Source organism: uncultured Slackia sp. (assembly GCF_934630525.1).
Taxonomy (GTDB): Bacteria; Actinomycetota; Coriobacteriia; order Coriobacteriales; family Eggerthellaceae; genus Slackia.
The window spans coordinates 230,685-288,355 of the sequence record NZ_CAKTVX010000003.1 but is presented as its reverse complement, the minus strand read 5'-3'; the positions used below and the strand labels follow the sequence as shown (position 1 = coordinate 288,355).

The following is a 57,671-nucleotide window of genomic DNA, read 5'->3' as shown; positions in this document are numbered from 1 at the left end:
GGTCATACGTCAGAAACGGCGCTGCGGGAAGCAGCGGAATTTGCACGAACATGAAAAGCGTGGCGATAGCGCACATAAGCGCCATGGTCACGAGTTGCTTCGTGCCCCACTTATTCGTGTTCTTGAATTGGACATGCGTAGACTGCTCAGACATAAGATCACCTGCCTCTTTCATCCGGACTTTAACCGTTGGTCTTGGACTCTCACCAAATCAGCCTTGCCAACGCGCCAACGTTGGAAGGGTCGCGGACTGCCGGTTCGCGAACGGCCTAGATGCCGAACGCCCGCGCGCCCTTTGCACGCAGCCGGTTCACCGCCAGTGGGGAATTTCACCCCGCCCTGAAACAGCGACATGAATGGTAGCACTGCTGCCCTGCCTTGTGAACCACTTTATTCAACGAAAGTAAATGGTAATGAATCACGCAGAATTCCATAGGCTCGCCGTGTTGTTTTGTTGCTCGTGATGCGGAAAGGGAATAGTAAAATAGCAAGATAGCGAACTATCATTCCTTTAGAACTCGAAAATCGTGCATTCGTTATAGCTGATCTCGGGTTTTGCTAAAACGGCCTGCAGAGCCGCACGTGCTGAAAGCGGCGCCGACCATGCTTGGCCGCAGCCTGCGTGCATCGATTGAGGTATGGGCACGAGTCTTCCCGCGACGCCGTTTTGCTCGCAAGCGGCGGCGAATGCCATTGCGCTCGTCGTATTCGGGAACGTGACCACGAAGCGCACATCGCCGAATGGCGAGATGTCGAAATTCTCTTCTGTCATAGGGGCTTCCCTTTCAGCAAGTTGGTTAGAGTGGCTTGAGGCGATTCGCCCAGGGCGAGCATACATATCCATGGCATGGTTTCGCTCTAAGGTCCTCCCCTTTCGCGGCGCGTGCCTGTATTGCCGCGCAGCGCTGCTTTTCGCTTCTCGTCCCAAAAGAAGAACGCCGGCGCACTCTCGCGCCGGCGTTCTAGGCTCGAAACGTCAATTTACTTTGCGCGCTTCGCGTAAATGTACCAGTAGGCCATTCCAACGAGCACGCCGCCGACAATATTGCCGAGCGTGGCGGCGCTCAGGTTGAACAGAATGCCGCCCATCGTGATCGCGCCTTCGGCGCCAATGCCCATGGAGTTGAGCAAAAGGCCGGTGGGCAGGAAGAACATGTTGGCAACGCAGTGCTCGAAGCCGCAGGCGACGAAGGCGGAAATCGGGAGGATGATGCCGATAACCTTGTCAGTCACCGTACGTCCCGCAAAGCCAATCCATACCGCCAGGCACACGAAGATGTTGCACATGATGCCCTTCGCGAACAAGGTGAACCAATCGGGCGAAACCTTGCCTGCCGCAACGCTGACCATCGCCTGGCCAACGGCGCCGCCGTTCATGGCGTAGACCTGGGCGAAGTAAATCAGGGCAACAGCCACGAGCGCGCCAGCGAGGTTGCCGAACCATACGATGACCCAGTTCTTCAACATGCCGGCCCAATCGATTTTGCCTGACGCCTTCGCGCAGCACATAAGCGAGTTGCCCGTGAACAGCTCAGCGCCGCAGCACAGCACGAGCACGAGGCCAAGGCAGAAGCAAATGCCGCCGACCATGCGTTGCGCTGCGAACGGAATTGTGGGATCTCCCAGGAATACGCAGAAATACATGCCGCCGAACGCGATGAACGCGCCCGCGAGCATCGCCGATACGAAGCATTTGCCCGTGGCCATTCCCGCTTTCGTTACGCCGATGCCTTCGGTTTTGGCCTCGGTTTCTGCAGGTGAAAGCGCATCGGGCTTCATCGCTGCGACGCATTTCGCGTCGAGCGTGACGGAGTCTTTCGTTTCCATAACAACCTCCATCCATGTTGGGGCGTATGCCCCACCTTTTACGAAATGCTCGCGGTGAAATCGCTTCCCGCTTTCAGCATTCTGTAAATTTTCTCAACCGCCTCGTGCACCTCGGGCGTAAGCGGGCTCATGAATTCGAGCTGCGCCGGCTGGATGCCGAGGAACACGACACTACCACAACAGCTTTTGAGCTCTTTGAGCAAAAAAGAAATTGGGAGTGAGTGGGTAGTAAAAAGCATGTTTGTGGCGACATCGTCCTCATCGAGCACGGCAATCGTGCCCGGTTCTTCGGACATATCGGCCGCATCGACCAGCAAAAGCACGTCTGGCTGCATGCGGCGCACCACAGCAAGCTGGTCTTCGGGCATTTGCCCTCCGTCGATGTTCGTCCAGCCTTCGATGGGCCCCTTCTCGAGCATCTTCGAAAGCATGGGACCCGCCGCGTCGTCGCCGCGGAGCACGGCCCCTACCGTGAGAACAGCTTTTTTGCTCATGGCCTTCGAATCCTTCCCATGATGTAAGCCGCGCCTTCCCGCGCGAGCGTGTCTACCGTTGCGCTCAGCGATTCGTAGCATGCACGCGCTTCAGGCGAGAGCGTGCATGCGGCCTCTTCGAACGCCTGAAGCCCAGGCACGACCACAGCGAGATTCGTTTTGTCGATCTGAATCTCGCCGTGGCGCATCATGCCCTCGAGCTTATAGCGAAGATCGCTTTCGGGCATGGCCGCAACCATCTCTTCGTAAGACGAGAGCGGCGTGCGGAATTGTTCCTCGAAGCAGTCGATGACGCCCGTGTGGTGCCCCACTGCGAGCGTGTAGTACAGCACGTCTTGCGCGTCGTCGGGAATCGATTTCTCGGTGTCGACGAACTTCTTCGTGAGCTGGTAGAACACGACCTCGGCGACGCCCGCCTCGGCATCTTTGGCCGAGGCGGGCGCGTAGGGCGCGTAATCGTGTGCGTTACCTTCCATTGCCGATCAGCGCCTCGCTTACGATGGCGGCCGCTTTGCCGTCGCCACCTGCAACGACGACCTTCTCGAGCGCTTGCTTGAGCAGTGCCTGGTTGGCGTCGGCGTCGACCGTCATCTTGTTGAGCGTATCGCCCAGATGTTTGTAGACTTCGGCGCGGCGTGGATCGCTTTGGCCCTCGATGAGCGCGCTCACGGCGCCCATCACGTTTTGCGGGTTCTTTTCCAAAGTGGTCAAGAACTCATCTGCAAGCTGCTCGCCCTGCAGGTATCCCGAATACAGGCGCGCTTCTTTTTCGAGCGTGGTGCGCACCTTGTAGGGAATGTCCGCGTAGCGCAGCGTCGCCTGCTCGCCGGGCTTCTCGAAATCGTCTTTGTGCTTGAGCTTTTGGCCCAAAAGGCCAAGGGTCATCGCGAAGCCGTAGATGGTTTGGGCGGGAGTCGGCGGGCACCCGGGGATGTAGACATCAACCGGAATGATCTTGTCGGTTCCGCCCCACGTGCAGTAGTTGTCGTGGAACACGCCGCCCGTGCAGCCGCATGCGCCGTAGCTTACGACGAGCTTCGGGTCGGGCGCGCCGTCGTACGCACGCAGCGCAGGCATGCGCATGGCGCGCGTCATGGCGCCGGTGTACACCAAGATGTCGGCGTGGCGCGGGCTCGGCGTGTTCTTGATGCCGAAGCGCTCGGCGTCGAACACGGGCGTAATGGTCGAGAAAATCTCGATTTCGCAGCCATTGCAGCCGCCGCAGTCGACGCGGTAGATGTAGACGGAGCGCTTGATGTCGTTGAGCAGCGCGAGCTTGGCCTTCTGCACGCTTTCGTCAAGCGTGCGTTTGTCGGGCTGGTACTGGAGCGCCTCGGGGTATTGCCTATCGATTATCATCTTTGGCCTCCATCTTCTTCTTGCGCTTGGCGCCCTGCAGCTCGTCGTTGCGCTTGGCGCGATATGCGTCATCCTTGCGACGGCATGCCGGGCACACATGCGAAAGCTCGAGCGACTTGGCGACTTCGGGGCTGCCGGCGCTTTGCTGCAGAATGGCCGTTGCATAGGCGACCTGCTTGTTGGTCGCGTAGTACTTGCCGCAGCGCTCGCATGCCGCCAGGCTGTAGGTCGCCGTTTCCTCGAGGTCGTTTTTGTCCATGACGGCCAGCTCGAATTCCTTGCTGAGCTTGATGGCCTTCGTGGGGCATACCTCTTCGCAGCGGCCGCAGAAGATGCAGCGCCCGAAGTTGATCGACCAGGTGGTGGTGCCGGTCTCAACGTCGATTTGCATCTGAATGGCGTTAGGCGGGCACACGTTTGCGCAGGCCGCGCAGCCAATGCACTCTACGGCGTCATGCTCGGGCTTGCCGCGGTAGCCGTCGTATTGATGCAGCGGTGCCGCGGGATATTGCACCGTGGCATTGCCGGTGCGCAGGATTTCCTTGATCGTCTTAAGCATTGCGCACCTCCTAATCTTTCAGCGGCGAATGGCGACGGTCGGCGCAGTAGTTCTCGAGCTGGGTCTTGCTCAAGGTTTTCTGCGTGCGTTTGTTCACGTCGACGACGGTCACGCGCTCCGTGCACGAGTAGCACGGGTCGAGGCTGCCCACGATAAGGGCAGCGTCGGAAATGGTGTTGCCGCGGAACATGTAGCGCAGAACCGGCCAGTTGCTGTACGTGGATGCCTTGCAGCGCCAACGGTAGCACTTCTGGTTGTCGCCGACCATCGACCAGTGCACGTCCTCGCCGCGCGGGGCCTCGGTGAAGCCGAGCGCGAACTTGTTCGGGTCGTAAGTCCAGCCTTCGGTGAGCACGGGGCCCTTCGGCAGCTCCATGTCGAGCAGCTCTTCGATGATGTCGATGCTGTCGAACACCTCGCCGATGCGCACGAGCGTGCGGCCAAGCACGTCGCAGGAATCTTCCGTGATGGGCTTGTGCTTGTCGGCGATGAGCTTGTAGCCGTCGAACGGATGCACCCAACGCGTGTCGCGGGCGAAGCCCGATCCGCGCATGAGCGGGCCGACGGGGCTGTAGTCGCGCGCGATCTTCTTGTCGAGCACGCCGACGCCTTGGGTGCGCTTCATGAAGTTCGGGGTCGAGGTCATCTCGTCCACGAGGCGCTTCACGTCGGCGCGTAGCTCGGCCAGAAGGCGGCGGGTTTCGATCGTCTGCTCAGCGAGCATGTCGCGACGCACGCCGCCAATCAGGTTCAAGCCGTAGGTCTTGCGGGCGCCAGTCAAAAGCTCGGCCAAGTCCATCGCCTTCTCGCGTACGCGGAAGAAGTGCTGGAAGCCCGTGTCGAAGCCGGTGTAGTGGCACACGAGGCCCAAATTGAGCAGGTGCGAATGCAGACGCTCGGTCTCAAGCGCGATGGAGCGAATGACCTGGGCGCGCAGCGGCACCTCGATGCCCTGGGCATGCTCGATGGTCTCGGAATAGGCCACCGAGTGCGCGTAGCCGCAAATGCCGCACACGCGCTCGGCCAGGAACGGCACCTGATCGTAGTTCATGCGCGATTCGGCGCATTTCTCCATGCCGCGGTGGATGAAGAACAGGCGGTAGTCGGCATCGATGATGGTTTCGCCATCGACGAACAAGCGGAAGTGGCCAGGCTCGTCAGAGGTGATGTGCAAAGGACCCATCGGGATGATGGTGGTTTCCTTCTCGCCCGTTTCCTTCAAGAACTCGTAGCTCTCGAGGTCGCTTGTGGGAGCGGGACGATAGCGGTAGTCCATCGTGTCCTTGCGCAGCGGGTACATGCCGGCCGGCCAGTCGTCGGGCAGCACGAGGTTGCGGCCGTCGATGATGCCCTCGGCCTTCAGGCCGAACATGTCTTGCACCTCGCGCTCGCTCCATACCGCGGCCGGCACCTTCGCCGACACGGCGCGGAAGGTTTCGGTATCGCGCGGCACTTCGACGCGAACGGTGAGGAAACCGCGGTCCTCGCCTTCCATGGAGAGCACGTAGTACAGCGCGTAGTGGCCGTTGAGCTGGCGCTCGTCGTTGCCGACCATAACGGGCATGAAACCGTCGCGCTGGTAGTACAGATACTCGATGACTTCAGGCGCGGCGTCGGCCTCGACCGTGACGGTCACCTGATCTTCCGCCTGCCACTCGTAATGTTTCACAACTCCGGGGAAGTTATTCTGAACCGCCTCGATATGCGACTCGCACACCCTCGCGCGAGATTTTGCTGTTGCAGCCATAACTCCTCCTTATTCCATCGTTTCCGATGCGCCGAAGAGGCTCGAGAACAGGGGCTCTTCGTGCAGCGCGTTGACGTCGGACTGCAAAACGATGGCGGTCGCGTCCTCGACGCCTGCGATAACCGGCTGGGGCATCGCGACGCCGAACCACAAAATGACGGCGACCATAATGATCTCGGGGGCCAACGCCAGCGCGCCGACGTCGCCCTTCTTCACGGTATCAGGCGCTTCGCCAAACACGGCGCCAGTCACCACGTGCACGCACGCCGCCACGACGATGGTCAGCGCGATGCCGAACAGCACCACGAGCGCGATGTGTCCGCCGAGCACGCCTGCGGCGAATGCCATGATTTCAGACACGAACATGGCGAACGGAGGGAAGCCGGCAAGGGCGAAGAAGCCGATCGCCATGAGCACTGCCGTGGTGGGGGCCACGCGCAGAATGCCGCTGATCTTGTTCAGGTCGCGGGTGCCGTACTTCATGAGCACGTTGCCCGAGATGCAGAACAGCAGCGCCTTGGTGAAGCCGTGCGTCACGCAGTGCAGAAGCGCTGCGGCGATGCCGAGCGGTCCGCCGAAGCCCAAACACAAAGCCACGATGCCGATGTTTTCGCAGGAGTGGTACGCCAGCTTGCGCTTGAGGTCGTCTTGCGAGAACACGGCCAGGGCGGCCATGCCAACCGAGATCGCGCCCAGAATGAGCATGACGGTTTGCGGGAAGGTGGGGCCGACGGCCTGGATGGCCAGGATGTAGAAGCGGATGACGATGAGCATCGCGCACTTCAAAAGCACGCCGGAAAGCAATGCCGAAACGGGGCTCGGGGCCTCGGAGTGGGCATCGGGCAGCCAGGTGTGCATGGGGAACAAACCGGCCTTCGTGCCGAAGCCGATGGCGGCGAACACGAATGCGATTTGGATGAGCTGGGCGTCGAACTGCGTTGCGTAAGGCAGGATCGAGGTCCAGAACACGGCCTGGGTCGGGTCGGCCATGAGCGCGTTCGCGTTGGCGTAAACCAGCACGGTGCCGTACAGGCCGAACGCCACGCCGGCGGTGCACACGATGACGTACTTCCACGCCGCCTCAAGCGAGAGCTTCGTGTTGTAGGAGCCGACGAGGAACACGGTCGCAAGCGTGGTCGCTTCGATGGCGGCCCACATCATGATGATGTTGTTCGAGGTCACAACCAGAAGCATCGAGAACACGAACAGGCTGAAGAATACGTAGTACTGCTTCACCTGGCCAGGGCCCATGTTTCCGATTTCGATGTCGTGGCGCACATAGGCGATGGAGTAGATACCTGTGAGCAGACCGATCACGCCGATAAGGGTGGCGAAGATCGAACCCAGACCGTCGAGGCGGAACCACAGGCCGCATGCCTCGATGGCGGTACCCGACACGAATTCGTTGACGACCAGATAGATTGCCAGCACGCACACGGCGCCGACCGACAAGATATGAATCGATTCATACGCTGCGGCGGGCACGGCTTTGGAAGGCAAAACCGCCATGAGCAGCGCGGCGATCAAGGGGATCGCAAGCAGAACGACGAGCATAGTCGCGAAATCCATGATGACCCCCCTAACCCTTCAATTTCGAAAGCTCATCCGCGTTGAGCGTATGAGTGCAGTTGTAGATGCGCAGCGCCACGATCGCCATGATGATGATGGCGAAAATGGCGTCGGTCGCGATGCCGACCTCGACGAGCTCAGGCGCCTGGGGCGCGAGCAGGGCGAGCGTGACATGCGAGCCGTTTTCCATCAGGCAGTAGCCGAACATCTGCTTCAAGATGTTGCGCTGCGTGATGATGCAGGTCAGGCCGATGAAGAAGTGCGCAAGCGATACGGCGAGCGCGGGCTTGACCTCAGCCGCGGTGGGAAGCTGGATTCCCATAACGGCGATGAAGCACACGAGCAGCTCAATGGCCACGAGCACGATGGAGAGCACCGGCGTGGTGGAAGAGCCTTCCGTATTTTCGGGCGCGCCCATCTTCTTGTACGCGTACAGAACCACGGCGGGCACGAAGATGACCTTCGTGAGCGTTGCGGTGAACGACCACGTGAACAGTTCGGTCGAACCGGTGGTCATGCCGAGCGTAATGAAGATGGCCACGAGCACGCACGACTGCGCGGCGTATTCGAACGCGGAGGTGCGCGGCGAGCGCGTGAGCATGACCGACAGCGAGGTCACGATGAGCAACGCGCCCAGGATATTCACGAGAACATATCCGTTCATTGTTGCCTCCTATCCGAGCCACGCTGCAGCGATGAAGCTGGAGCAAACGGTCATGATGATCAATACGATGAACACGCCGACCATGGGCTTAGGCAAAGCCTGGCTGTTGGCGACGGTTTCGGAAGGCTCGCCCGGAATGACCGAGCCCATCCACTTCAGGAACCATGCGAAGCACGCGACGGTTTCGATAAGGCCAACGACCACGATGGCCGTGAGCAGCCAGTTGCCCTGCGCGGCGGTGAAGGAGCCTGCGAAGATAGCGAACTTGCTGAAGAAGCCGTTGAACGGCGGGCAGCCCGCGATGGCGAGCGCCGCGACGCCGAAGCCGACGGCCAGAAGCGGCTGCTTCTTCAAAACGCCCTTCAGCTTAGGCAGCATACGGGTGCCCATGGTGTAGCTGAATGCGCCGGCAACCAGGAAGAACAGCGTTTTCGCGAAGGCGTGGTTGAACATGTGCATCACGCCGCCGTCGAAGGCGAGCTGGCTGCCGAACACGAAGAAGCCGAAGCCCAGGAAGATGTAGGACAGCTGCGAGATGGTCGAGAAGGCCAAGAGGCGCTTCATGTCTTTCTGGGGCAGGTACATGAAGAAGCTGAAAATCATGGTGACGATGGCGCCGATCACGATGACCCAGCCAACGGCCTCGGGAATCACGCCAGCAGAAGCGAGGGCGCGTGCGAGCACGGCCACGCCGACCTTAACCATGGAGGCGCCGTGCAGGTAGGCCGAAACGGGCGTGGGGGCTTCCATTGCGGAAGGCAGCCACATGTAAAACGGCAGCTGGGCCGATTTGCCCCATGCGGCGATGACGATGCATACCAGAACGGCGATCTTCCACGAATCGGACAGGCCGGCGATTGCGGAAATCTCGAACGTGCCCGCCTGTGAGAACAGAAGGCAGGTCGCGATGTAGAGACCCAGCGCACCGATATGCGTGAGGATGAGCGCCTTCATGGCCGACTTGTTCGCGGTGGGCGTGCCATAGTAGCCGATAAGGGCCCACGAGCATGCGCCCGTGATTTCGAAGAACACGAGCTGGCACACGAGCGTGTCGCTGTACACGAGGCCCGCCATGGCACCGATGAACACGGTGAAGAAGGCATAGAAGCGGCGGCGCGGAGCATCGGGATGCTCACGGTTGCCGGCGTTCATGTAGCCAACCGAGTAAATCGAGATGAGCAGGCCGATTCCAACGAACGCGGTGGCGAGCATGACCGACATCTTGTCGAAGATCAGGCTCAGAATGGTCGCGTTGCCCATGGAAGCCAATGCGACGGTAACGGTCTCTCCTCCGTTTTGCGCGAGCATTGCCCATACGGCGATGGTGAGCGCGGTCGACACGCTTGCGGCGCCGATGCACAGCCATTTCGCGCAAGGTTGCGGCGCGACCACAATGACGAGGGCCGCGACGAACGGGATCACGATGGCGCCAAGGGCGAGAAGGGAAATAGTTCCAATCATGTCAATTACCCCCTTCTACAATCCCAGAACGCAGAACACGAAGCCGAACAGCGCGAGTGCTACAACGGCCCAGGTCTGGCGGCCAACCAACTTGTAGCGCACGCGGGAAACGATGTTCTCGAACACGCCGCAGATGAAGAAGAACACGAGCATCTTCACGAGCCATGCCGCCAAGCCACAGGCGAGCGCGGGAATCGTGAGCTCGGTTGCGGCGCCCCACGGAACGAAGATCGCGATAAACCAGCTGGCCACGATGATCTGCTTCATGGAAAGCGCCATTTTGCCCATCGCGAGCGAAGGGCCGGAGTATTCGGAAAGCGGGCCTTCCTGCAACTCCTGCTCGGCTTCTGCCAGGTCATACGGCAGTTTGCCAAGCTCGATGTAGCACGCCGCGAAAAATGCGAGCGCCGCTACCAAAACGCCCACGGGCGCGCTCACCGAAAGGTCTGCCACGGCGGCGCCCATGCCGCCGATGGCGGTGGTGCCGGTTGCGAGCGCCACGGTGAACAGCGCGAGCATCATGGCCGGCTCGACGAGCACGCCAATGATGAGCTCACGCACGCCGCCGATGCCTGCGTAGGCGTCGGAGGAGTCAATCGCGGAAAGCGAGAAGAAGAAGCGCGGAAGGGCGAGCAGGTAGAGCACCAAAATGATGTCGCCGAGCCAAGCAATGGGGCTTGCCATGGTGATCATGGGAATGCCCATCGCGAGCACGAGCAGCACGCCCATGAACAAAGGCGGCATGAGCTTGTGCACGAAGCTCGAATCTTTCGGGTGCACGTCCTGACGGCGGAACAGCTTCGCGATGTCGTAGTAGTCCTGCAGGATGGATGGTCCCTTGCGGGTGTGCATCTTCGCGCGCAGCCAACGGGCAGAGCCCGAAACGAGCGGCGCGAGCAGCACGAGCAGAAGGGCTTGAACAAGTGCAATGATGATTTCCATTTCGCCCTCCTACTTCATCAATACAGCCAAGGTGAGGAAGAACACGAGCGCAACCACGATGTAGATGATGTACACGCGGAAATTGCCGCCCTCGATCTTCTGAACCTGTTTGCTGATCCAGTTGACGAACGATGCGGTGCCGGCGACGACGTACTTGTCGCCGACGGTTTCGGCTTTCGCCGCGCCAGACACGACGTTTCCAAACATTGCTTGGAACGACCCCGCCGTGGAAACCACGGCTTCGCGTGCGGCGTAAATCGGCTTGAGGAACATCTTCACCTCAGCCGCGAAGGTGGTTGCCACAACCGGCATCTCGGGGTCAAGCGCATAGCCGCATGCCCACGGGTCGCGGTCGCTTGCGACGCCGCCCTTGGAGAACAGGCTGCGAGCAGCCACAGGAACGAGCACGCAAGCGATGAGCAGAATCGCGAGCATCGGGGTGGACACGACCGAGCCGATTGCCGGGTTCGCGATATCGAGGCCGCTTGCGACGGCGATGGTCGCCTGGCCGGTGGTCGCCGCGGCGATGTTCTGCATAACGGGGGCCACCCACGGGGCGCCAATGCCCAGGCATATGCACATAACGGCGAGGATGATCATGCCGATGCGCATGGAGGCGGGCACCTCTTTGGCGTTGGCGGCAGCCTCGGAACGCGGCGCGCCCAGGAAGGTGACGCCGTAGGCCTTCACGAAGCAGGTAACCGCGAGCGCGCCGGTGATGGCCAGCGACACGGCGGCGAATGCCGCGAAGAAGCGAACGATGATATCGCCAGTGATGGCGACCGAGAACATGGACTGGTAGATGAACCACTCAGACACGAAGCCATTCAACGGCGGGATGGCCGAAATGGCGAGCGAGCCGATGAGGAAGCACATGGCCGTGGCGGGCATGACGCGAGCCAGGCCGCCCATGATTTCCATGTTGCGGCTACCGGTGGTGTAGAGCACCGAGCCTGCGCCCAAGAACAGCAGGCCCTTGAACATCGCGTGGTTGAGCACGTGATACAGGCCAGCCATAATGCCGAGCACGGCGATGACCGGCTGATTGAGGGCCATGCCCATGTAACCGATGGCGATGCCCAGCAAAATGATGCCGATGTTCTCGACGGAGTGGTATGCGAGCAGCTTCTTGATGTCATGCTCGCCCAAAGCGTAGGCGACGCCGAGCACGCTCGAGAGCGCGCCGATCACCAGAATGACCAAGCCCCACCACAGCTGAACCTCGCATGAGCCCAAAAGATCGAGGCCGACCTTCACGATACCGAAGATACCGATTTTGATCATGCCGCCCGACATGAGGGCCGAAACGTTCGAGGGCGCTGCGGGGTGCGCCTGCGGCAGCCACGAATGGAACGGGAACATGCCCGCCTTGCAGCCGAAGCCGCAGAACGCCAGGATGAAGCACAGGCTGGCAATTGCGGGGCTGAACTGCGTGGCGCGGAACGTCGCGAATTCGAAGCTTCCCGTGTTGGCCGCCATGATCAGGTAGGAAAGCATGATCATGAAGAAGCCGACGTGGGCCATGATGAAGTAGAGGAAGCCGCCCTTGATGGACTGGGGCTTCTGCTCCACGATGACCAGGAAGTACGAAGTCAGCGACATGAGCTCGAAGAACACGAGGAACCAAAACGCGTTGTCGACGGTGAGCACCATGTTCATCGAGGCCACGAACAGGTTCATGAAGAAGCCGATGGCGCCAAGGCCCATGCCCTTGTATTCGTCGAAATACGCCAGGCCGTAAATCCAAGCGACGAGCGCGAGGATGTTAATGGCCACGAGCAACAGTCCCGACAGGGGGTTGATGAGCAGCGTGAAGTTCGCGAAATTGAACGGCGTTGCGAAGCAGATGAACTGCTCTGCGCCGAAGATTCCCGTTGCGCCCGCGATGATCGAGCAGCACGCAGCCACGATGCCGAAGAGGCATGCGACGACCTTCGCGGTGTTTTCAGCCTTGCTCAGGCACAGCGCGACGATCGCGCCCACGATGGAGACGACGGTGGAAACAAGCAACATATCCATTTCCTATTCCCTCCCCTCGTAGTCTTCAAGCATCACCAAGCCGGCCTCGAGCGCTTCTTTGCGCTTTGCCTCCAGGTCGGCCTCGGTTCCGTCAGTTTCGATGAGCGTGAGCGCCTCGGTGATGCAGGCGTCGACGCAGTGCGGTTTGCAGCCGTCGTATTTGCACAGGTCGCATTTGACGGCGACCGGCGAAACGCCGATTTCCCATTGGAGAATGGGGTCGAGCGAAGCGGCAAACGTGGGAGTGTTGTATTCGATGCCCGCAACACCGGCGCGGCCGGTGCCGGACATATGAATCGCGCCAAACGGGCAGGTCACGGCACAAAGCTTGCAGCCAATGCAATGCGATTCGTCCACGCGTACGCAGCCGTCGTCTTCATGCTTGATGGCATTGACGGGGCAAACCTTCACGCAGGGCGCGCCTTCGCAGTGGTGGCACGTGAGCGATGCGACGACGTCGCGGCTCTCGTACAGGGCAAGCCTCGGCTCTTTCTGCAGACCAGCGCGCTTGTGACCCTCGCTGCAAGCGGCGCGACACGTTCCGCACGCGACGCAGCGGCTGGGATATATGGCGATAAAGCGATTCATTCACTCCTCCTTTCCTTCTGGTTGACGTGCAGGGGTTTGCGCCCCCGCACGTTGAGACGTTCGTTTAGGCGTGGGCGCTTACCTTGCCGGCGTCGCCCTGCTCTTCGTGCAGGTCGTTGTAAGCGACGCCCACCTTGCCCTGCCATTGCTCGTTGGCCTCGGCGGCCAAGCGCGCCTTGAGCTCCATGTAGAGGTTCTCGGCGTGCTGCTCGGCCCAAACCTGGTCGTCAACGCGCTCGACTTCGATGGCGCAGTACTTGCTTTCAGGCGTGCGCGAACGGTCGTCGACGGCGTGGATGGTGAGGTCGTTGCATTTGCCGATCCACCACTGGTACGTCATGTACACGGCGCCCTCGTTCACGCGGTCGTCGACGAAAGCGCGGGTGATGATGCGGCTGCGGCGCGAGCTGACCCATACCATGTCGTCGTTCTTGATGCCGCGGGCTGCGGCGTCGACGGGGTTGATGTGGGCAAAGCCGGGCTCTTCGGCAAGGTTGGACAGCTGCTCGCAATTGCCCGTCATGGAACGGCAGGAGTAGTGGCCGACTTCGCGAACCGTGCACAGCACGAGCGGGTACTGGTCGTCAGGCAGCTCGGTGGGGTCGACGTATTCGTGCGCCACCAGGTGCGCCTTGCCTTCCGGGGTGGTGAACTTGCCGCCCAGGAACAGGTCGGGAGTGCCGGGATGCTCGAGCGTGGGGATGGGCCACTGCGCATGGCCGACGCCCGCCATCTTCTCGTAGGTCGCGCCGTATGCTGCGGGCCACATGTTGCGGCATTCGTGATCCCAAATGTCTTGGGTGTTCTCGTAATGCATGTCGTAGCCCATGCGCTCGGCGATCTCGCTGAAGATCTGCCAGTCATGCTTGCATTCGCCCTTCGGCGGCACAGCAGCGCTGAAGTACTGGAACGTGCGGTCGCAGGCAGAGAAGACGCCCTCGTGCTCGCCCCAGCTCGTTGCCGGCAAAATGACGTCGGCGGCGGCACTGGTCTGCGTCATGAAGATGTCTTGCGAGATGAACAGGTCGAGGCCTTCGAGTTCTTCGGCCAGATGCTGCGTGTCGTGATCGGTTTGCAGCGGGTCTTCGCCGAAGTTATAGAACGCGTGGATCTTGCCTTCCTTCACCAAGTGGCCCAGGTCGGTGACCTTGTAGCCGATATGGTCGGAGAGCTTCTCGACTGGGATGTTCCAGTTGTCAGCGAACTTCTGCTTGATGGCAGGGTCGGTGACGCTTTGGTAGCCCGGGAAGAAGTTCGGCAGAGCGCCCATGTCGCATGCGCCCTGAACGTTGTTCTGGCCACGAACGGGGGCAACGCCGGAATTCGGCTTGCCGATTTGGTGGCTGATGCAGGCAATCGCCGCGGCGGTGTGCACCGCTTCGACGTTTTGCTTCTGCTGGCACACGCCCATGCCCCAGCAAATGATCGAAGAAGGCTTGGCCGTCGCGTACATGCGGGCCGCTTCGCGCATCATGCCCGGGTCGATGCCGGTGATGTGCTGGGTCGATTCGGGGGTGTACTTCTCGATGGTCTTCCACCACTCGTCAAAGCCGAGCGTGTGCTCGCGCACGAATTCCTCGTCCATGAGGCCTTCGTTGACGATCACGTTCGCGAACGAATTGAGGAAAGCGATGTTGCTGCCGTTTTTCAGCGGCATGTAGATGTCGGCGATGCGCGCGGTTTCGATGAAACGCGGGTCGGCGACGATGATTTTCGCGCCCTTTTCCTTGGCCTTCACCATGCGGCGAGCGACCAGGGGGTGCGAGGTGTTCGGGTTGTAGCCGAACAAGAACAAGCAGCCAGCGTCCTCCATGCCGGGAACGCCGCAGCTCATAGAACCAGCTCCAAGTGTGTCAATCAGACCGACGACAGTGGGGCCGTGTCAAACACGAGCGCAGTTATCGATGTTGTTCGTGCCAATGCACGCACGTGCGAATCGCTGCGCCGCCAAGTTGGATTCATTGCCGGTACCGCGCGAGGAACCGGTGACGAAAATTGAATCGGGTCCGTACTTCTCTTTGATTTCCGTGAGCTTGCTCGCCACGAAGTCGAGAGCGGTATCCCACGAAACGCGCTTGAGAGGCGCGCCTTTCTCCTCGCGCATCATGGGATGCAGCACTCGAGGAGTGAGGATTTTCGTGTCGTTGATGAAGTCGTAGCCGAACCAGCCCTTCAAACACAGGAAACCCTCGTTGGTGAGACCGTTGAGAGGTTCAGCGCCTACGACGAGATCGTTCTCGACCAGCAGGTTGAACTTACAGCCGGTGCCGCAGTATGGACACACGACCATGTGTTTCTCCATGAGTCTCCCCCTTTCTTTCCCCTGTCGCCGCCTTATGCGGCGACCCCTTTGTTAAGCCAGCGCCGCAGCTGCCGCTGCGCGTTGGTTGCTCGTATGGGCCTCGATGTCGTCGGAATCGACAATCATGAGTGCCTTCGAGGTGCATGCCTCGACGCATGCAGGACCGCCCGGTCGATCGACGCAGCGGTCGCATTTGATGACGGTCGCGGTTTGCGCCGCCCCTACGCGAATGCCGCCAAGGTCGCCGGAGTCGTAGCGCGAAACCACGTTCACGGCGCCATACGGGCATGCCACTACACAACTTCTGCATCCGATGCAGCGCTCCATGCGAACTACCACGCGGTCGCCCTCGTTGTAGAGAGCCTTGGTGGGACATGCGTTGGCGCATGGCGCGTTTTCGCAGTGATGGCATACGATGGGCGCGGTGCGTTCGCCCGATTGCACGACGTTGAGACGAGCGATGGGCATATCACCCGGCACGAAGTGCTTCACGAGGCATGCTGCCATGCATGCCTTGCAGCCGATGCATTTGCGTGGGTCTGCGATTACGAACTTATTGCCCATAGATGTCTCCCCCTTTCCTTCTTCCCCTTTACTTTCTCGCCGCTTTCTCTGCCGGGCTTCTTGTAAGGCTCCCCAGTCTTTTCATGGGCCTGGCACAGGTTTCGACGTAGTTAACAATAAACCTCCTTCATAATTTCTTCAAGATAAATATCGGGCAAAATTACTCTTGAACGCGGTTAAAAGAGGGCCTAAAAAGGCGGTCATTTTTTGGTATGTGTTGCACTATTGGCCGATTTAAGCCGATATTTACGAATGAAATGGAAAATGCCTTGGACAAGTTTCGATTCCTGTCCAAGGCATTAGTCGAGAAAAATTTTTTTCGTATGAGCGAGAAGTTTCGGTTGAATAAGTATGCGATTACTTCGCAAAAATACGCTGGAACTCGCGCAATGCCTGCATATCTTGCAGGTATGTGTCGGCGTTCACGAGCGCGACCTGCGCTTGTCCGCCTTGGCTGATGAAAATGGGCTCGTCGCTCTCGATTGCCTCTTGGGCAATTTCGGCGAAATTCGTGCCGAGCTCCTCGGCGCTGTAGTGTTTTGCCATGATTGCTCCCCTTTCGATGCCGTCGATCGCCATCCATGGCGTCTTGGTGGTGGATTATAGCTTTAATGGGTGCTCTGTACAGGGGATTTGGTAAAGAAGAAAACGCGTGCCGTTTTGGGGTCGCTTATGCAAGCGACGGCGCAATTCCTTGTGCCCGACAGTGCGCGAAAAAGCCGTGGGCCCTCCCTAAAATGAGCTCTGAAACCCTGGAATCAGCTCATTTTCAATGCGATTTCGACGTAATATAATGTCATTACAAAAGTTGTTCAAACATGAGTAAGGAGGCTGAAATAATGGCAAAAGATGCCCTTCTGCAGGTTCGAATTTCACCTGAATTGAAACAGGAGGCGGAAGATGTGTTCTCAAGCCTTGGCCTTACGACGTCGGAGGCCGTTCGGCTGTTTTTGACCAAGAGCGTTCAGGAGCAGAGGCTGCCTTTCGAGCTGTCTTCGCAGCGTCCTTCGGGCAAGCTCGAAGCGTTTGGCGCGCTGAATATATTCGCAAGCCCCGCCAAGCGCGACCAAGAGCGCGGCGCATGGATTACTTCTTTGAACGAGAAAGGTGGGCAATAGCCATGGCAACGATTCTTGACGAGACGGCGATCCTTCGTTACTTGCTCAAGGATAATGTGCATCAAGCTCAACGTGTTGCTGATGTCATTACAAGTGGTGAAGCGTACGTCTATCCCGAAATCATTACGCGCGTGTGCGTTGTCTTGCGCGATGTGTATCGTGTTCCGCGCTCGGTTATTGCCCGCGTGCTCGATTGGCTTCTCGATGATGTGAATGCGCCCGAAAAGGCTGAGATTCGTTTGGCGGTTCGTTATTTTGGGTCCACGACCATGGACTTCACCGATTGCATGATGCTTGCGCGCAATGTGCGTTCGGGGCATGCGATTTTGAGCTTCGATAAAGGCGTATTGAAAAAAGCGCTCATGTAATCGATTCTGACTGGCGTTAGGTGCTTCTTGACTCTTTATTCGAGATGCACGATTAAAACGCCTCAAATCGCTTCTCGTGAGGTCGATTTTTCCTCATTGGAAACAAGTAAGGCTCGCTGGCGCTTTTGCCCGCGAGCCTTACCTATATATGCTTGAGCTCTATGGGATTTTCCGCGAACACCGTTTCACCACATTTGCCAGAACTGAACATGACCCCTTTGATGTTCATGTCAAACTCCAGCACAATAGGAACCCATAAAGAGAGGTCTCAAGGCGTCGGCCTTGCATCTGGAAGGAAGTTCCTATGCTGAAAGTTTCGAAAACCGCGTTGCTTTTCATTGCTGGCATTGTGTGGCTCGCAGCAGGCGTGAACATCGCTCGACTCGGTATTCTTTCGTTCGGCCAAATGAGCCAGAACATGTGGTGGCTGCTCGTTATTGGGGCGATCGCCGTGTTCACCGTGTTTCATATCAAGGTCTTCTCGAAGATGGTCGGAAAGCATGCGAATCGTATTGCTGGCTACGTTGGGGATAAAATCGCCTTCTGGCGTTTCTTCGATGCTTCTGGCTACATCATGATGGCCATCATGATGACGGGCGGCATTAGCCTTCGTGCCTTCGGCCTGGTACCGAACTGGTTCATCGCCTTCTTCTACACGGGCCTCGGCATTGCCTTGGCGCTTTCGGGCATGAGCTTCCTGGGCCGCTTCGCTCGCCGTGGCAACCTGCCCGTTCCCTGCCCTGCCCTCTTTCGCTTCTTCTCTCGCGAGTAGGCCTTCGATCTGAAACCTGCTAAATGCTCGTAGCGTTTAGCAGGTTTCGATAAGCGAGTTCGGTCTCGAACCCATCATTGGATGCCTCTCCCCTGCTTCTTGAAATCATGATTGGTTTCGGAAGCGGGGGTTTTCTTTTGCCCGAATACCCGCTAAACGCTACGAGCGTTTAGCGGGTTCCAAGCTTTTTCGTCCTAAAAAAGGCCCCGACGTTTGTCGGGGCCTTAGCTGTGGATTCAAAGCCTCTTTACGCTTCGGTAGCTTCCGCATCGTCTCCGTCGTATTCGCGATGGTCTGGAATCAGGAAGATGAAGACCAACGAGCTGATGAGCAGCATAAAGGGGTAGAACAAGCACGGAATAATCTGGAATGCCGTTATTGCATAGCCGGCGCTTGCGGTCGTTGCAATGGCGATGAGCATTTGGGCGCCATAGGGGATGATGCCCTGGAAAACGCACGAGAACGTATCGAGGATAGATGCGGTCTTGCGGCGCGAGATATTGTAGGTTTTCGCCATGTCCGCGGCGATGGGATTGGCCATAACAATCGCCACGGTGTTGTTCGCGGTTGCGATGTCCATGCATCCAACCAAGATACCCATGCCAAGCTGGCCGCCTTTGCGATTCTTGAACGTGTTCTTAATGGCATTGAGCAGCCATATGAAGCCGCCATATTCGCGAATGAGCGCGCAAATGGCAGAGACCAGAATGGCAACCATCGTGGTCTCGAACATGCCCGCTGCACCGGTGCCCATGCTCGTGAGCAAATCGGTTGCGGCGGTGGCTCCCGTGGCAACCATGATAATGGCACCGGAAAGAATGCCCAAAAGCAGAACGATGAACACGTTGATGCCAATAATGCCGCCTGCTAAAACTATCAGGTACGGGATGAGCTCGATAAGTTCGTATTCATGAATCACCGCGCCTGTGATGTTCGCGTTGAACGACAGCACCAAAATAATCGCGAGCGATGCCAACGCGGCGGGCAGTGCGATTTTGAAGTTCTCGCGGAACTTGTCTTTCATGGCGCATCCTTGACCTTGGCACGCCGCGATTGTCGTGTCCGAGATGAATGACAGGTTGTCGCCGAACATCGCGCCACCCATGACTGAGGCCACGCAGAGCGGCAAATCGAAGCCGGAAGCGGCGGACACGGCAACGGAAATGGGCGTGATGAGCGTGATGGTACCCACCGAGGTTCCCATGGCGAGTGAAACGAAACAGCTCACGACAAACAAAACGGCCACCGCAAACTCGGGCGGAATGAATGAGAGCATGAGGTACGCGACGCTTTCGGCGCTGTTGCGGCCTACGGTGCCTACGAATATACCGGCTGCCATGAAGATGAGAATCATAGTGACGATCGTCTTATCGCCAATGCCGCGACCCATGATGGCCAGCTTGTCATCGAAGCTGAGCTTGCGATTCTGGAAGCATGCCACCAGAAGCGCCACCAAGAAGATTACGACGATGGGAATGCTGTAGAAGCCCATCTCAATCTTCAGGACGTACTCAAAGAGAATTCCCAGGCCCAGGTAAAGCACAAGGAATACCCCGATCGGAGCGAGCGCCCGAAGGTTACCTTTTTCCATTTTGATTATTCCTCTCTGTTTGCATAGCCTTTCCATTGTAGCGAGGAATGCGAACGTTCCAGGTGACAACGACGGTTATTGCTCGTCAAATTGGATGTTTGGCTTCGATATCGTGTTGTGCGAGCTTTTATGCCAGGTTTTGAGCGCAGTTGCTCCTCCGCTGGTCAATTGATTGTTACTGAGTTCCTGTTCTGCAAACGCAGCCCGTGCATTGCTCGATGCCAAAAGGATGGTCCTTTCTGGTGGTTGGCTTTGAGCCAGTGCCCTATCATGGGACATACTTTATACATTTACGGTTTCCAGCCACCATTTGCCCTGTCGTTTTTATAAGCGCTATTCGAAGCTTTGGTGGTTGCAACAAAACGTTATCGATTCGACAGGCGGTGTGTTGTGGGTAATTCGGACTCTTCTTTTGCTCCGCTTGATGAAGAGGTTGTTGCGCAATGGCTCGATTCTCTCGATCTTTCATCTTCGACTAAGAACACGTATAAACGTGCATTTAAATCGTTCTGCGCCTTCGTCAGTGACACCTCCCTTGATTTCGATACCCTTATAAAGCGCGACATTGTTTCGTTTCGCGAATATCTTGCTGTTGATAAACGCTTGAAGCCAACAACCGTTTCTAATTACCTTGGTGCCGTGAGATCGTTCTTCTCTTATGCAGAAGAAAATGGAATACCCAATATCGCTCGTGGCGTTCGAGGCGAAAGAGTGTCACGGGATTTCAAGAAAGCCTCCCTCTCCGTCGTTCAAGCTCGAAGATTGCTTTCATCCATCGACCGTGAAACGGAAGCAGGCATGCGAGATTTTGCGCTGCTGAATCTTATGCTTCGTACTGGATTGCGCGATATTGAAGTGGTTCGTGCCGATTGCGGCGATATCCAAACGGTATCGGGCGTTGATGTGCTCTATATTCAAGGTAAGGGCCGACCCGGTAAAGACAATTACGTTGTGCTTACCGAAAGCGCTTTGGCGCCTATTCGCGATTATCTTAAACAGCGCTATGATTCACGTGGCGGCTCTCCCCTCTTTACCTCGGTTGCTCGCCGGAATTCTGGAGAGCGGCTTACAACGCGCTCTGTATCTCGTATTGTTAAAGAAGCAATGCGGAAAATAGGAATCGATGACCCTCGCTATACCGCGCATTCTTTGCGCCACACCGCCATTACGTTTTCTCTGCTTGGCGGCGCGAGCGAGCGTGAGGCCCAACAAATGGCCCGTCATGCCGATATCAGCACAACGATGATTTATGCCCACAACATCGATCGCATCAAGAATGCCGCCGAGAATAATATCTCGCGCCTTTTAGACTAAGCGCTTTGAAGAAAGGGGCACCATTTCATTTCGTCATTCTCGCTACGGTTTCTTAGTACTGATATAAGCGATAGGCATCTAGGCCTGTTAATAAGGCTTTCATTTGATACCAGCCCTATTTTTCCTGCCGCCTCCCATCTCATTTTTCTTCGAGACGGGAGGCGTTTTTTATACACAGGCTTCCAATGGCGTGACCCTGGCCGATCATTTCCTCTCTTTGGGGTTCCGAGCCTGCCGTATTTATTGGTTCCGAGAGTGCTTACTGCCTCTTCTGCTGCTGGTTTCAGTGTTCTTCTACATATTTCCGCTCGCGTTTTTTAGTTCTAGACCGCTACTTTTAAAACAATCGATACGAGCAGGGGATATGAGATAGTTTACTTTGTATAGAGTGCGATATCTTTACTTATTAGATTTTATAACCTAGCAGCAAATTACGACGATATTGTCATGGGACCGGGTCGACCGTCGTCCGATCGACCTCTCTTGGCAGGGTGGGATGCCTTTCGCGCCGTTGAAGATTTCTTCCCTCAGATCCTCGGTCAACTCCAGGAATGCGGTATTGATTGAACCGCCTTTCGACCCCTTGAGGGACGTTCTAGCGGCTTCTAACGTCGGAATTTATGCGGGTAGAGCCCGATACTTGCTTTTGGTACCTAAGACCCTTAAAACGCCTTGAATTCGATGTGGAACTTGCCGTTATTTCGCTTGTTGTCCATATCCAGCCTCGAAGCGTTGGCTTATCTGCAATGGACTTTTAGGCTTTCACGTTATAAAATCTTATCGTTCTTAGTGTCACCCTTATGGGTTTGGAAGATCGATGTTTGGAGTTGCTCGTTTTGGCTCAACCCTCCCCTCTCTCTACGTTTAATCTTGATGAGGCTATTGCCGAAAGTCTTCGTGCTGAAGCGGAGTTTCGTCGTTACAATGCATCTGCTACGGCGCTTACTGACTGCCTTGAATCGAATGGCTTTATCGAACTTTCCGTTGACCTTACGCGCGATGAGCTTCTTCAGGGCTATGAGGCTTTGACTTACGTTGAACCTGCTTTGGCCTCATCGGGTACTGCGCATTTCGATTCCAGCATTGGTTCTTTTTCGATTCGGCCGCTTGCTCCGGTAATGACCGTTCCGCCGACCGCTTTGCAGTTTTACTTCGATTTGTTCGGACTGGGCGACCCTGAGAAACATGCGTATAACGAAGTGCTCGTTAGCTATCTGCATCTTCATGACGATCGTGAGCAGACGTATAAACTTTACGCATGCGACTCCCTTGCTGATATCGAGTTCCTCCTTTCTTCAATTCGTAATGAGCCTGCGCTCATTTTCACCGGGCGTTTTCAGACTCGAAATGGCGCATACCGCATGCCCCTTAATACCCAGCGCGCTCAGCAGCGCACGCTGAATGCGATTTGCGTCGATATTGATCCGTCGCATGATGGCGTCGAGGATGAAGATGGCCCTATGGACCCCGTTGTTTTGGAGAAAATTTTCGAGCGCATTGATGGTAGGCTTTTGCCGTCATACGTCTGCCTTACTGGTCGAGGGATTCATCTCTGGTACATTTTCGATGAGCCCTTGCAAACGTTCCGAATTCATAATCCGCGGCGTACGAAATACAAAGCCTTGGCCGATACTCTCTATGCGTATTACGACCTCATTTGTTTCGACCTTCCTTGCGTGCTCGATACGCATTGCACTTCGCTCAATCACGGTTTCCGCGCTCCGGGATCGCTTACGAAACGCGGTGAAGTTGTTCGCTGCTTTTGCCCCGCTGACCGCGTTTTCAAGCATTCTACGGTGAATCCGCTTTCGCTTTCTCACGTTTTGGCTTCTTTCGATCGTTTGCCATATGCTTCTGAGCTGGTTCTTTGCGAGGATGACGTGCGGTGGAAGTCGTTTGAAGACATTGCTGACGAGATTGAGGCTCGCCAGAAGGCCTTTGAGGAAAAGCCTGCAAGCGAAGATCAGCTCGTGTTTATTCGCGATTTATACGAGAAGGGGAATTTGACTCAGGCTGAGTTCGATACCGCCGCCTCGTTGAATGCTCCTGGGGCGAGCATTCTCATTCAAAAGGGCGTGCGCCGTCGTGGGCAAAAGCAGGAATCTGGGAATAGGCGTCCCGTTCGTTCTCGCTGGAAGACTCGCCCCCACCCCTTGATTGCAGGTGAAACGGGCGGCGTGTATCAAACGATTTACGAGAATCTGCCAAAAGTGCCTCTGGGCAGGCGATATTTGTCGCTTTATATGCTCGCCGGAGTTGCGTATATGATGGTTCAGCCTGTTAAAACGCGTAAAGAATTGCAGCGCGATTATCTGGATTTGCTGAATACTCCATGGGCAAAAATGGGCACTCCCCTCACCCGTCGAGATATCGATAACGCCTTGATGGGCTACAAGAAGGATAACTGGCAGACGAGGAACTCCGAGGTTCGCACTCTCGGCTTCGATCCATTTGGCGAGCCAGAGAAGCGCAATGGTCGTACGCGTGTTGCTCATCTTGAAGAGGTCGCTCGTCCTGCGTATTCCCAAAAATCTCGAGACGAGAAAACGGCGGCAATCGCGAGTGTGCTGGTTGAAAACCCTGGCGCGTCGAAGAATTTCGTTTCCAAGGTTACGGGCATCTCGTACCCTACCGTTTTGAAGTACTGGCTTGCTGCGTGCGATTTGGCAAATGTCGATGATACGCGATCGGGTAATCATTCTATATAGTTTATTACCATGGATGCTTCGCTCTTTATAGACTAGCTCGCTATCGATGTATAAAATTATCCTGCTATCTAGCTAATAAAATAGTTAGATAGCAGGATAGTAATCTATTTAGCTATTATACAGTTATGGAAAAACGGGCAACCATGCCAGGTCCATCATTTGTGACCTGGGGTTTTGCTATCGCAAGCTCGATTAGTGACCCAGAGGGAAAGTTACCGAACGTTACAATTTCCTTTACGCATTCGATGAATTCATAGTCTTGTTGGTAAGCGCTTGTAAGAAAGCGCTCGTCGTCGGTCAACCACGCAAAAATAGGAATAGTCTCGTCATTCGTTATATCAGAAAGTACTCCTTTATTGCTCCCCTCCCCTATTGTGGCCCATAGAAGATAGAGCTGCGTTGCTTCCCCCTTAAGAGCCGGGTTGAGAATCGTTGTTCGCGCGGGAACAAACTGGTACGCGTTTCCATAGAGCGGGACGCGTACCGGAAGGCGGCTAGCCATTCTTACGCAGTTCCTTCTTGACGCTTTCCTGAATCCATTGGCTCACGAGGCTTTTGATGTTCACATCTTCGCCTGAATACTTCTTTTCGAAGACGATCCTATCAATGTCACGCTTAAGACTTACAGGAATACGAATGTTCATTTGGGTGAGCTCTTCTTCAACGGGAGCTACTTCAACCTTCTTTTCCTGCTTGGCTCTTTTTTTGGCAACGGGGACCGATGCCTCTTTGGCCTGCTTTGCCGGGGCCTGGGCGGCTGGCTCTTCTGCCTCTACTGCGCGTCTAGGTTTTGGCGCAAATTTGCTCGAGAGCATGTCGGCCTTTGCAGCAAGTTCAGGTTTCAGGTCTCCCATCAGAATCTTGTTGGGGTCGGTTCCGGTCCTGCTCATTTACTTCTCGCTCTCTTGCTCTTTGGCGCTTTCGTTATGAAGGAATTCAGCGACAAATGCACGATAGTCGGCAATGGCTGCTGATTGTTTCGGTGCGTCAAAGAGGTCAACCGATTCCATCTGGCATTCCATAACGGCTACTGACTGTCGAATGAAGGTGTCATAAACGGGCGCTTCGAAGTATGCGCTGAATTTCTCGGTAACTTCTCGCATAACTTTCATTGCATTGAAGCGAGGGTTGAAACGCGTAAGCAGGATGCCAATTACCTTTGCTTCAGGGTTCAATTTTTTGCTGACCATAGCAAGGGTTTCGGCAAGATCGTTCATACCTTTTGTTGAAAAAGCGCCCGTATCGGTCGTGACGATGATGCCGCCATCGGATGCTACGAATGCATTGATTGACAATGTTGAGAGGTTTGGCGGCGTATCGATAAGGATGAAGTCGTACTCATCTTTAACCGATTTCAAAGCATCGCGCATATGCTCATAACGATCAATTGCGTTAGCGAGCTCAGTTTCTGATGCAAACAAGTCGTTATCTGCAGGCATCAAATCGTAATGCTTCGTCTCGTAAATTGCCTCAGAAGCTTCGCAGCGGTTTGTGATAACTTCGTAAGTAGTGTTTTGACCATCGGTGTTAAAACCAGCCCAATCGGAAATATTTCCTTGGGGGTCCATGTCTACAACAAGAACTTTGCATCCAAGTTCATTCAGGCCAGACGCAAGCGCGCCTACTGTCGTTGTTTTTGAGCAGCCACCTTTTCGGTTTGCTACGGAGTATGTTTTACCCATTCTGTACCTTCTACCTGGAATTACTAAATTCGTATCAATCTATCTGAATATCATTTTAGCACGATATTCAGATACCCTGCTATTTCACTAACAAAATATCTAAGTATCGTAATAGCCTAATAGAGCGCTAGCAAACTATTAGGCTAAACAGCTAAATAAATAACAACATAGGAAAATAATGAGATATCAAAATAACGAAATAACCTTATAGTGAACTAACCATGTAGCGAACTATGCAGATAATTGAATAGTCAAATATCTGAATAACAAAATAGCAAACTAATCAAATAGCAGGATAGTAGGCTATTTAAATAGAAAACTTCTTAAATATCAGGATAGCTATCTAGCAAAATACACAGCTAATGAGATAGCCAGATAGTGAGATAGTTAGGTATAAAGTGATGATGCTAGTCAGATAATCAGCTACTCAAATAGACAGATAACAAGATAGCTACATATCAAGCTTGCTAATTTGTTGGATAGCATGATATTCAGATAATAGGCTAACTAAATATCTATATAGCGGTATAGGAAAGTAGTCTCATAGCAAGATACTTATGTAGGAAGCTATTGTGCGTGTCTAATCGCATTGAAGTTTCAGCCAATTTGATTGGTTGAGGAGTACGAGTCTTTACTCGCGTTGAACAAAGATAGCAAGATAGCGCGCTATTGAAATAGCCTACTAGTACAGTAGCTCAATCTGGGTCGGTGCGATCTTCGATTGACTGAACAATGATTCCGGTTGCCTCTATATGCATTCCCCCATGGCTCGCACTCCCCTACCCTGCGTCCGAAGAGGATGCGCAGGCTTATACGTCCAGGGAGCTTGAGAGCGCTGCATACATCCCCGCTCTTCTCGCATCTTTTTGAAGTGCCACTCGCTCGTACAGCTTTGGATTAGAAGGAACCTCTAGCGTCCTTTCGTATTTAGGGAATCTCGAAGCGAGTTCCCTCCCCTGCCCTCCTGTATTCATTCCTAAGTGGCCCATAACTTCTTTCTTTTGTTGTCAGTGGAGTTACGTTCGTTCATTCGATTGTTTACTGGGCTTGTGCTTCAGTGATCTACGTAGATTGACGAGGCTCGTTATGGGCGGGAGGACTGTCTGACGGAGGGATTTGATCTGCAGCAATGAAACACGAGCTGTTCAGATTCTTGTTATGAACGAATCGCAGCCGAGGCTTTTGCATAGAGAAATAGAAGTATTGGTAGCGGAATATCAAACTAGCTAAGTAGCTACATAGCTACATAGCCAAATAGTCAGTAGACATCATACGTCAACGAGATAATTTATGCTGCGATAATTCATCGATAAGAGTGTGGCTTATTGTTCTGAACAGGCAAAACCTAAGAAGGAGAATTGATAGGTAACTAGATAGATAGACGGCTATCAAAATAGCACACTATTGATAATGATTAACAGCGTGAAGGGTGCTTGGTAAGAAGTAAAGAGACAGCGAGGCAACGAGGACGCAGCGGGGATGACGAAAGCGCAATGAGGACGCGGCGGGTAGGGAAGAGGCGCGGTACGCCGAAATAAAATGGCGCTAAAAGCCGCCTCAGAAAGGAACCGCGCCAACCTCTGAGATGAACTCTGGGCCAAGGACGCATCCTGCTGGCGGTGATAGAGGCGAGGCCGTGGATCGGAATGGTTGTAGGGCATTCTCATGGGAAAGGACTAAGTGCAAGGGGTAGGAGGGTGCATGGCCAAATTTGGCCTTGAGAGCGGAAATAAAGCCCTGTATTGAGAAAAATAGTATAAGTACCCGATTTGGGTTTAAATCATGTCACAGAAGGCCTCTCAGGCGGATAGTTTTTTAGTCACCATTGCTCCTTTTCGCGCGATGGGAAGAATTCGCTCAGCTTTCAAGCCTTGGGCTCGTGTAGAGACTCATTGATCTTGGCATGTTGGCTTTGGGGCGAATCGGAGAATGTTGGCCGCAATTGGATGTGATTAAGGTCGAAGGGTGCGACGTGCCGAAAGCCAGGGTCGGTGTGTTTGTGGCAAGGCCAGTGGGTTTGTCTCTCGTTTCCAAAAAAAATGCTCCGCATTGCAGCGTATCCCCTCCTCGCGACCTTTCGATTTAATCGTCGCCTCACCGGACGTGGCGTTCAGCGGACGAGAACTTTGTATTATGGCGACCTTTCAATTGAAATTTGCCTAGATTGCGACGCGTCATTTGGCTTCGATATTGATATGGGGTCTTGGGGATATTGGAATCTCATTGAAAGCATTGGTTTCGGTATGCGAAGGGGGGGGTGAAGTGAAAGGCGCTGAAGATGGTGAGCTGTTTTAAGGAACGGATGAGCAGTCGGGTGTTGGAATCTCGTTCTTGTTGTACTCCCGGTGTTTCTTCTGCGGCTCGCCGGCGGAACAGCAATGCATGAATTCATGCTCGACTCCTCAAGCAATTGACGCTTATGCAATCGGTCGATCGCTAAGGCGTACAGCTCTGGAGGGGGTCTGGGCAATTTTGATATGGATAATTCTGCTATGTCGCATGTGAAATTTTGAGGGGGCGGTGTAGTAGCGCGCTGGATATGACAGAATATGACAAGTGAAGAAGCCTAGGGAACTGCGTGATTATCGGGTGTGCTGAAAGTAATTCGACCGTTGAAACGAACCTGGCGCATGGCGAAGAGCGCATGCCTCGAGTGCCGATACGAGCTTGGGGCTAAGGTTGAATAGTTGGGCTGGAAAGTGAGCATGGAATTCAATCAATGAATAGCTCAGTATATTTCGAGGTTGCAGTTGAAAATAGGGATAGGGGCAATAAAAAGATGAGTTTGAGATAGGGTTCATTGACTAAGCTGCGCAGAAGAATTCTGGAAAAGCGATAGGTAATTGAGCTGAATGCAACGATGGGGCTCTGTGGTCAACATGCGGTTCATCGTGTCATTTTGGGGCGCTCGTGGGGCGCGACAGAACAATCGAAGCGGAGAATGAGGGGAAGGGGATTAGCTGCGACGCCGCTGACGGATGCGAACAAAGAAGAAAAATGGCCCACGAATCAAGTAATGCTATTGAATTAAAGGGCCCAAATTGACAAATAATCATGTAAATGAACTAACAGGCATAATATTAATGTTTACAACGTAAAGAACTCACGAGAGAAATCATGTGTGATAGGAAATATAGATGCTACGTCGCATGGGAATGAAATCGGATTTCGACATGGCGTTCGCATGATTCGATGCTTGGCGTGAAGGGCTGCGATAAGGCGGCGAGCCAAGGATTGCGTACTCCTCATCTTCATATCGAAAGGGGAGCAGGCGAAATCAAAGGGCGAAGAAAAGCATCGGAAAGATGCAAGAAGAAGAAAGCACACGAGGGATATTTGATCAATCATGGTCTTGGCACGAATGTTTAGAGGGGGTAATAAATCGTACTAATTAAAGAGGATTTAAGTAAACTTTCAAATGAAAAAGCCTCGAGCTGGCCTCACGTAAAGGAATCAAGAGCATCAAGAAGCAAGTTTTCTTGATGCGCAAGATGACCATAGGGAAAAGCATTGGGAAGGAAGGGAAAGGGAGAGGGGAGCGCATCGGGCTTGGGGCAAGGTGCCTTGGCTCTGGTATATGAAAAAGCGAGAAACATATTAGGGGCAAAGATTGCAGGAGGGGTTGCAATTATCATGTAAAACTGTAAAATTCCCCGCAGAGGCAGAAGTGGGGATGGTAGTTCTCATATTCGCTAACCCTGAGAGGGACTTTCCACACTCATTGAGGAAGTGGAATGACGCGCGATTCTATGGCTTCGGGAGTATTCGCGCGAAGGTGATTCGTCCTTATGGGTTCTAAGAAAATGCAATAGATTACGCGGATAGAACACTCGAAAAATATGGAGCAGATGAGGCGCTTTGCATGCCAATTGCCAATAGAAAAAGCCCGCAGAGGGCGTGGATTGGATGGCTCGGAGGGCGCACGAGTTCGTCCTGCAATACGGGATTGTTCCTTGCCCCTGCAAAGAAATTGCAGTGCTTCCTGCAAGGAAAAAAAGCGAAGGTTATTGACCCGCCCTCTATGAGCATATGTTTGCTCGAGTGCGGCGTGAAAGGTGGATTTCTTGGGTGTCGGTGGCCAGGTTTGAGGCTTTCCATGGATGGGCATGATGTCACTATGCGGGAGCTTGTACGCTTCATGAAATGCAACCCTTGAAACGATGAGATGCGCCGTTCGGGATGAGCCTTTGGAGTGAGCCTTTGGAGTGAACCGGAGGAACGTAACCTATGGAATGCAATCAACGGAATGCGGCTTATGGGGCGAAACCAATGAGAAGCAACCAATGGGATACCCCCGCACGTTCTCGCCTTTTGCATACCTTCGTATTCCCTCAAGCTTCTACGCCAACAACGCGCCCGCCAATTCGGCAATAAGCCTGTAATAACTGCAGAGTAGTAAGCTAGCAGAATAGCGAGATAGCAAAGTAGTCGGATAGTATGATAGTAGAATATCTCGCTAATGCATTAGCAAGCAAGAAGACCCTGCGTGTTTGCGCGCGAGAAATTGCATAACCCAAAATCAGACGCGTGTCCGCGAGCGGGCGTCCTCAATTGGCCGTAAGGCGATTCCCGCCCTCATCGCTTCCTCTTACGATGAAGATGGCTGCGTGTGAGGTTTCGTTTAGGGAGGTGCCTGCAATGTATTCTGCAATCCTCAAAGGCAAAGCGGCAGCTTGGTTTCGCTCCGCGCCCAAGCGCTCCTGGTTCGCGGGCGTACTAATCCTGGCGCTCTGCGTGCCGGCGATTTCTGCGTGCAGCGCTGGCGGTAACGGCGAGGGCGAAGCAGGCGGCACCGCAACGGGGAAGGGTTCCTCGGCACCCGTCGAATTCGAATACGGAAATGAGGTCGAGCATTGGAATGTGACCTTGTCCGACCGTTCGCGTGATTCGTTTGACGAGGCGGCATACAACGCGGCACTTCAAGAATTCCGGGCGGCGATAGAGGGCGACGACGCGTTGGCTCTTTTGGGCGCCTACGACGAACTTGAGCGCCTTTTCGCCGACCTGTCGAGCGATCGCGCGCTTGCGAATTTCGACCAAGCGTGCGCCGGCTTTGACGAGACTGCCGCAAGCGCGTATGCGGCAAAGCAGGCGGCGTATGACATCCATTATCAAGAGTGTGCGCATGCATTCATGGATGCGTTGGAATCGAAGCACGGCGAGACTTTCAGGGCTCATATTGGCGAGGGGTTCTCGAGCGTCCTGGGCAATTCGAGCGCGGCGTCTTCAGAAAGCGCTACGTTGCGAGCGAAGCGCGACGATCTGGCGGGTCAATATAGCGCGCTCGTGGCGCAAGATGCGAGCGACGCCGAGCTCAAGCGTCTCTATGTGGAGCTCGTCAATGCAAACAATGCCTGGGCGCGAAGCCTGGGATACGAGAACTACGTCGAGTACGTGTTCGCTACGGAATATGGGCGCGATTACACGATGGCCGAAATTGAAGCGGCGCAAGATGAGGTAGCGAGCGAATTCGTGCCGGTGTATCAGAGCTATGTGGCCAACGTTATGGGCGACGATATTGATGGTGCTTTCGATGCTCTCGACGAAAGCGAAGAGCCGCTTATGGCGAACGCGCGGGCCTGCGTGGCGTGCGTTTCGCCTGCGCTTGAGGAGGCGTTTGACCACCTTGTCGACAACGGCCTGTATGACATATCGGCGTCGGAGGCTAAGATTCGCAACAGCTACACTGCGGAAATGGCGGCGTATAACGATGGCTGCATTTTCGTGAATCCCGATTCCGAAGTGGCGGATTGCGCGGCGATCGTGCACGAGTTCGGCCATTTCAATCACATGTATCGGGTGCGCGCGAATGCGTTTATGCCCAATACCGTTGTCGATGTGCAGGAAATGATGTCGCAGGGCCTGGAACTTCTGTGCTACGACCATTACGACGTGCTTTGCCCTGGGTATGGCGATGCGCTTCGAGAATACGTGCTGTTCGACAAGCTAGTTGCGGTACGCGAGGGGTTTGCCATAAACGAAGCGGAGACGCGCGTCTATTGCGAGCCCGATTTGACGGTCGATAAGGTCGATGCCATTTGGACTGAGGTGTACGAGAAGTACTCGTGGCCGGCGGACGAGAATGAATGGCTTTCGATGTCGCACCTGTTCACCTCGCCGTTTTACTACGCCGCGTACGGCACTTCTGCGCTTGCCGCGCTCGATTTGCTTGCGGAATCGCGCAGCGACTATGCCTCGGCCGTTGGTACGTATCTGCGTTTGAGCGAGCTTGCGCCCGAAACGACGTATTGCCAGGCGCTTCGAGAGGCGGGATTGCCCAATTATCTCGAAAAAGGCCAGGTAGCGGCGTTCTCGATTCGACTTGCGAACGCGCTTGGGATGTAAGGCTTCAGGGGTGTAGGGGCCTGTGACGCATACGATGCGAGCATGCGCGCTGACGCTTCTTGTGATGGCACGCGATGCCCGGGCTTTCGTGGCGGCCGTCCATTTCGTGGTGGCTGTCCAACAAGGGCCACGTGCGCCAGTGCTCGGTTTCTCGTCCATACGAGTGTGTGGCGCGATGTGCCTTCACGCGGGTCGTGGGGTGGGGTGGAGACGTGCATGCTCGTGGACTCGATGCCTCCGAGTATCGCGTTGCACGCGAGGTGGGGCAGCATGCAAAGGCCCGATTTAAAGGCTCGATTTCGCATCTTGAAAAATCGAAGGCCCGCATCTTAAACTATCCCACAATGGGAGAGTCGGACGGCGCGTCCTTGCGATGGATGGGAGATGCATGAAAGAAGAGCTGCTCTCGATTGGCGAATTCGCGAAACTACGCGGCGTTTCGGTGAAATCGCTTCGCTATTACGAGCGCGTCGGCGCGCTTAAGCCTGCTTATGTGAATGCGGAATCGGGATATCGGTATTACTCCATCAATCAGATTTCCGATTTAGACATGGTGATAACGTTTATTGAGCTGGGCGTTCCGCTGAAAGAAATCGCCTCGACCGCAGATTTGGGCTACGGGCAAAGCGAGCTTATCGAGAAGGGGCGCGCGCTGGCGAGGGAGCGCATCCGCCGTGCCGAGGCGCAACTTCTGCAGCTTGATCGGTATGCCGACGAGATCGCCGAGTCGCAACGATTCCAATCGAAGAAGCGCTATGAGCGCGAATTCGGCGAGCGTCTTGTGCTGTGCGCGCCGCTTGGCGGTGATTTTGATATGCGCCGCTACGCTCGAGTGACGAGCGCGATATACGAAGCCGCGCCGAGCATGCGGCTTGTCCCCCTGTATACGGAAGGGGTTGCGCGCGGCTTGGGCGAGCCTTTCTTGGGTGTTTCGTTGGGGGAAGAAGATGGGCTTGCCGCATACGTGCAGGTGGAGATGCTGCCGAGCTATCCCTTCGATGCCGAGGTCGCAGCGCGCGTTGCGCTGGAGAAGGGCATGACGCTCGTGCGCCTTCCCGCTGGCCGATATTCGTGCGATCGCGTGCGTTCGGCGGATTTTTCCGAATGCTTTCAGCTCGGATTGGACAAAATTGACGCCGCGAGTGGCCCCGTGTTGCTCGCAGACCAGTGGGAGCCCGCTTCGACGCCTCATACGTTCGTGCTCGAGGCGCAGGCGTTCGTTGGCTGATTGCCGGCGCTTGGGGCATTGCTGCATAGTTGAGCGCGTAGCCGGGCGGTGAATCTCGTGTTCCGAAGAGGGCGAACCGTAAGGGAGATTAAGTGCTTGTTTATGCGTTATCGCAGATGAAATGCTTAATCGTTAGGTTGAATAGTAAGCTATCGAGATAGCGAGATAGCAGCATAGCTAAATAGCATAAAGAAAAGAAAGCCGCCGATGGAAGGGCTTCATCGGCGGCAACTGCGTTAGAATCCAAGGCATTATTCGGAAAACGAAAGGGCGGGCGTGCGAGGCGACCATCGAATCATATTGGGCATCGACCCCGGCCTGGCCAATACTGGCTGGGGCATCGTCGAGCAGAACGGGTCGCGGCTTCGATGCCTCGCGTACGGCTGCGTGTCAACGCCTGCATCGATGGAGCTTTCGCAGCGCCTACTGAAAATCGCACAGCAAATAGGGGCCGTGGTCGACCGCTTCAAGCCCACGTGCGTTGGCATCGAAACCGTGTGGTTCGGGCAAAACATCACGGCGGCGTTTTCCACGGGGCAGGCTCGTGGTGCGGCGCTCGTGGCGTGCGCGCAGGGCGGGCTTATGGTTGGCGAATTCACGCCGCGCCAGATCAAGCTCGCGGTAGTGGGCGAGGGCACCGCCGAAAAAGACCAGGTCCAGTACATGGTGAAGCAGATTTTGGGCTTGGACGACGTGCCCCATCCCGACCATGCTGCCGACGCGCTCGCTGCTGCGATTTGCTATGTGACCCATGGGCCGCGCGCCCAGCGTACGTAGGTTGCGGCGTATTTGTTTGAGCTCGAGAAAGGGCCGTTTATGAGTGTTCTGTTTTTGGAATATCCGAAATGTTCCACCTGCAAAAAAGCCAAAAAATGGCTTGATGAGCATGGCGTGGAATATGTCGATCGCGACATCACGACCGAAAACCCCACGGCGACCGAGCTTGCCGAATGGCATGCGCGTTCGGGGTTGCCGCTGCGACGCCTCTTCAACACGTCCGGCATGAAGTATCGCGAGCTTGGCATTAAGGCGAAGCTCGACGCCGGCATGACCGACGCCGAGTGTTTCGATGTGCTCGCGACCGATGGCATGCTCGTGAAGCGTCCGCTGTTCGTGGGTGACGATTTCGTGATCCCCGGTTTTAAGGAAGAGACGTGGGCCGAGGCGCTCGGGCTCGATCGCTAGACGCCTGGTTTGGCAAGAGTATCGTTTCAGGTTGGTGACGTCCGGCGGTTTGATTGAGTGTTTCCGAATGGCAGGCTTGCTGACCTGCGTCGTGAAACGCTCGCGCGTTGTGGCGAATGCGTTCGCGCGTGTCACACGAAATCGATTTCGATGAAATAATCGAACGGGACGCTTCCCTGTGCATAGTTGCGTAGAATGGGCTCAACGAAACGGCGCGGCGAAAGGGAGCAGGTGCATGATTACTGTTGAGACGATTCGAGAGCGCCATTCCGTGCGCGAATATGACGGAAAGCCTCTTGCGCGGGTCGAGTTCGACGCGCTTGGTGCCGTGGTGGAGGAGTGCGCGCGCGAAAGCGGCCTTGATATTCAACTTGTGGGCGACAACCCCGAGGTTTTCAACGTGATTGCGCGTTTCGGTTTGATTCGCGGGTGCCGCACGCATGTCGCATTCGTGGTTGATGACGCCAAGGCGCGCGGCGTGGCCGCCGACGAGGCCATTGGCTATTGGGGCCAGAAAATCGTGCTTGCTGCGCAAGATATGGGGCTCAATACGTGCTGGTGCGCGCTGTGCTCGCGCAAGAAATCGCACGCCGTTGTGGCGCCGGGGAAGAAAATTCGCCTGATTATTGCGGTGGGCCACGGGAAAACGCAAGGCTTTTCACGGAAGACGAAGAGCGCCGAGGCGCTTTCTTCCGTCGAATGCGCGAAGGCGCCGGCGTGGTTTGCGGCGGCCATGGAAGCCGCGCAGCTGGCGCCTACGGCGATGAACAACCAGAACTTCAAGATCACGCTACTCTCCGACGGGAAAACCGTTCGCATCGAGGCGCCGCAAAGCGGGCTCAACGCGATTGACCAGGGTATCGTGAGACGCAACTTCGAAATTGCCGCGAACGAGTCTGGCACCGATTGGCATTGGGAACGTGATATGTAGGAAGCAGCGGGCACCTCTTTTGAAAAGACGGGCCTGCTTCAAGGTGCCGTGGGGCTTGGTTATTGCCGATTGTGATCGTGAGACAATTGAGTGGGAATGGCCCGACAACTCGTTTTAGCGAAGAGGCAATCATAGTGGTTACCGCCGAACAGGCGGGCGAAAAGACCGTCAAGGCGATGGCCGTCCTCATGGAGGCGCGTATCGGCTACATCTGCGCCAGCGTCAAAATGTAGGCGGAGTACTGGGGCGGGAAGATTGACGACTTGGTGGAAGACGTCGAGAACGAGCGGAAACGCGGAGATCGAAGATAGGCGACTTGCTTTTCGACTCAGTCCATTGTGGGCGGCGCAGAAGCTGGGAGGGTTCTTTGCGCCGCCCGAGAAGAGGGCCTAGAACGTGGACGGGAGCTCGCTCAGGGCGACGCTCACTTCAGCGCACCCGAAGGTATCCGCCACGTAGTTCGCAGCGTGCTCGCCCGCTATGCGGCCGCCGGTCCACAGCCAGCCTTGAGCGACGCCGCCGAAGCCGCAGTAGTGACGGTTCGGGTTGTGGATGACGCCGAGGCTGTCGTTACCGATGGCGTAGAGTCCGTCGATGGGCGTGGTGTGGTCATCCTTCAGGACGCGCATCGATGCGTCCACATCGAGGCCGCCGCATGTGCCGAATGTGGCGTTGTGCAGCTCGATCGCGTAGAACGGCGCACTGCCAAGCTTCTGCAGGAACTCGGGGGCTTTGCCGAATTCCGCGTCGGACCCCGTCTCGGCACCTTTGTTGTAGGCGTCTACGGTCGCTTTCAGAGCGGCGGCGTCGATGCCTATCATGCCCGCCAGCTCCTCGACGGAATCCGCCTTGAATGCGACCCCGTCTTCGACGGCGAAGTCCATCGCCTCGTAGACCTCGGGAACCGGCGTCTCTTTGGGAAGGGTGCCCTGGTTGTTATACCCGTCCCAGGTCGTGGTCGCGAACCCCTCGGCCGCGAGCTTCGAAAGAATCTCGTCAGAAACGATTGAGTAGTACTTCGCGCCGCCGCGCCAATGCGGGAAGGAATCCTCGTCGACGCTCTGCGAGAAGGCGATGTAGCTCGCCTCGTCCATGAAACGCTTTCCTTCCAAGTTGACGGAGATGGCCATCTTGTTGTAGGCGCAGCCAAGCGGCACGTTGTTCAGCGACCATACCTCTTTCCTGCCGGTGCGGCTCTGCAGATGGTCGTCAAACTCGTTGAAGGGATACCTCTCGATCCAGTGGTCGGTTCCGCAGTGCATCGTGATTGGAGGCATGCCCATGTTGAACGTTCCCGCACCGGCGTCGAGCGCCGCCTGCACCATGAGCCCCGTGTCCATGCCTGTTCCGACGGTCTTGTAAAGTCCGTGGTATGGCTCGTCAAGCAGGGCGTTCATCATTGCGGTGTTCGTCGAGAAGCCGCCCGTGTTCATGATGACCGATTTCGCCTTGATGACGTACTCTTGGCCGGTAATGACGTTGCGGGCCTTGGCTCCCGTCACTTTGTCGCCTTCGACTATGATTTCGTAGCCCTCGGTCTCGAGCATGAGCTTCGCGCCCTGGGCGACCGCTTGGTCGATGAGTTGGCGCTGGTATTTCCCAACAAGCTTGCGACGGTCTTCGTAGCTGCCGGCGTCCGCCCTGCTCGTGCATACTGAGTTGAAGCCTGTCAGGCCGCCGGACAATGCGGTTCCGGCGCCCTTGCTGACCGTGCCGAAACGCCAACCGTGCGCATACATCCAGTCCACGGTTTCTCCCGACTGGTCGACCATGACGTCGATGCACTCCTGCTTCCCGAGCATCTGCCCGTCGGTCGTGCAGAACTGCGTCCAGCGCGAGCGGAAGTCTTCTTTGTCGATGTATTCCTGGCCGTTGTTGTGGGTTTTCATGTACTCAGGCGGGTTGACGGCGAGGGTCTCGTGCGTCAAAGCCGACTTGCCGCCGATTTTGCCCGCGCGGTCTATGGCGATCAGGCTGACGAGCTTCTTCCCGTTGCGTTCCTGAAGCTTCTCGCAGGCGTTCAGCGTGGCGATGCACCCGCCGGTGCCCAGACCCACGACCAACACGTCCGCCTCGAGCTCTTCGGCAGGGGCGTCGGATTTCACCGCAAGGTCCACCTTCTGGTCGAACTTGCCCACGGCGCTCGGGTCGACTTCATTGGCCTCGAACGCCTGCCTCAGCGCAGCGCGCGCGGCAGCGCGGATGCCGGCGCAGCTTTGCGTCGCGCCAGAGACCACGTCCACGTTTAGGGACTGGTTCTCGATGATGCGCGGGATGAACTTCTCCTTCGCGCACTGCAGGATGACCTCGGTATCGCCGTGCTCGAAGCGGTCTTCTGGGGTCTCGATTTTCAGGATGGCGTCCTCATTGACGGTGACGGTCACGGGAAGGTCCTTAATCCTCCAGTAGCCGCTCTTGGCCGTTGCAGTGTAGCTGCCCGGCTTCATTTTCTGGACTTTTAGTCCATCGCCCTTCATGGCAGCGCCGTAGGCTGCGCTGGCAGCCGCAAGGACAGCCGAAGAGGTGGTTGTCGCGCCGGAGATGCCGTCCACGAACACGCTTCCGGACTCCAGCATTGCCTGTTCAAGCAAGGGGATTGCGCGCCCACCCTTTTGCGGCGTTTCCAAATCACCGGAAATGCTCACCTCGGTTACGGTTCCCTCTTTGGGGTCGGCGACAAGATCGACGGTCACTTCTCCGCCGTAGCCTTTTGCCGTTGCAGACGCTTTACCCTTGCCTTTCGCCTCGGTGCTTTGGGAGCCGGAAGCGCAGCCGACCAGCGATGCGGCTCCGTTCGCTAGCGCACCGGCGCCAATGATGCCGATGGATGCTCCCTTCAGGAAACTGCGACGCGATACACCTTCTGACGATTTGCTCATTTTGACCCTCCTTGATTCGCTTGCACACCGTCAAATTCGATGCGCAAAGGCCTAACCGTCAAAGAGGATGCTAATGGGTCTTATTGCCGACGTATTCAACCGGGTGAGGCGAAATCGTATCTAACCCAAATTGGTCGAGATACGTGATCAGGCGTTTTGCCAAACGGGCGCTTCTAAATCATCTTGATGAGTTCCTGCTGGTCGTGCACACCGAGCTTTTGGTAAACGTGCATGATATGCGTATGCACGGTGTTTTGTGAAATGCAGAGCTCCTCAGCGATTGTTGCGCGATTCTTCCCCCTGACCAAAAGCAGGAGCACATCGATTTCGCGAGAAGTGAGTTTTCGCTCACGAGCGAGGTTGAGCAATGCTTTGATTGAGGAATCCGCGGTGCTCTCGTTTGTTTGAACGACCTGAGATGCATTGACTCTGTAGAGCGGGTCGAAAAATGTCTTTTCCGAGAGCATCCATAGCAACGTGACGATGGAGAGCATCGTGAGCGCGGAAACAAACCCCGTCCAATTCGAAGCATCGGGACCGACCATTGATAAAACCGAAAGAGACAGAAGCGACCCAATGAAAGAGCCGATATTACGCGCAGCCACGATTCCGCCGAAAGCGGCTGCCGCAGACACCGAGAGGGCACCGATGAAGTCAATGACGAGGACCCAAATCAGGATTTCAAACAGTTTGTTGCTGAAGCAAAGCAAGAAATGGGCCGCATCGCCGAGATAGCGAGCGTCTATAAGAAGTAGGAACAGTCCCGCCGCAGTCAGGGGTAACACGAACTTCGAGAGTTCGATGGACGCTAGCGTGCCTTTCGCGAGGAAAAGAGCGAGCAAGATGCCCACTGCGGCGAAATTGGCCAGATGCCTTATGAAGTGGTCATTCGGTGCAGACGCTGCGCACAACGTAATGGCACTGACATGGACAACGCAGTAGAGCGCACTCGCGAATACGATTCGGCGAAATACCTTTCGTGCGTTTCGACCTTTCTTGCCCATTGAGGAATCGGCCTCGGGAGAAAGCGCGCCGATATGCGTCCATCCATCGTCATGCCCCAGCTTTCGGTTGCGTTCTTTCGCCATGCGCTCGAGGAAGGCCATGCCGACGAACAGGCTGAGCGCCGTTGCGAAGAACGCTTCGGGCGGGAGAATCGCACTTGTAAAGATTCCGCAGACCGAAGTAAGCAGGATTGCCAACAAGAAATTGCAGTAGACGGCGTCTTTTGCCAATCGAAGGAAATAAAGCGACCACTTCACTTCGAAAAAACCGCCCGAAAGACCCGCAAGAGCGAAGCCCGCCAGCAAAACCTCGTTATTTCCCGACACTGCGGCGAATGCAACGCAAGACGAGCCGATTAGCCCGCACGCAGCCATGCAGTCGGGTACCAATTCTTCGAGAAGCCGGGTTCGGCATGCTTTTTGCAGAAAGAAGAAGGTTGCCGCTGATGCGGAGATGGCTAAATACAGCGTCCATAGCGGAAGATTGGCAAGAGCATCCGATGAGACAGCGGACTGTGCCTGGAAGCTCCGGGCGAAGGCCATGTGTTCTAGAATCCAAGCACGATACAGGCCGTATCCAAGCAGCTCCCATTGAAGTAACCCCATCAGCGGTCGCACTTTTTGCGTAACGAGCCCCAATTTATCTTTGTCGCCTCCTGTTTCTGGTTGCTGATTGTAACAAACCCAACAAAATCAAGAGTGGAGTTTTCGCTTTCGGCTCGTGCCAAGAGGCCACAACCAGGACGGAGCCAATTCCTCGATTAGTGTAAGCAATAACGCCTTGGTATGGCGGACGGCAAGACAGAAAAGAAGAATTCTTGGCTCAACTCGGGATCCTTCAGGGGTTTTCTTGGCTCGTGGTGCGAATGGACGTCAGTTTCCTGGGCGTCCCTCTGGGGATCCTCCGATTTTGTCAACTAAATCTTCGTCCGAAGGCCCCGCGTGCCGACAATGTTAATGCCGGCCCGCATGACGGGGCCGAATTCGCCCCTATGCGCCTTGACGAGCCCGCACCTCGCGCATGGCCTTGACCCAAGAAGGCCCGGAAATTTTTTAGCAGCCCGTTCTCGCGCTCGAGCTCCCCGGCCTTCTTCCTGGGCCTCGCGATCTCGCAGTCCTTGTTGGCCTTGGGGCTTCCGTTGCCGGGAAAGGCGGCATCGCCCATCTCCCCGTATTCCTGGGCCCAGCGTCTGAGCGCGGAATCCTTGGCCCCGAGCTCCTTTGCGAGGTCGACGGCTCTCATCTCCCCGCTCGGCACCACCCGGGCGGCCGCGACCTTGAGCCGCTTGTCGTAGCGCGGAACGCGGGCTGCAGGGAGGTTCCGGGCCAAAACTGGACACCTCGTTTGCGTTTCCCCGGGGCGCCGAAACAAAGTGTCCGGTTTTGGCTCGACGATCGGGGTGGCATCTACCTAGCTGTTTGCTGTATGGGCGAAGGCCGAAGCCGTTGGCGCCGTTATGGTTTACAATGCATTGCGTCATGGGGGATCGCGCGGCGGTCCCGAAGGGGAATTCGAAAGCAAGGCGCATGGGTCAGGACGAATCGAGAGGGTCGTGGTTTGCGGAGCGCAAAAGACCGCTTGCGTTTGCCATGTCCCTAACCCTTTACTGGTCGCTGTTCGTCCTGTTCGTGTTTCCTCCGGAACTGTTCCCCGAAGCTCCTGCGGCTCTTGCTACTTGCGCCCAGACCGGTGTTGTCGCGTTCGTGTTCGTCCTAGGGGCTGTGGTGGCGCTTGCGCAGTCCGGACGCGGAGAACGGCGTTCCGCTTTGCTCGTTGCGGCCGGGCGACGCTATACCGTCGCTGTGTCTCTGGTGCTTCTAGCTGCCGTGGTGGGCGCTCTTCTGGCTTTCAGGCTGTCCGATCAGCCTGCGCCTTCAGTGTTCTTCTGGCTGTATCCGCTGGCCATGGGCTTTTACGCGTTCTCGCTTTCCCTTCGCTTGGCTTCTGCGGCGCAAACGTACCTGTACAACCGGCTTGCGATGCTGGTTGCCGGATCCCTGCTGCTTTCTTTTCTTGTGGGGATCGCCCTTCCTGCCGTCGGGTCGGCTTTGGGCCTTGTGCAGACCGACTCCAATTTCCTGATGCTCATGGCTTCGGGGGTGGTGGCGCTTCTCTTCCCGATCGAGCGCGAAGGGGAGGGGTCCCGCAGCGCGGAGGAGGGGATGCAGCCCGCCGCCGAAGACATCAAGCCGTCCTTCCGCACCAGTGGGTTGCTGCTCCTTATCCTGTGGGGCTATCTACTGGGAAGCGGCGTGTTCCTGGGGATTCACTGGGCTCCGGTCAACGGGGTGTGGACCTTTGATGGGTGGATTCACTGCGCCATCGGGTTCGTGCTGTTCGGCGGAGTGGCCCTTTGCGTGCTGCTGCGACGTCGCGGCGGCGACCCTGTTCCGTGGACTGCTTTCCTGCTGCTGTGCATCGCCTCGCTTTACTGCGCCGCCTTGTTCTATCCGGCGCTTGCCGCAGCATGCGTGGAGGTCGTCCTGCCTAGTCGGCCTTTGGCGATGGTCCTGCTGTGGCTGGCGTCTGTCTGGTGGTCGCGCGACCGGGGGATAGACGCCCGCTGGGCTGTGGCGACGATGGTTCTTCCGGGCATTTTCCTTGTGGCCTTCATGGCTGAGGCCGTGGGGTTCGCCAATTTCTCCTCGGATGATGCGGCGTTTCTGGCTCGCGGAATCGTGTTGCTCACGGCCTTTGCCATCACGATTGGCATGGTGCGGTGGGCAAGCGTGCGCAGCTGTCATGGCTCCGAGCGCCCATCGGTTGCGCCCGCTCAGCCCTGCGGCCAGGAGTCGGTTCCTGCCGATTCGCCGGCCGTGTTCGGGAGGTTGGCCGCGGCGCACGACCTTACCGCCCGGGAGTCGCAGGTCATGGCGCTTCTGTCCGAAGGCCATACGCAGAGGCGCATCGCCGAGCTCATGCAGGTGTCCATCAACAGCGTGCGCACCTACGCCAAAGGGCTGTATGCGAAGCTGGGCATTCACTCGCGCCAAGAGCTCATCGACCTCGTGAACGAGGAAGGGAAAGGGGAGGCCCCGTCGCATCGGAGGGGTTGATGCGGCGGGGCCTGGTCGAGTCTGCGTTTGCGGGTCGGCCGCTCGCTATCGGACGGTTGCTACCACACGGTGATGGCTGTGGCGCATGCGGGGCTGTCCCATGCGTATCCGCCGTCCTCGCCGACGAAGCGGTCGGCCAGGTTGTCGAAGGACTCCGTCTTGCTTGGCTTCATCGCGTCTCCCGTAAGGGCGTGGAGAACGGTGTAGCGTCCCGATGTGAACATGCTGGCGTTGGAGAAGCCTCCGGGCATGTTCCAGTTGATGCCGCCGCAGGGGTTTCCTGCCTGGATTCCTGCAGCGTACAGGCCGGGAATGGGTGCCTTGTCGTTGTCGACGACTCGGTAGAAGCCGTCCACCATGACGCCAGCGTTGATGCCCGACATGCCCACGTCTCCCTTGATGCAGTAGAAGGGCGGCGTGTCCATGGCCACCAGATGGTCGCCTGGCACGCCGAAGTCGTCGTCGCGGCCCTGGGCGCACATCTCGTTGTAGCGCTCGATGGCCGCAACGCCGGTTTCCACGGGAATGCCTGCTGTCTCGCACAGCTCCTCTAGCGTGTTGCCCGAAACGACGATTTCCGGATCCATCCAGGCTGAACCCTGGCCCGCCAGGAATACCGGCGGGATGCCCAGGCTGCTGGGGTAGAACGTATCCGTTTTGGAGTCGAAGAGGCGGTAGTGGATGCCTCGGCCTTCCGGCTTGTAGGTCTGCGCCATGGCGATGTTGAGGCTCGACATGGGGATAGTCTCGTTGCAGAACCGGTTTCCCTCGAAATCCAAGGCCAGGAACGGGAAAAACATAAAGGGACCGATATAGTTGGTGTGGATCTGGCGGGCATGGCCGAGGGGAGCCATGCGACCGCCTGCCAGGATGCCCAGGATGTGGCCATCGCCCGTGTGGTTTTCCAGCACGAAGGGAAACATGGTGGCATCGTTGAGATTGCGGTCGACCATGGAGTCGTTATTCATGTAGTCGCCGGCTGCCAGGATGACGCCCTTGGTGGCGTTCAGCTTGATGTAACTGCCGTCCTCGCGCTTGCCGATGGCGCCGGTCACCGTTCCGTCCGCCTCCTGGACCAGCTGGACGCAGGGGGTGGAATAGTAGAAGTCGGCACCTTGGGCTTCGGCTCGCTTGGCCAGGGCGACCATGAGATCCTGGTTGGACGCCTGAGTGGCGTCGCAAACGGCGACCAGGCCACCGTCGTCATAGGCGATGGACGACGAGGTGGCGAAGGCGACGGGATCGATACCCTCCTCGATACCGCGGGCGATGACCCAGGGCACGGCCTCCTCGGCGTATTCCACGTAATAGTCGAACAGCTCGTTGTTCACTCGCCAGTCGTTGAGCCGCGACCAATCGGACCTCCAGCGTCGGATGCCTGCCAAGTTCGACTTGTCCTTCACCACGAAGGACACGCCGTTGCCGTTGGCGGCTACGGTGGGTTCCTTCTGCAGGCAGGCCACCGTAGCGCCCTCTTCGACGGCGGTCAGCACGGCGGGAACGCCTGCGCATCCGGCGCCGACGACTACGATATCGTAGGTGGCTTCCTCGGAGAACTCGGTAATGGATTGCCGCTCCACCACGCTGTACTTGAAGTCCTCTGCGCGCAAGTCGGCGGGGAGCGTCTCCGTGCTGTCGACGGCGTCGGCTTTCGGGGCGTTCTGCCCGCTGCCTGCGGGAGCGCATGCTGCCAGCCCCATGAAGGTTGCCCCGGCTGCTGCCAGAGCGCTACCCTTCAGGAAGCTCCTTCGGTTCATGTCCGTCATTTCTCCTCCTTGTGAAGACGGTGGTTGCCAAACAGTGCGAAGTATGGGCGTCGAAGAGGGTTTCGTCTTCACAACAAACGAGGAGAAATGCCTGATGACCGTTCACATAAAATGAGGATGGACAAGAAGGTGGGTGCGACAACTGAACGGAACGACGGGGGCGTATCCTATTGTACGAGCTTGTGCACGTTCGACGGCTTGGCGCCTTGCTGAGAAGCAATGCCTCGCTACCCCTCCTCCCATTCTCGAAGAGCAAAAAACGCAAAAAAGGGCTCTTCGATAGTTTGTGTGGGTGAGATTCGTGCCGGTTATGCTTGCCCTTTCCGTTACGGCTTTCTTGGGCGTTGCAGCATGTCTCGTTCTCGCCCATTTGCAGAAGGCAGATCTACCCGAACAACGTAGCTCATGTTCTACAGCTTCATAGAAGTTACAACATTTTGATTATTGCATTCTTTCGCGCGCACGCGCACTCGCTTGCCCTTCTGCAACTGACTGCAACCCGCATAGTATAGCGAAGGTTGCGCGGCGCCACGTCAGCCAGCCCCGAATAAAACGGCATCTCCAAGGGAGGCGGAGGCAGAGGCGCTCGCCGATTGGCGACCCTTTTTTTCGCGGCTCTATTGCATAACAAGGGAACCCCAGAACCGAGGCTCCCTTTCCACCGAAGACCTGCTAGCTTTCTACTGCTTTTACCTACAGATCCATGTACTTGATATAGGCCTGTTCCTCACGTGGCCAATTATGGCAATTCAAGCAGTAGTTGTTCTCGTCAAGGGGCTTGCTGCTACCATCAGTATGACAGGTGCCGCACGACATCGTACCATTTCCATGAGCGCCCGCATGGGGGTTAGAATCGCCATAGGCGTCGGTCAGCTGCGCCACAGCTTCATAGGTACCACCATGGCAGCTCAAGCACACCTCGTCGGACACATAGGGATCGGTCGGCGATGCGTTTACGATCTCAGATACAGCAGTATCCTCAGCGGTGTTTGGATTTGCACCATCGGTGGCTGGCGAACAGGCAGCTACCGCGGCACAAAGCGCAATAGTGCAGCAGATCACTCCAGCGTTGGCAACATGCTTCTTCAATTTCATCTCTATTCTCCCTTCGTAGCATGACGGGCGGCGACATAGCCGAAAGTTGCTGCCCTTCCCACGGAGGTGGAAGGCAGATGGCGCGGATACACATCGGAGTACATACCACCCGAAGCGTTGCCGCCAGCATACAGGCCCTCGATCACGTCACCGCTTGTGTCGAGCACGCGGCATTTTTCGTCGATGATGAGACCGCTCACAGTGGTTAGGAAGGTCGCGGAACAAGTCATGGAGTAGAAGGGGCCGCGCTTGACGGGAAGAGCGCTCGCCTGCACCTTTCCTTCGGTGAACGCCTTGACGACGGGATTGACGGAGACCAGGTCGCGACGGAAGGCAAGATCAGTAGGCGTTTCGGCATCGAAGTAGCCATTCCACGTATCGATAGTTTCTTTGAGCCTCTCTGCGGGAATGCCCAGAGCCTTCGCCAAATCGTCAAGGGTTTCGCCTTTTGCCAACGTTCCATTGGCAAAATACTTATCCATCGGCTCCTTCATGGTATCCATGACATCTTGGTCGAAAATGAACCAGGCTCCACCGTTAAAGGTATGAGCGGTGTTCAATGCATTGGCCACACACTCTTTCTGGTGGGCTTCATTGCAGAATCGCCGACCACGCCCGTCCACAAGAGGGGCTACGGCACGCACCATTTGTTTAGCCGGACACCTACGACTCGCCTCATCAGGATAGCCGCCGCTGAAGATCATTGCGCAATGGGGCACGGGATCCATGTTCGCTCCGACCTTCAATCCCATCATATGGCCATCGCCCGTATCGCCAATCGCAGCGTCCTCCTGATAAGGTACGGCGTAGTCCTCCGGACGCAGCCAGGCCTTCATCATATCAAGGTTGTTGTGGTACCCGCCCGTTGCAAGCAAAACTCCCTTGCCGGCGTCGATGCGGTAGTAGCCGCTCTCATCCTTCACGATGGCGCCAGTTACCTTGCCGGAAGCATCTTGGATGAGTTGGACGCCGGCGGTATATAGACGCAAATCGATATTGTCGCGACTTTCGGCTACCGAAGTGAGAGCAGCCATAGGGAACATACCAGTCATGTGGGCTTTCCACTCAACGGGACCGGTGATTTTGAACTTATGTTCAGCCTGGATGGTTACAAGGTCATAGCCAGTCTCGGGCTGAGTGGTATTGTAGATTTCGATGTCGTATTCCGACTCGTCGAGTACATCCTGAACAAAATCGATGGCTTCGCCCGAGTTGTTAATATAGGACCAAACGACTTCGGGTAGGGCGCGAAAACAGGAGCCTCGCAGAATAGCATCGGCGAAACGGGCCGGATCCACCTCGTTGTCGCTTGCCTCTTGAGCTTTCGAACCATAGCCACCCATGGATTCCCAGGTGCTGCGACCACGAGAAGTCTTTTCCACGCAGATGACCTTCGCACCCTCGCTCGAGGCTTTGAGGGCGCCTACGATACCGCAGATGCCCGCACCGATAACCAGAAAGTCGCACGAATCCACACGCTGAATCTCGTCGTCGCCAATGACGCGGTCCTCGAAGGCCACAACGCCGTTACGAAATGTCGGCTTCTCCCCAATAGCCCGTACAGGTAAGTACTGGGTGTCACCGCCGTAGATACCTAGATAGGAGTTGGCGGGCTCTTCGGCCTTTGCGGCCTCGTCGGCTAGGGCGGTCACGGGCACGCTCATTCCTACAGCGGCAGCTGCGGCGGCCGCTCCGGTGAAGGCGGCGCCTTTGAAAAAGTCCCTCCTCGTTACCTTCATTCTATATCTCCTTTCGATGGAACCTTCGATGAACAGATATACTCAAGATGGAAAGGTGGCGGCTTCGGTCGAAACGAACGATTTTACTCAAAATCGCACATCGGCCATAATGGCCGATGACGCGTAGATGCTTGTCAGAGTATTCTTCCGAAGGGAAGGGGGGCCTATGTCTCATTTGGGTATTTCGCGCGAATGTGTCACAACCATGCTGCAGGCATGGCACGAGAAACCATGGTTGATGCTGGGTATCGGCTACTACTTTGCTTTCTCCCTGTCGGTTGTGGTCAACTGCCCGCGATTGGTTGTGGGCACGGAAACGTTCTATCCAATGCTGCTCGTTCGCGTGTGCTTTTCCGCAACAATTTCCATAGGTCTCATAGCCATGATGTTCCTCATGCGAAAGCTCGATGTTCTCAGCTCGGGGCAATGGGCGATTGCTTTTGCCGTAGGTACAACGTCACTAGGGACGTTCATGCTAGTCGCGGCGCTCAACTATATCGATTCAATAGCGCTTGTGATAGCTTCTACCGCGCTCATTGGCGCCGGCAACTCCGTTCTTCTGCTCTCCTGGGGCGCACTCTTCCTGAACCTCAGTTCTGAGCGACTGGCCGGTCATGTGACCCTCTCGTGTCTTTTTGCAGCTGTCCTCTGTCTAATCATCCATGTTTTGCCGCCCGTCGCTTACTTTTCCGTGGTGGTCGCGTTGCCCTTGGCATCCGGTATAACGCTTATCCTGTGCGCCAACGAACAACCCCGAAGCCAGCGCCGGGAAGTGCTGTGGCAAAACGGACTGACGAAAATCCTGATAAGCTGCATCGTGATGGGACTGGCTTGCGGGCTGCTTCGGGTTTTACCCGTTTTCGGCAGCACCTCCGCTTTCTATAGCAACGCCGTTTACGCCACAATGATCGGGATATTCCTGCTCAACCTGATGCTCGTCGTTACGGTGGGCGGAGAAAACCCCATCCTCTATCTTTATCGCTTTTGCCTGCCGTTGTTTGTTGCAGGATACAGTATCCTGATGATAGGTACCCCCCTCACAAGCGTGGTCTCCATCGCTTGCGCTCTGGGGGAAGTATCTTGTTCGAATGTTTGGTGCTTCTCGTCTTTCCCTATGTAGCAATTCGAGCAAAAGGGTCGTTTATCCATTTGTTCGGTTGGTGCGCTGCTGCTCAGCATGCAGGGTCGTTTGCAGGCTTTCTCATTGGGGACTTCACCTCCTTTCACGAGCTGATAGATCCTGTTGAAATAGCATTCTTCAGCATGCTGACCGTGATCGTTTTCGTCTGCCTCTTCTTCTTCGTCTTCAAGGAGCTCGATATCGTTCGCATAACGGAAAGCCTGCCTGCCGAAGGCGCGCTTATGAAGAAAACCCTCGAAACACGTTTGTCTCAGTTGACTGAGGAGTGCCGTCTTTCGCCGCGCGAGGTCGAAGTCCTCCGGTTGCTTGCAAGAGGCCGCTCCCTTCCTTATATCGAAGAGAATCTTGCCATCTCGCATTCGACGGCTCGCACCCATGTGAAGCATATTTACGAAAAGCCCGGCGTGACTGACCGCCAGCAGCTTCACGACCTCATACAACTGGGAGTCACCGAACACCAAGGTTAAACCCTTGGATGTTTGCCAAGAGCATGCCCGATTCGCCTTTTACCCATGCTCGCCGTTTACCTATGCATCGACAACCCGCAATGCGTGACAGTGAACATTCAATAACTCGACCCTCTTTACTCTTTTACCTTCTCTTGATTTCGTTTATCTGGCGGATTCTAGCGAACGTTGCAACACCCTTGATTGGAAAGGGTGTTTACGATGGGTTACGAAGGTAGTGTCGCGGATGTTGGTGTAAGCCGTTTTCGCGAGGCGCCGCCGAAGGCGGCCCGAGCGAACGGCAATTCGGGATGAGGAGGGCTTCGGCCCCGCCTTGCCCTGGAATCTGGCTGGTATGCTACGCCGCCTCGACCCTTTCCGCAAGCTCGAGGCTCGCGATGATCATCTTCCTGGCGGATTCAAGCAGGTCGGCGGCGGGAATTTCGGGGACGGCGGCCGTCTCGGCGCGTTTTTCGTCGTAGAGCTCCTGGATTTTGTCGTGGGCGAAGTAGCGCGATTCGGACCAAATCTCGTCCTGCTCGCACATTACGGCCCCGACCAGGCGCTCCAGCGATTCCTCGGACGGGAACACCTGCACCACGCGGCTGCGGCGCTTTATCTCGCGATTGGCCCGCTCCTGCACGTTGTTCGTGCGCAGCCGCTTCCAGTGCGACGGCGGGAAGGCGAGGTGCGCAAGCGCGTCGGGCTCGGCCTCCTCGGCCACGTCGGCGGCCTTGGGACAGCAATTGCGCAGCATGTCGCAGGCGACGTGGTGCATGGCGCGGGCGGTCGCCGCGTCCTTCGCGCGGAAGACGGGCGACATTATGCGCCCCACGCGCCTCTTGAGCGAGCGCGACCCGGCCTCGCGCATGCAGTCGCGCATCAGGTGCACGGCGCAGCGCTGCCACGACGCGCCCTGGAACACCTCTTCGATGGCCCTGATCAGGCCCTTGTGGGCGTTCGAGGTCACGAGCTGGACGCCATGGACGCCGCGGTCCCTGATGGCGCGCAGGACCCCGCCCACGAATCGTAGGACTCCGTGTCCACGACGGCCAGGCCCGCCACCCGCCGCCACCCGCCCTCGTCGCAGCCGATCGCGGTGACCACGGCGGTGGAGGCCACGCGGCCGTCGCGGCGGCATTTGACGTAGGTGGCGTCGAGCCACAGGTACGGGGTGCGCGATCCGCCCAGGTCCCTGCCGAGAAGCTCGGCGACGTCCGCGTCCAAGTTCTAAGCTATCGCGCTGACCTGGTCTTTCGACAACCTCGAGATGCCGAGTTTCTCGGCGACGCGCTGCACCTTGCGGGTCGATGTGCCGTCGCGTACATCTCGGCCACCGCCGCCACCACGGCGCGGTCGACGCGCTGATAGCGCTCGACGACGTCCTCGGGGAAGAAGCTGCCGGTCCTCAGCTTGGGTATGCGCAGCGTGATGTCGCCCACGCATGTGACCAGGTTGCGCTCGCGGTAGCCGTTGCGGCTGTTGGCGCCGCCCGCGCACAGCTGGTCGGCCTCGGCGTCCATTATGGCGTTGACCACGTCCTCGGCCAGGCGCCTCATCAGCTCTCTCAGGTTTATCGACCCGTCCTCGAGCCTCGGCATCGCCGCCTGTCCGGGCATGCTTTCTGCTAGACTCTCCATTGCGGCTCTCGTCCTTTCGTTTGAACCTGTAATGTCAGCAATTCCAGATTCTAAGGCGGGGGCCGTTCCCCATCAAAGCTATCCTAGCTTGCGTTGCTTACACCAACTTTCCCGACACGATCGGGACTGGTTGTATCCGCTGGTTTTCGAAATGCCTATTCGCCGAAATCCTCGATTTTCGTAATAAGCTCTTGGCGAGAATGGACGTTGCATTTCGCGTATATGTGCTTGATGTGGGATCGAACGGTGTTGCTCGACACGAACGTCGCTTCAGCGATGAATGCAGCGCTTCTTCCCGAGGCGTACATTCCGAGGACTTCCGTTTCGCGTGGCGAGAGGTCGCACTCGCTGGCTAGCAAGCCTATCTTTTCTTCGAAACTGAGGGTTGGCGGATCGTTTCCTTTCTGCTCCTTGCTCCAAAGGAAGGCATTGACGTGCTTCTCGTTAAAAAGCCAGATTGCAGCTGCAGAAAGCAGGATGACCAACGAGGTGGCGATTATTTTTGTCGCCACCTCGTTGTCGGCGGCGGCTCCCGACATTGCCGTGCCCGCCATATAGCCTAGAGTGTCGATTATGAAAAAGATGCTTACGATTTTGATCGACGAGCGATTCGCGATGGAGGCAATGTTGACCATGATCAGCAGATACGTGATTTCCAGCAGCGAATAACCCGTAGCCATAAGCGACATAGATTCTATCGAAGCTCGATTGTAGGCCAAGAAGACGGCAAGAGCCGCGATGGAGATGGTGGAGATGGTTTTCGCCAACAGGGCGTATCCCGTATCCTCCGTTCTCGTCACTATCAGCCCGAACGCGCCAGAGGCAACGAGTTTTGTTATTATGACGACGGTTTCTATCGTCTTTTCGCTCTCTTGATAAAGAAACGTCTGCAGGAAGCCAAAGCAGACGGCCAGAAGGAAAAACCCCGCAGCGAGCCCCTTAGGAAAAACGACGGCGGGGGCTTCCTCGGATTTTCGGCCGTCTTCCGATTCGCTCGATTGCGGTTTTTCGTCGAATTGCAGGCAGATCGCACATGCTGTCAATGAAACAGCTGTCAGCAAAAAGCCGCTCTCGTGGTAGAAGGGTACGAGGAGGGCGCTTATGACCGAGGACGCGATGATCGATCGAATCGTCCATATGAGGGGTACTCCGATGAGCTGCTCGATTGCCATGTAGCCTAGCAAGGCTGTGGACAAGACTAGGCTTCCTTCCCCCGCAAGATAGAACGCAGAAGCGCTTTCGGCTGCCGACGCCCGCAGGCAGAGTCCGAGTATGCCGATGACCGCTAAGGCGAAGGCGAGTTTCGAGTGCTTCTGAAACGATCCGATTCGGTTTGCGAGTGCAAACAGCAGGATGTACAGGAGCAGGGAAGCGCCCGTCCATAATTCAATGCTCGAAGAAGGGTCCAGCGCGGTTTCGGCGGATCTAACCGTCGAGGCTTCGCTTGCGGCCACGAAAAAGGAAAGGGCCCATACCTCTGGTCGCCGTAAGGTTTCGATGGGGGCTCGCATGCTCTTCGGGATGCCTTCCTTGTTTCGTCGGCCGGGCTTCGAATTTCGCTTCCATAGTAGCGTTTCTTCGATTTTTTAGAAATCACCAAAAACTGGGGATACTCGGATCTGCGGTTTCATCTGTTTCGCGGCCTGCCGTCACCACGTTTGCCGACGTACTCTTGTCCCGTCGCAAGGCTCGAAAGAGCGTTTGTTCAGATGTATTGAGGAGGACGTATGTTTGAAACGGTAAGCGATTTGTCGCGGAGGAATTTTTTGAAAGGCGTTGCGCTGGGTACTGCCGGTTTGGCCGGAGCGGGTTTGATCGCTGGTTGTTCGCCCCAGGATGGGACGTCCTCTGTGGGTGTCGCACCCGACGGTTCGGCTAAGACGGCTTCGGCAGAATCGGGGATCCCCTCGTTCTTTGATGCCCCCGAGCCTATCGGCGACGACAAGATAGCCGAAACCCTGGATGCCGATGTTCTTGTCATAGGCGCAGGGATTGCCGGTGCCACAACCGCAAGCAGCTGTGTGGAAAACGGGCTGAAGGTCGTGCTTGTCGAAAAGCTCGAAAATCCGCGCGCTATAGGCTTGGACTACGGTTTGGTGAATCCGAGCATTCTCGCCGAGAAGGGTATGGAGCCCGAAGATGTCTACGGGCTTGCGCGCGACCATATGGAGAAGTCTTGCCACATGTGCCGCGGCGACAAAGTGTACAGGTTTATGAGCAGATCCGGGGAAGCGGGCGATTGGTACATCGAAAAAGCGAAGGGGTACGGTTTCGAGCCTCAGGTTATGGCGTATGCGAGCAACAGCGATCACTATCGCAACAACCGAGGCGTTATCGAGTTGTGGCATAAAGGGATCGATCTAGGTGAAGAAGAGAACTGCTATGCGCCTATGGAGGAAATGCTGGCGAACCTTTCCCAAGAGGTCGTTTCGGCAGGCGGCGAGTATCGCAACAATACTGAAGCCGTTCAGTTGCTCCAATCTGAAAACGGGGAGGTTGTCGGAGCTATCTGCAAGAGCGGCGACAGGTACATCAAGATCAATGCTTCTCGCGGAGTCGTTCTCGCCGCAGGCGATTATGCAATGGACGCGGAAATGCTCAGCTACTACACCGAATGGGACTTCGACAGCTACGATCCCGAATTTTGCTCCAACTATAGCACTGGGACTGGCGACGGTCACAAGATGGGGCTTTGGGCAGGCGCGAAGATGCAAGAAGCGCCTCATCCTTTGATGATTTTCATGGGCTACGCATATGGCTACTTGCGCGTTAACAAAAACGGTGAAAGATACGTGAACGAAGACAGCGGGTATGTCGGAGGCGTCAATTCGCAGTTGCAGCAGCCTGGTGCCGCATCATGGGCCATCTGGGATAACAAATGGTCCAAGGAGATACCTGCCAGCCTTGCGTATGGTGGCGGCATGAGCTGGGATCAGGATTTCCGTCGAATCGAAGACCCTTGGACGGCCGAGGGCGAGGAGACCGGCGCATGGTCGTGGGAACGCGAGAGCGGACTTTTACTGGAGGCCGACAGCCTTGACGGCTTGGCCGACGCGATAGGTTTCGAGGGTGAGGCGAAAGAGACGTTTCTGGCAACCGTGGAACGGTACAACGCATTGGTGGACGAGGGAGATTCTGAGTTTGGAAAGCGTCCTGAGCTTATGACAAAAATCGCGGAACCTCCGTTCTATGCTCTGAAAATGGTGGTTGAAGTGGCGGTAAGTACTGCCGGTTTGATTACGAATGCCGATTCTGAGTGCTTGGACGAGGGCGGAAAGCCGATTCCGGGTCTTTACGCGGTAGGGAACAATGCGGGCGGTCTGTTCGGCATCGACTACAACGAAGTCACGGTTCCGGGCATCAGCATCGGGCGCGCGGTAACGTTCGGCTACCTGCTGGGACAGCATCTGGCGAAGTAGGCCGGCGCTCGGAGACGAGGGCATGAATCCATAAGCATGTTCCATTAGCTAAAACTAATAAAGTAGCAGGTCAAAAGGGTGTTATTGGGTTTCCAATAACACCCTTTCCTACGGTTGGAAACAATCCGTGCGGGATTATTTGCACATAGGATGAATGTCGTATCTGCCTCGTGGGTTTTAGGCTGGAACAATAAAGGAATGGTGTCGAAGGCGTATAGCCCTCCACTTCATCCTGTTCTGCTGCCTTTCGGCGGCCACGGTGAGCATCGTCAAATTGTCATCGGCATCGACGATGCTGTGCTCGAAATCCTTCTTACAGACACGGACGCGCCAGCACGCACCCCCTTTGTCGCTCATCACGTATCGCTTTGCTGGCTCTCGACAAGATGCGGCTGATGGTCGTTTTCTCGCGCTCGTGCGGGTCAATCGAGTTGGCAGCGCGTGTGACCGAATTCTCGTCGGGTGCTTCAAAGGCGAAGGGCGCTGGCTCTCGCTCGCGAACGCGTCCATATGCATCCCGGCGCTAACGGGTGGCAAGGAGCTGTTCGAGGAACGTCGGAATTTCGCGGTTGGCGAGTGCGTTGGTTATGACGGGCATCGTCTCGGCGATGATCGAGGCGGTTGCTCCAATTGCGAAGCCCCAGATCGCGCCAATAATGACGCGTTTGAGCGCTTCATTGGGGTCGGTTTCATCGGCCAAATGCCACGCTATGCCCAAAAAGAAACCTCCGACCGCGCAGGCGAGCGCGACTGCCGTAATGAACGCGTACTCTTCCGAATAATTGAGCCCGCGAACTGCGCATATAGCTGCCGTTTCGATAAATGCCGGGAGCACGGAAATGCACAAGGCGGCAAGCGGGTTTGCGGGCAACTTCTTCGAAGCAGCGCAAGCTGCGGTCGCGCAAATCGCTATAAGAAACGCGAGCAGGTTGAGTTCGCCGAACGCCGCCGCTTCGAAGAATTGCGCCGAAAGCACTTTTGCGCAGGCAAGCCCCATCATGGTTACGACGAAGAAATTCGTTTCGCCCATCGAGCGGTCCATAAGGCCCAAGAAAAGCCGGTCGAGCGTTTTGGCAACGGCCGATCGGGCTTTCCCAGTGATTTTGCGAAGCGAGAAGAGGACGAGGTCGCCTTCGTTTTCATCTGCAGTTTCGCGCTTGCTGCCGCGAGCGCCGCTCGTGGCGCCCTCATCAGTTGGCCTTGCGTTGCCTTCGACGTCGTCCACGAAGATCAGCTCCTTGAGCCAGCTCGAAGTGCCTTTTTGTCGTGCGGTTTTATCGATTCTCACAGTTCTTCCTTTCGTGTGTTGGGGTTGCGAGTTCGTTGTGCGCCAGGGGTTAAACAATCCAGCTCATGTAGCCCAGGTAGAGCGGCGCTGCGCCGTAGGCGATTTCGCGCGCGATGTAGGGCGCCAGTTCCCAAATAAGGGCGGCGGTAGCACCAATGGCGGCGCTCCAGAAGGGAATGAGGAAAACACGCTCGCACGCTGCATCTTCGTGGATGGTTGTGCTTTCGCTTTTGCATGCGCCGGTGCTTCCGCCCCCGTTTTCGGCATCCCCTCGGCTTGCTTTTTCATTCATGCTCTCGCCCTCGTTTGCGCCCGTGCTTTCGCTCGTGCCCGCGCCTTCGTCCTCGTCACCAAGCGGGTCAATCAGGGTGTCCACAACCAGGAGGGTCGCGCTGCTCAGACACCCGATCAGCGCCCAGCTCGTGATGCGGTTGAACGCGTCGGCATCTGAGCCATTCACTGCACATGCGGTGACGATTTCAATGAGGGCCGGAAAGCATGCGATCACGAGCGTCGTAAGTGCATTGGCCGGGCATTTTTCGGAAATCGTGCATATGCCGAGTGCGCCCAGCGCCACCACGAAGGCGAAGGCGTTCAACTCGCTCAAAGAGCTCGAGTCGATGAATGCCGCGCCAATTACGCGCATGCAGATGAGCAGCATGAGCGTGATTGCTACGAAATCGGCGCGTCTCATCGAGCGTGACATAAGCGCTTTGAACAGGCTTTCAATCGCGAGCGCGATGCGGGTTTTAACGAAGAGGAGGCCATCGAAGAAGTCGTCTAGCTCGTCGTCACCGTTGTCGCGGTACTTGCTTCCAGGGGAGTGCATCGCGAACTCCTTGTTGGTTCCGGTTCCGCCGTAGTATTTCTTGCTCATGGTTACTCCTTGCGCGCGGCTATTGAAGTGGAAAGGGGCTAAGGGGGCCGCTTCCTTGTTTTCCGCCGAGTTTGTTCGCGAAATCGTTCATGGCTGTTCCTTTCGTGCGCTGGTTTTTGACAAGCACATGGAAAACGGGCGCGAAGTTTTCTGGAAAATGGGAAAGGGTTGTCGGCGTGCGACTTGCGGCGCAAATTACAATGGATAACAAGGATAAAAAGGCTTCGTGGGAAGGTGCTGTCGTGTCAAAGGACGAGTTTGCCGAATATGGGCATGAGGCCAATGAGCGCCATGGCGACGACGAATGCCGCGATGCCAACGAGGATGGAGCTGCTGCTGAGGAGGCTACGGTCGACGCGGCCGCTGCCGATGATGCCAAGGCTCGCCGCCGCGCTCATCGGGCGGCGATTCGCGCCCAGCGCAGGCAGCGGGGCGCTTTTGGGCAACAGGGTTCCGATTGGGGTGGCCTGCCGTATTCGGACGCTCTGTTGCAGGAGGGCCTCGAACATGCGCGCGTTATCGCCGAGAAGCGAATCAACGGCGCGCCGCGCACTGCGGAAGATTGGCTCGACAACAATGCGGAAGTGAACCTCGCGCTGCTTGCGAAGGCGGGCCGCCTCGCGCGGGAGTGCCTCATTGAGGCGCACCTCGATGCCGTTTACGCGGCCACGAAGGGGTACAAGCGGCTTTTCGAAGCGCACGACCTGGGCGCCGAGTATCACCACGCTGTGCGTCTTGCTGTAGAAGATTCGATTGACAAGTTCAATTTGTCGGAAGGCCACGTGCTGAACAGCTGGGTTTCGACGAACAAGAAACCCGTGGAGCGCCGCCTGTGCGAGTGCTATGCGCAGAAAACCGCGCTTCGAAGCGAGCATGAGGCGCGGAAGTATTTCGCGATTATCAAGGCGTATCGAAAGCTTGAAGATTCATTGCAAGGCGCACGCAGGCCGACCGAGGACGAGTTGCTTGAAGCCCTCGCGGAGCACACGGCAACGCGTGGGCTGAGCCGGAAAGCCATGCTCGACATTCTTGATCGTGGGTCCGATGGCGTGCACAGGGTGACATTCTCCGCCGCACCGCCGTGCGGTCGAGGAGCTGCGCCTGCTGTCGCACGCGCGAGCGTGGTTCCTGCTGCGAAGCTTGCGGCTGGCGCAATGGATATTGTGAGCGTTGTGGACACCATCAATGGTGCGGAAGATGCGGACGCTGCGGGCTTTGCGGGCGCCGAGCGTGCGCGGCGGGCCTCGGGTGCCGAAACCGCCGCCGTGGAGGGATGTGTTGCGGATTCCGAAAGTGCCGCGGGCTCCGCATCGATGGGCGGCGAGCCGGTCGTTCATGATTCCGATGCGCTCATCTTCCGAAACGGCATCGAACAAGATATGACTCCGCTCGAACGCGCAGTGTACAAGGCTCGTATCGCCCCCGTTATCGACGCCGACGCGCGCCTGCAAACGCTCGCGAAGACGGCCGAGGGAATTCGTGTTTCGTGCGGGCTGCCGATGATGCAGGCCGACCGCGTGCGCCGCATTGAGCTGCGCCTGCGAGAGCGCTTCGTGCTTGGCGGCGAGCTCGGCGTGTATTCGGGCGCCGAAACTTCGACCTGGTTGCGTCAGGAGCGCTCGCGCCTCCACAGCGATTACTGGCTCTTGGACCTGTTGGCGCTGCGCCTGGCCGAGATGCTTCCGAAGCAATCGGCGCTTTCGAGGACCAAGACCAAATCTACGGTCGAAGCAAAAGCCAACGATGCGTCGGCGGTTCGCCCGCAAACCGTGGGCGTTACGCGCGACGATTGTTACAGCATGCTGCTTCCGATGGCTGTCAAAACGGACGATTTATCGGGGAAGAACGGAAACGGATACGCGAAGGCGCTGTGGGAAAACAAGAAGCTGTCCGAGGATGCGGCCGAAAAGGAAGGCCGTCTTCAGGAGTATGAGGAATATCTCGAAAATCCGCTCGCCGTTGTGCGGGGCAAGATGCTCGCGA

46 protein-coding genes, 2 pseudogenes and 1 riboswitch (2 of these 49 cut by a window edge) are annotated in these 57,671 nt (G+C 56.6%); of the genes and pseudogenes, 16 read left to right on the top strand and 32 right to left on the bottom strand.

Going from position 1 to position 57,671, the window contains the following annotated elements; all coding sequences use genetic code 11:
• From Q0D41_RS04495 to Q0D41_RS04415, 17 genes are all read right to left on the bottom strand, one after another.
• Positions 1 to 154: the beginning of an ECF transporter S component gene (locus tag Q0D41_RS04495; protein ID WP_294375815.1), read on the bottom strand. It extends 443 nt beyond the left edge of the window; 154 of the gene's 597 nt are visible here — the first part of the coding sequence; the start codon lies at positions 152 to 154; the stop codon falls past the left edge of the window.
• Positions 155 to 159: 5 nt separating this feature from the next.
• Positions 160 to 351, bottom strand: a riboswitch (FMN riboswitch).
• A gap of 160 nt (positions 352 to 511) precedes the next feature.
• The gene (locus tag Q0D41_RS04490; RefSeq protein ID WP_294375811.1) at positions 512 to 772 is read right to left on the bottom strand and encodes a DUF3343 domain-containing protein; all 261 of its coding nucleotides are present in this window, start codon (positions 770 to 772) and stop codon (positions 512 to 514) included.
• Between the two features lie 209 nt (positions 773 to 981).
• Positions 982 to 1,827: a formate/nitrite transporter family protein gene (locus Q0D41_RS04485; protein ID WP_294375809.1), complete on the bottom strand. Its 846-nt coding sequence runs from the start codon at positions 1,825 to 1,827 to the stop codon at positions 982 to 984.
• A 38-nt stretch (positions 1,828 to 1,865) separates the two neighbouring features.
• Complete coding sequence (gene hycI, locus Q0D41_RS04480) at positions 1,866 to 2,321, bottom strand: hydrogenase maturation peptidase HycI (protein ID WP_294375807.1); 456 nt, start codon at positions 2,319 to 2,321, stop codon at positions 1,866 to 1,868.
• The gene (locus Q0D41_RS04475; protein WP_294375804.1) at positions 2,318 to 2,797 is read right to left on the bottom strand and encodes a formate hydrogenlyase maturation HycH family protein; all 480 of its coding nucleotides are present in this window, start codon (positions 2,795 to 2,797) and stop codon (positions 2,318 to 2,320) included. The genes hycI and Q0D41_RS04475 overlap by 4 nt, the downstream gene beginning before the upstream one ends.
• The gene (locus Q0D41_RS04470; protein ID WP_294375799.1) at positions 2,787 to 3,680 is read right to left on the bottom strand and encodes an NADH-quinone oxidoreductase subunit B family protein; all 894 of its coding nucleotides are present in this window, start codon (positions 3,678 to 3,680) and stop codon (positions 2,787 to 2,789) included. Before Q0D41_RS04470 ends, Q0D41_RS04475 begins: the two co-directional genes overlap by 11 nt.
• A complete protein-coding gene (locus tag Q0D41_RS04465; protein ID WP_294375796.1) occupies positions 3,667 to 4,239 on the bottom strand; it encodes a formate hydrogenlyase complex iron-sulfur subunit in 573 nt (190 codons plus the stop codon). The genes Q0D41_RS04470 and Q0D41_RS04465 overlap by 14 nt, the downstream gene beginning before the upstream one ends.
• A 10-nt stretch (positions 4,240 to 4,249) precedes the next feature.
• Positions 4,250 to 5,986, bottom strand: a complete 1,737-nt coding sequence (locus Q0D41_RS04460; protein ID WP_294375793.1) for an NADH-quinone oxidoreductase subunit C — start codon at positions 5,984 to 5,986, stop codon at positions 4,250 to 4,252.
• A gap of 9 nt (positions 5,987 to 5,995) precedes the next feature.
• Positions 5,996 to 7,555, bottom strand: a complete 1,560-nt coding sequence (locus tag Q0D41_RS04455; protein WP_294375792.1) for a hydrogenase 4 subunit F — start codon at positions 7,553 to 7,555, stop codon at positions 5,996 to 5,998.
• Between the two features lie 10 nt (positions 7,556 to 7,565).
• The gene (hyfE, locus tag Q0D41_RS04450) at positions 7,566 to 8,219 is read right to left on the bottom strand and encodes a hydrogenase 4 membrane subunit (protein ID WP_294375790.1); all 654 of its coding nucleotides are present in this window, start codon (positions 8,217 to 8,219) and stop codon (positions 7,566 to 7,568) included.
• A gap of 9 nt (positions 8,220 to 8,228) precedes the next feature.
• The gene (locus Q0D41_RS04445) at positions 8,229 to 9,680 is read right to left on the bottom strand and encodes a hydrogenase 4 subunit D (protein WP_294375788.1); all 1,452 of its coding nucleotides are present in this window, start codon (positions 9,678 to 9,680) and stop codon (positions 8,229 to 8,231) included.
• 15 nt (positions 9,681 to 9,695) lie between these two features.
• On the bottom strand, positions 9,696 to 10,622 hold the full coding sequence (locus Q0D41_RS04440; RefSeq protein ID WP_294375786.1) for a respiratory chain complex I subunit 1 family protein: 927 nt from the start codon (positions 10,620 to 10,622) through the stop codon (positions 9,696 to 9,698).
• Positions 10,623 to 10,631: 9 nt separating this feature from the next.
• Positions 10,632 to 12,641, bottom strand: coding sequence for a hydrogenase 4 subunit B (hyfB, locus tag Q0D41_RS04435; RefSeq protein ID WP_294375784.1), 2,010 nt, complete (start codon positions 12,639 to 12,641; stop codon positions 10,632 to 10,634).
• A gap of 3 nt (positions 12,642 to 12,644) precedes the next feature.
• Positions 12,645 to 13,229, bottom strand: coding sequence for a 4Fe-4S binding protein (locus Q0D41_RS04430; RefSeq protein ID WP_294375781.1), 585 nt, complete (start codon positions 13,227 to 13,229; stop codon positions 12,645 to 12,647).
• Positions 13,230 to 13,293: 64 nt separating this feature from the next.
• Positions 13,294 to 15,531, bottom strand: a complete 2,238-nt coding sequence (fdhF, locus tag Q0D41_RS04425; protein WP_294375778.1) for a formate dehydrogenase subunit alpha — start codon at positions 15,529 to 15,531, stop codon at positions 13,294 to 13,296.
• Between the two features lie 51 nt (positions 15,532 to 15,582).
• The gene (locus Q0D41_RS04420) at positions 15,583 to 16,095 is read right to left on the bottom strand and encodes a 4Fe-4S dicluster domain-containing protein (protein ID WP_294375776.1); all 513 of its coding nucleotides are present in this window, start codon (positions 16,093 to 16,095) and stop codon (positions 15,583 to 15,585) included.
• 357 nt (positions 16,096 to 16,452) lie between these two features.
• The gene (locus Q0D41_RS04415) at positions 16,453 to 16,641 is read right to left on the bottom strand and encodes a hypothetical protein (protein WP_294375774.1); all 189 of its coding nucleotides are present in this window, start codon (positions 16,639 to 16,641) and stop codon (positions 16,453 to 16,455) included.
• A 293-nt stretch (positions 16,642 to 16,934) separates the two neighbouring features.
• On the opposite strand from Q0D41_RS04415, the gene Q0D41_RS04410 reads away from it, so the two are divergent.
• The 3 genes from Q0D41_RS04410 (at position 16,935) to Q0D41_RS04400 (ending at position 18,353) form a co-directional block, all read left to right on the top strand.
• The gene (locus tag Q0D41_RS04410; protein WP_294375771.1) at positions 16,935 to 17,213 is read left to right on the top strand and encodes a type II toxin-antitoxin system RelB/DinJ family antitoxin; all 279 of its coding nucleotides are present in this window, start codon (positions 16,935 to 16,937) and stop codon (positions 17,211 to 17,213) included.
• Between the two features lie 2 nt (positions 17,214 to 17,215).
• Positions 17,216 to 17,581, top strand: a complete 366-nt coding sequence (locus Q0D41_RS04405) for a PIN domain-containing protein (protein ID WP_294375768.1) — start codon at positions 17,216 to 17,218, stop codon at positions 17,579 to 17,581.
• A gap of 304 nt (positions 17,582 to 17,885) precedes the next feature.
• A complete protein-coding gene (locus tag Q0D41_RS04400) occupies positions 17,886 to 18,353 on the top strand; it encodes a hypothetical protein (RefSeq protein ID WP_294375763.1) in 468 nt (155 codons plus the stop codon).
• A gap of 247 nt (positions 18,354 to 18,600) precedes the next feature.
• Here Q0D41_RS04400 and Q0D41_RS04395 read toward each other — a convergent pair whose 3' ends face one another.
• A complete protein-coding gene (locus Q0D41_RS04395; RefSeq protein WP_294375761.1) occupies positions 18,601 to 19,944 on the bottom strand; it encodes a Na+/H+ antiporter NhaC family protein in 1,344 nt (447 codons plus the stop codon).
• Between the two features lie 390 nt (positions 19,945 to 20,334).
• Here Q0D41_RS04395 and Q0D41_RS04390 point away from each other — a divergent pair, with 390 nt between their 5' ends.
• Both Q0D41_RS04390 and Q0D41_RS04385 read left to right on the top strand, forming a co-directional pair.
• Positions 20,335 to 21,258, top strand: coding sequence for a tyrosine-type recombinase/integrase (locus tag Q0D41_RS04390; RefSeq protein WP_294375759.1), 924 nt, complete (start codon positions 20,335 to 20,337; stop codon positions 21,256 to 21,258).
• 821 nt (positions 21,259 to 22,079) lie between these two features.
• Positions 22,080 to 23,966 (top strand): hypothetical protein, encoded by a 1,887-nt coding sequence (locus Q0D41_RS04385; RefSeq protein ID WP_294375757.1) that lies wholly within the window; start codon positions 22,080 to 22,082, stop codon positions 23,964 to 23,966.
• A 115-nt stretch (positions 23,967 to 24,081) separates the two neighbouring features.
• Here the strand turns inward: Q0D41_RS04385 and Q0D41_RS04380 are convergent, their stop codons facing one another.
• Genes Q0D41_RS04380 through Q0D41_RS04370 form a run of 3 tightly spaced genes read right to left on the bottom strand, consistent with a single transcriptional unit; the run spans position 24,082 to position 25,648 of the window.
• Entirely contained in the window at positions 24,082 to 24,468 is a 387-nt protein-coding gene (locus Q0D41_RS04380) for a hypothetical protein (RefSeq protein ID WP_294375755.1), read from the bottom strand.
• Positions 24,461 to 24,856 carry a hypothetical protein gene (locus Q0D41_RS04375; protein WP_294375750.1) on the bottom strand — a complete coding sequence of 132 codons (396 nt, stop codon included), beginning with the start codon at positions 24,854 to 24,856 and terminating at the stop codon, positions 24,461 to 24,463. Before Q0D41_RS04375 ends, Q0D41_RS04380 begins: the two co-directional genes overlap by 8 nt.
• Positions 24,857 to 25,648, bottom strand: a complete 792-nt coding sequence (locus tag Q0D41_RS04370; protein ID WP_294375747.1) for a ParA family protein — start codon at positions 25,646 to 25,648, stop codon at positions 24,857 to 24,859. It abuts the gene before it with no gap.
• Positions 25,649 to 30,286: 4,638 nt separating this feature from the next.
• On the opposite strand from Q0D41_RS04370, the gene Q0D41_RS04365 reads away from it, so the two are divergent.
• The 5 genes from Q0D41_RS04365 to Q0D41_RS04345 all read left to right on the top strand — a co-directional run bounded on the left by Q0D41_RS04365 (position 30,287) and on the right by Q0D41_RS04345 (position 35,337).
• Positions 30,287 to 31,993, top strand: a complete 1,707-nt coding sequence (locus Q0D41_RS04365; RefSeq protein WP_294375744.1) for a hypothetical protein — start codon at positions 30,287 to 30,289, stop codon at positions 31,991 to 31,993.
• Positions 31,994 to 32,381: 388 nt separating this feature from the next.
• Entirely contained in the window at positions 32,382 to 33,221 is an 840-nt protein-coding gene (locus Q0D41_RS04360) for a MerR family transcriptional regulator (protein WP_294375742.1), read from the top strand.
• 276 nt (positions 33,222 to 33,497) lie between these two features.
• A complete protein-coding gene (ruvC, locus tag Q0D41_RS04355; protein ID WP_294375740.1) occupies positions 33,498 to 33,998 on the top strand; it encodes a crossover junction endodeoxyribonuclease RuvC in 501 nt (166 codons plus the stop codon).
• Between the two features lie 39 nt (positions 33,999 to 34,037).
• Entirely contained in the window at positions 34,038 to 34,406 is a 369-nt protein-coding gene (locus Q0D41_RS04350) for an arsenate reductase family protein (protein ID WP_294375738.1), read from the top strand.
• Positions 34,407 to 34,641: 235 nt separating this feature from the next.
• Positions 34,642 to 35,337 carry a nitroreductase family protein gene (locus tag Q0D41_RS04345; RefSeq protein ID WP_294375736.1) on the top strand — a complete coding sequence of 232 codons (696 nt, stop codon included), beginning with the start codon at positions 34,642 to 34,644 and terminating at the stop codon, positions 35,335 to 35,337.
• 389 nt (positions 35,338 to 35,726) lie between these two features.
• Here the strand turns inward: Q0D41_RS04345 and Q0D41_RS04340 are convergent, their stop codons facing one another.
• The 3 genes from Q0D41_RS04340 to Q0D41_RS10060 form a co-directional block, all read right to left on the bottom strand.
• Complete coding sequence (locus Q0D41_RS04340; protein ID WP_294375734.1) at positions 35,727 to 38,216, bottom strand: FAD-binding protein; 2,490 nt, start codon at positions 38,214 to 38,216, stop codon at positions 35,727 to 35,729.
• 173 nt (positions 38,217 to 38,389) lie between these two features.
• The gene (locus tag Q0D41_RS04335) at positions 38,390 to 39,595 is read right to left on the bottom strand and encodes a response regulator transcription factor (RefSeq protein WP_294375731.1); all 1,206 of its coding nucleotides are present in this window, start codon (positions 39,593 to 39,595) and stop codon (positions 38,390 to 38,392) included.
• Positions 39,596 to 40,133: 538 nt separating this feature from the next.
• Positions 40,134 to 40,550 (bottom strand): transposase, encoded by a 417-nt coding sequence (locus tag Q0D41_RS10060; protein WP_367113807.1) that lies wholly within the window; start codon positions 40,548 to 40,550, stop codon positions 40,134 to 40,136.
• Positions 40,551 to 40,747: 197 nt separating this feature from the next.
• Between Q0D41_RS10060 and Q0D41_RS04330 the strand changes: the two genes are divergently transcribed.
• A complete protein-coding gene (locus tag Q0D41_RS04330; protein WP_294375728.1) occupies positions 40,748 to 42,277 on the top strand; it encodes a helix-turn-helix transcriptional regulator in 1,530 nt (509 codons plus the stop codon).
• Between the two features lie 59 nt (positions 42,278 to 42,336).
• On the opposite strand, the gene Q0D41_RS04325 is transcribed toward Q0D41_RS04330, so the two are convergent.
• From Q0D41_RS04325 to Q0D41_RS04315, 3 genes are all read right to left on the bottom strand, one after another.
• Positions 42,337 to 44,043 (bottom strand): FAD-dependent oxidoreductase, encoded by a 1,707-nt coding sequence (locus Q0D41_RS04325; RefSeq protein WP_294375726.1) that lies wholly within the window; start codon positions 44,041 to 44,043, stop codon positions 42,337 to 42,339.
• 693 nt (positions 44,044 to 44,736) lie between these two features.
• Positions 44,737 to 45,138 carry a cytochrome c3 family protein gene (locus Q0D41_RS04320; protein ID WP_294375722.1) on the bottom strand — a complete coding sequence of 134 codons (402 nt, stop codon included), beginning with the start codon at positions 45,136 to 45,138 and terminating at the stop codon, positions 44,737 to 44,739.
• A 2-nt stretch (positions 45,139 to 45,140) separates the two neighbouring features.
• A complete protein-coding gene (locus tag Q0D41_RS04315; RefSeq protein ID WP_294375719.1) occupies positions 45,141 to 46,877 on the bottom strand; it encodes an FAD-binding protein in 1,737 nt (578 codons plus the stop codon).
• Between the two features lie 166 nt (positions 46,878 to 47,043).
• Here Q0D41_RS04315 and Q0D41_RS04310 point away from each other — a divergent pair, with 166 nt between their 5' ends.
• Both Q0D41_RS04310 and Q0D41_RS04305 read left to right on the top strand, forming a co-directional pair.
• Entirely contained in the window at positions 47,044 to 47,997 is a 954-nt protein-coding gene (locus Q0D41_RS04310) for a hypothetical protein (protein ID WP_294375714.1), read from the top strand.
• Complete coding sequence (locus Q0D41_RS04305) at positions 47,958 to 48,485, top strand: helix-turn-helix transcriptional regulator (RefSeq protein ID WP_294375710.1); 528 nt, start codon at positions 47,958 to 47,960, stop codon at positions 48,483 to 48,485. Before Q0D41_RS04310 ends, Q0D41_RS04305 begins: the two co-directional genes overlap by 40 nt.
• A gap of 337 nt (positions 48,486 to 48,822) precedes the next feature.
• On the opposite strand, the pseudogene Q0D41_RS04300 reads toward Q0D41_RS04305, so the two are convergent.
• From Q0D41_RS04300 to Q0D41_RS04290, 3 genes and pseudogenes are all read right to left on the bottom strand, one after another.
• A pseudogene (locus Q0D41_RS04300) lies at positions 48,823 to 49,691 on the bottom strand (IS256 family transposase).
• Between the two features lie 8 nt (positions 49,692 to 49,699).
• The gene (locus Q0D41_RS04295; protein ID WP_294375708.1) at positions 49,700 to 50,104 is read right to left on the bottom strand and encodes a transposase; all 405 of its coding nucleotides are present in this window, start codon (positions 50,102 to 50,104) and stop codon (positions 49,700 to 49,702) included.
• Positions 50,105 to 50,259: 155 nt separating this feature from the next.
• The gene (locus Q0D41_RS04290) at positions 50,260 to 51,615 is read right to left on the bottom strand and encodes a response regulator transcription factor (protein WP_294375705.1); all 1,356 of its coding nucleotides are present in this window, start codon (positions 51,613 to 51,615) and stop codon (positions 50,260 to 50,262) included.
• 216 nt (positions 51,616 to 51,831) lie between these two features.
• Here Q0D41_RS04290 and Q0D41_RS10055 point away from each other — a divergent pair.
• Positions 51,832 to 51,912, top strand: a pseudogene (locus Q0D41_RS10055) (twin-arginine translocation signal domain-containing protein); the annotation flags it as partial.
• Positions 51,913 to 51,954: 42 nt separating this feature from the next.
• Positions 51,955 to 53,523, top strand: a complete 1,569-nt coding sequence (locus Q0D41_RS04285; RefSeq protein WP_294375703.1) for an FAD-dependent oxidoreductase — start codon at positions 51,955 to 51,957, stop codon at positions 53,521 to 53,523.
• A gap of 523 nt (positions 53,524 to 54,046) precedes the next feature.
• On the opposite strand, the gene Q0D41_RS04280 is transcribed toward Q0D41_RS04285, so the two are convergent.
• Together Q0D41_RS04280 and Q0D41_RS04275 are read right to left on the bottom strand one after the other, a co-directional pair.
• Positions 54,047 to 54,811 carry a hypothetical protein gene (locus Q0D41_RS04280; RefSeq protein WP_294375701.1) on the bottom strand — a complete coding sequence of 255 codons (765 nt, stop codon included), beginning with the start codon at positions 54,809 to 54,811 and terminating at the stop codon, positions 54,047 to 54,049.
• 49 nt (positions 54,812 to 54,860) lie between these two features.
• Positions 54,861 to 55,688: a hypothetical protein gene (locus Q0D41_RS04275; protein WP_294375698.1), complete on the bottom strand. Its 828-nt coding sequence runs from the start codon at positions 55,686 to 55,688 to the stop codon at positions 54,861 to 54,863.
• A 242-nt stretch (positions 55,689 to 55,930) separates the two neighbouring features.
• Between Q0D41_RS04275 and Q0D41_RS04270 the strand changes: the two genes are divergently transcribed.
• Positions 55,931 to 57,671, top strand: the 5' portion of a protein-coding gene (locus Q0D41_RS04270; protein ID WP_294375693.1) for a hypothetical protein. The gene runs 1,019 nt beyond the window's last position; only the first 1,741 of its 2,760 coding nucleotides appear in the window; its start codon is at positions 55,931 to 55,933; the stop codon falls past the right edge of the window.

Bases quoted from the DNA above. Each gene is read 5' to 3' on its own strand.
- Q0D41_RS04490 (WP_294375811.1), bottom strand. From the start codon at position 772: ATGACAGAAGAGAATTTCGACATCTCGCCATTCGGCGATGTGCGCTTC.
- Q0D41_RS04485 (WP_294375809.1), bottom strand. From the start codon at position 1,827: ATGGAAACGAAAGACTCCGTCACGCTCGACGCGAAATGCGTCGCAGCG.
- hycI (WP_294375807.1), bottom strand. From the start codon at position 2,321: ATGAGCAAAAAAGCTGTTCTCACGGTAGGGGCCGTGCTCCGCGGCGAC.
- Q0D41_RS04475 (WP_294375804.1), bottom strand. From the start codon at position 2,797: ATGGAAGGTAACGCACACGATTACGCGCCCTACGCGCCCGCCTCGGCC.
- Q0D41_RS04470 (WP_294375799.1), bottom strand. From the start codon at position 3,680: ATGATAATCGATAGGCAATACCCCGAGGCGCTCCAGTACCAGCCCGAC.
- Q0D41_RS04465 (WP_294375796.1), bottom strand. From the start codon at position 4,239: ATGCTTAAGACGATCAAGGAAATCCTGCGCACCGGCAATGCCACGGTG.
- Q0D41_RS04460 (WP_294375793.1), bottom strand. From the start codon at position 5,986: ATGGCTGCAACAGCAAAATCTCGCGCGAGGGTGTGCGAGTCGCATATC.
- Q0D41_RS04455 (WP_294375792.1), bottom strand. From the start codon at position 7,555: ATGGATTTCGCGACTATGCTCGTCGTTCTGCTTGCGATCCCCTTGATC.
- hyfE (WP_294375790.1), bottom strand. From the start codon at position 8,219: ATGAACGGATATGTTCTCGTGAATATCCTGGGCGCGTTGCTCATCGTG.
- Q0D41_RS04445 (WP_294375788.1), bottom strand. From the start codon at position 9,680: ATGATTGGAACTATTTCCCTTCTCGCCCTTGGCGCCATCGTGATCCCG.
- Q0D41_RS04440 (WP_294375786.1), bottom strand. From the start codon at position 10,622: ATGGAAATCATCATTGCACTTGTTCAAGCCCTTCTGCTCGTGCTGCTC.
- hyfB (WP_294375784.1), bottom strand. From the start codon at position 12,641: ATGGATATGTTGCTTGTTTCCACCGTCGTCTCCATCGTGGGCGCGATC.
- Q0D41_RS04430 (WP_294375781.1), bottom strand. From the start codon at position 13,229: ATGAATCGCTTTATCGCCATATATCCCAGCCGCTGCGTCGCGTGCGGA.
- Q0D41_RS04420 (WP_294375776.1), bottom strand. From the start codon at position 16,095: ATGGGCAATAAGTTCGTAATCGCAGACCCACGCAAATGCATCGGCTGC.
- Q0D41_RS04415 (WP_294375774.1), bottom strand. From the start codon at position 16,641: ATGGCAAAACACTACAGCGCCGAGGAGCTCGGCACGAATTTCGCCGAA.
- Q0D41_RS04410 (WP_294375771.1), top strand. From the start codon at position 16,935: ATGGCAAAAGATGCCCTTCTGCAGGTTCGAATTTCACCTGAATTGAAA.
- Q0D41_RS04405 (WP_294375768.1), top strand. From the start codon at position 17,216: ATGGCAACGATTCTTGACGAGACGGCGATCCTTCGTTACTTGCTCAAG.
- Q0D41_RS04400 (WP_294375763.1), top strand. From the start codon at position 17,886: ATGCTGAAAGTTTCGAAAACCGCGTTGCTTTTCATTGCTGGCATTGTG.
- Q0D41_RS04395 (WP_294375761.1), bottom strand. From the start codon at position 19,944: ATGGAAAAAGGTAACCTTCGGGCGCTCGCTCCGATCGGGGTATTCCTT.
- Q0D41_RS04380 (WP_294375755.1), bottom strand. From the start codon at position 24,468: ATGGCTAGCCGCCTTCCGGTACGCGTCCCGCTCTATGGAAACGCGTAC.
- Q0D41_RS04375 (WP_294375750.1), bottom strand. From the start codon at position 24,856: ATGAGCAGGACCGGAACCGACCCCAACAAGATTCTGATGGGAGACCTG.
- Q0D41_RS04370 (WP_294375747.1), bottom strand. From the start codon at position 25,648: ATGGGTAAAACATACTCCGTAGCAAACCGAAAAGGTGGCTGCTCAAAA.
- Q0D41_RS04365 (WP_294375744.1), top strand. From the start codon at position 30,287: ATGTATTCTGCAATCCTCAAAGGCAAAGCGGCAGCTTGGTTTCGCTCC.
- Q0D41_RS04360 (WP_294375742.1), top strand. From the start codon at position 32,382: ATGAAAGAAGAGCTGCTCTCGATTGGCGAATTCGCGAAACTACGCGGC.
- Q0D41_RS04350 (WP_294375738.1), top strand. From the start codon at position 34,038: ATGAGTGTTCTGTTTTTGGAATATCCGAAATGTTCCACCTGCAAAAAA.
- Q0D41_RS04345 (WP_294375736.1), top strand. From the start codon at position 34,642: ATGATTACTGTTGAGACGATTCGAGAGCGCCATTCCGTGCGCGAATAT.
- Q0D41_RS04340 (WP_294375734.1), bottom strand. From the start codon at position 38,216: ATGAGCAAATCGTCAGAAGGTGTATCGCGTCGCAGTTTCCTGAAGGGA.
- Q0D41_RS04335 (WP_294375731.1), bottom strand. From the start codon at position 39,595: ATGGCTGCGTGCGGGCTAATCGGCTCGTCTTGCGTTGCATTCGCCGCA.
- Q0D41_RS04330 (WP_294375728.1), top strand. From the start codon at position 40,748: ATGGGTCAGGACGAATCGAGAGGGTCGTGGTTTGCGGAGCGCAAAAGA.
- Q0D41_RS04325 (WP_294375726.1), bottom strand. From the start codon at position 44,043: ATGACGGACATGAACCGAAGGAGCTTCCTGAAGGGTAGCGCTCTGGCA.
- Q0D41_RS04320 (WP_294375722.1), bottom strand. From the start codon at position 45,138: ATGAAATTGAAGAAGCATGTTGCCAACGCTGGAGTGATCTGCTGCACT.
- Q0D41_RS04315 (WP_294375719.1), bottom strand. From the start codon at position 46,877: ATGAAGGTAACGAGGAGGGACTTTTTCAAAGGCGCCGCCTTCACCGGA.
- Q0D41_RS04310 (WP_294375714.1), top strand. From the start codon at position 47,044: ATGTCTCATTTGGGTATTTCGCGCGAATGTGTCACAACCATGCTGCAG.
- Q0D41_RS04295 (WP_294375708.1), bottom strand. From the start codon at position 50,104: ATGGAGAGTCTAGCAGAAAGCATGCCCGGACAGGCGGCGATGCCGAGG.
- Q0D41_RS04290 (WP_294375705.1), bottom strand. From the start codon at position 51,615: ATGCGAGCCCCCATCGAAACCTTACGGCGACCAGAGGTATGGGCCCTT.
- Q0D41_RS04275 (WP_294375698.1), bottom strand. From the start codon at position 55,688: ATGAGCAAGAAATACTACGGCGGAACCGGAACCAACAAGGAGTTCGCG.